The sequence below is a fragment of the Rhodopseudomonas sp. RCAM05734 genome (assembly GCF_052658035.1).
Genome location: NZ_CP199742.1, coordinates 850,948 through 907,223 on the forward strand (window position 1 = coordinate 850,948; position 56,276 = coordinate 907,223).

At 62.4% G+C, this 56,276-nt stretch carries 53 protein-coding genes and 1 pseudogene (2 of these 54 only partly in view); 10 read left to right on the top strand and 44 right to left on the bottom strand.

What is annotated here, in order from left to right:
* Window positions 1-403, top strand: the final stretch of a protein-coding gene (locus ACUXVA_RS04255; protein ID WP_445490984.1) for a LysR substrate-binding domain-containing protein. It extends 476 nt beyond the left edge of the window; only the last 403 of its 879 coding nucleotides appear in the window; the start codon falls outside the window, past its left edge; it ends in the stop codon at window positions 401-403.
* A gap of 41 nt (window positions 404-444) precedes the next feature.
* On the opposite strand, the gene boxA is transcribed toward ACUXVA_RS04255, so the two are convergent.
* The 6 genes from boxA to ACUXVA_RS04285 all read right to left on the bottom strand — a co-directional run bounded on the left by boxA (window position 445) and on the right by ACUXVA_RS04285 (window position 7,926).
* Window positions 445-1,635 (bottom strand): benzoyl-CoA 2,3-epoxidase subunit BoxA, encoded by a 1,191-nt coding sequence (boxA, locus tag ACUXVA_RS04260; protein ID WP_265083526.1) that lies wholly within the window; start codon window positions 1,633-1,635, stop codon window positions 445-447.
* A gap of 75 nt (window positions 1,636-1,710) precedes the next feature.
* Window positions 1,711-3,156, bottom strand: coding sequence for a benzoyl-CoA 2,3-epoxidase subunit BoxB (gene boxB, locus ACUXVA_RS04265; protein WP_265081445.1), 1,446 nt, complete (start codon window positions 3,154-3,156; stop codon window positions 1,711-1,713).
* 86 nt (window positions 3,157-3,242) lie between these two features.
* Window positions 3,243-4,931, bottom strand: a complete 1,689-nt coding sequence (boxC, locus tag ACUXVA_RS04270) for a 2,3-epoxybenzoyl-CoA dihydrolase (RefSeq protein ID WP_265081444.1) — start codon at window positions 4,929-4,931, stop codon at window positions 3,243-3,245.
* Window positions 4,932-5,008: 77 nt separating this feature from the next.
* Window positions 5,009-5,530: a DUF309 domain-containing protein gene (locus ACUXVA_RS04275; RefSeq protein ID WP_265081443.1), complete on the bottom strand. Its 522-nt coding sequence runs from the start codon at window positions 5,528-5,530 to the stop codon at window positions 5,009-5,011.
* A gap of 6 nt (window positions 5,531-5,536) precedes the next feature.
* Complete coding sequence (locus ACUXVA_RS04280; RefSeq protein ID WP_445490988.1) at window positions 5,537-6,355, bottom strand: alpha/beta fold hydrolase; 819 nt, start codon at window positions 6,353-6,355, stop codon at window positions 5,537-5,539.
* Window positions 6,356-6,375: 20 nt separating this feature from the next.
* Window positions 6,376-7,926, bottom strand: coding sequence for a benzoate-CoA ligase family protein (locus tag ACUXVA_RS04285; RefSeq protein WP_445490990.1), 1,551 nt, complete (start codon window positions 7,924-7,926; stop codon window positions 6,376-6,378).
* 152 nt (window positions 7,927-8,078) lie between these two features.
* Here ACUXVA_RS04285 and ACUXVA_RS04290 point away from each other — a divergent pair, with 152 nt between their 5' ends.
* A complete protein-coding gene (locus tag ACUXVA_RS04290) occupies window positions 8,079-8,990 on the top strand; it encodes a helix-turn-helix transcriptional regulator (protein ID WP_265081442.1) in 912 nt (303 codons plus the stop codon).
* 44 nt (window positions 8,991-9,034) lie between these two features.
* Window positions 9,035-9,460, top strand: coding sequence for a hypothetical protein (locus ACUXVA_RS04295; RefSeq protein WP_445490992.1), 426 nt, complete (start codon window positions 9,035-9,037; stop codon window positions 9,458-9,460).
* A gap of 3 nt (window positions 9,461-9,463) precedes the next feature.
* Here ACUXVA_RS04295 and ACUXVA_RS04300 read toward each other — a convergent pair whose 3' ends face one another.
* The 23 genes from ACUXVA_RS04300 to ACUXVA_RS04410 form a co-directional block, all read right to left on the bottom strand.
* Entirely contained in the window at window positions 9,464-10,174 is a 711-nt protein-coding gene (locus ACUXVA_RS04300) for an ABC transporter ATP-binding protein (RefSeq protein WP_265081440.1), read from the bottom strand.
* Complete coding sequence (locus ACUXVA_RS04305; protein WP_265081439.1) at window positions 10,171-10,929, bottom strand: ABC transporter ATP-binding protein; 759 nt, start codon at window positions 10,927-10,929, stop codon at window positions 10,171-10,173. The genes ACUXVA_RS04300 and ACUXVA_RS04305 overlap by 4 nt, the downstream gene beginning before the upstream one ends.
* Entirely contained in the window at window positions 10,922-11,950 is a 1,029-nt protein-coding gene (locus ACUXVA_RS04310; RefSeq protein ID WP_265081438.1) for a branched-chain amino acid ABC transporter permease, read from the bottom strand. The genes ACUXVA_RS04305 and ACUXVA_RS04310 overlap by 8 nt, the downstream gene beginning before the upstream one ends.
* On the bottom strand, window positions 11,943-12,815 hold the full coding sequence (locus ACUXVA_RS04315) for a branched-chain amino acid ABC transporter permease (RefSeq protein ID WP_265081437.1): 873 nt from the start codon (window positions 12,813-12,815) through the stop codon (window positions 11,943-11,945). Before ACUXVA_RS04315 ends, ACUXVA_RS04310 begins: the two co-directional genes overlap by 8 nt.
* A 119-nt stretch (window positions 12,816-12,934) precedes the next feature.
* Window positions 12,935-14,143, bottom strand: coding sequence for an ABC transporter substrate-binding protein (locus ACUXVA_RS04320; RefSeq protein ID WP_265081436.1), 1,209 nt, complete (start codon window positions 14,141-14,143; stop codon window positions 12,935-12,937).
* A 355-nt stretch (window positions 14,144-14,498) separates the two neighbouring features.
* Window positions 14,499-15,260: an SDR family NAD(P)-dependent oxidoreductase gene (locus tag ACUXVA_RS04325; RefSeq protein WP_265081435.1), complete on the bottom strand. Its 762-nt coding sequence runs from the start codon at window positions 15,258-15,260 to the stop codon at window positions 14,499-14,501.
* A gap of 21 nt (window positions 15,261-15,281) precedes the next feature.
* The gene (locus ACUXVA_RS04330) at window positions 15,282-17,021 is read right to left on the bottom strand and encodes a nitrilase-related carbon-nitrogen hydrolase (protein WP_445490996.1); all 1,740 of its coding nucleotides are present in this window, start codon (window positions 17,019-17,021) and stop codon (window positions 15,282-15,284) included.
* A gap of 13 nt (window positions 17,022-17,034) precedes the next feature.
* On the bottom strand, window positions 17,035-18,024 hold the full coding sequence (locus ACUXVA_RS04335; protein ID WP_265081433.1) for an acetamidase/formamidase family protein: 990 nt from the start codon (window positions 18,022-18,024) through the stop codon (window positions 17,035-17,037).
* A 25-nt stretch (window positions 18,025-18,049) separates the two neighbouring features.
* Entirely contained in the window at window positions 18,050-18,763 is a 714-nt protein-coding gene (locus ACUXVA_RS04340) for an ABC transporter ATP-binding protein (RefSeq protein ID WP_445490999.1), read from the bottom strand.
* Window positions 18,756-19,475 carry an ABC transporter ATP-binding protein gene (locus ACUXVA_RS04345; RefSeq protein ID WP_265081431.1) on the bottom strand — a complete coding sequence of 240 codons (720 nt, stop codon included), beginning with the start codon at window positions 19,473-19,475 and terminating at the stop codon, window positions 18,756-18,758. Before ACUXVA_RS04345 ends, ACUXVA_RS04340 begins: the two co-directional genes overlap by 8 nt.
* Window positions 19,475-20,527: a branched-chain amino acid ABC transporter permease gene (locus tag ACUXVA_RS04350; protein WP_413776436.1), complete on the bottom strand. Its 1,053-nt coding sequence runs from the start codon at window positions 20,525-20,527 to the stop codon at window positions 19,475-19,477. The genes ACUXVA_RS04345 and ACUXVA_RS04350 overlap by 1 nt, the downstream gene beginning before the upstream one ends.
* Before the next feature lie 23 nt (window positions 20,528-20,550).
* The gene (locus tag ACUXVA_RS04355) at window positions 20,551-21,423 is read right to left on the bottom strand and encodes an ABC transporter permease subunit (RefSeq protein WP_265081429.1); all 873 of its coding nucleotides are present in this window, start codon (window positions 21,421-21,423) and stop codon (window positions 20,551-20,553) included.
* Between the two features lie 99 nt (window positions 21,424-21,522).
* Window positions 21,523-22,761, bottom strand: coding sequence for an urea ABC transporter substrate-binding protein (locus ACUXVA_RS04360; protein ID WP_265081428.1), 1,239 nt, complete (start codon window positions 22,759-22,761; stop codon window positions 21,523-21,525).
* Window positions 22,762-22,770: 9 nt separating this feature from the next.
* On the bottom strand, window positions 22,771-23,436 hold the full coding sequence (locus ACUXVA_RS04365) for an ANTAR domain-containing response regulator (protein ID WP_265081427.1): 666 nt from the start codon (window positions 23,434-23,436) through the stop codon (window positions 22,771-22,773).
* Window positions 23,433-24,590, bottom strand: a complete 1,158-nt coding sequence (locus ACUXVA_RS04370) for a transporter substrate-binding domain-containing protein (protein ID WP_265081426.1) — start codon at window positions 24,588-24,590, stop codon at window positions 23,433-23,435. Before ACUXVA_RS04370 ends, ACUXVA_RS04365 begins: the two co-directional genes overlap by 4 nt.
* 655 nt (window positions 24,591-25,245) lie before the next feature.
* Entirely contained in the window at window positions 25,246-26,892 is a 1,647-nt protein-coding gene (locus tag ACUXVA_RS04375; RefSeq protein WP_265081425.1) for an MFS transporter, read from the bottom strand.
* The gene (locus tag ACUXVA_RS04380) at window positions 26,889-27,320 is read right to left on the bottom strand and encodes a DoxX family protein (protein ID WP_265083525.1); all 432 of its coding nucleotides are present in this window, start codon (window positions 27,318-27,320) and stop codon (window positions 26,889-26,891) included. The genes ACUXVA_RS04375 and ACUXVA_RS04380 overlap by 4 nt, the downstream gene beginning before the upstream one ends.
* Complete coding sequence (locus ACUXVA_RS04385; RefSeq protein ID WP_265081424.1) at window positions 27,317-29,203, bottom strand: amidohydrolase; 1,887 nt, start codon at window positions 29,201-29,203, stop codon at window positions 27,317-27,319. The genes ACUXVA_RS04380 and ACUXVA_RS04385 overlap by 4 nt, the downstream gene beginning before the upstream one ends.
* A gap of 47 nt (window positions 29,204-29,250) precedes the next feature.
* Window positions 29,251-29,532 (bottom strand): XapX domain-containing protein, encoded by a 282-nt coding sequence (locus ACUXVA_RS04390; RefSeq protein WP_265081423.1) that lies wholly within the window; start codon window positions 29,530-29,532, stop codon window positions 29,251-29,253.
* 22 nt (window positions 29,533-29,554) lie between these two features.
* Window positions 29,555-30,202 carry a hydrolase gene (locus ACUXVA_RS04395; RefSeq protein WP_265081422.1) on the bottom strand — a complete coding sequence of 216 codons (648 nt, stop codon included), beginning with the start codon at window positions 30,200-30,202 and terminating at the stop codon, window positions 29,555-29,557.
* A gap of 231 nt (window positions 30,203-30,433) precedes the next feature.
* Window positions 30,434-31,075 carry a response regulator transcription factor gene (locus tag ACUXVA_RS04400; protein ID WP_265081421.1) on the bottom strand — a complete coding sequence of 214 codons (642 nt, stop codon included), beginning with the start codon at window positions 31,073-31,075 and terminating at the stop codon, window positions 30,434-30,436.
* 10 nt (window positions 31,076-31,085) lie between these two features.
* Window positions 31,086-32,588: an ATP-binding response regulator gene (locus ACUXVA_RS04405; RefSeq protein ID WP_445491005.1), complete on the bottom strand. Its 1,503-nt coding sequence runs from the start codon at window positions 32,586-32,588 to the stop codon at window positions 31,086-31,088.
* On the bottom strand, window positions 32,585-33,763 hold the full coding sequence (locus ACUXVA_RS04410) for a histidine kinase dimerization/phosphoacceptor domain -containing protein (protein WP_265081419.1): 1,179 nt from the start codon (window positions 33,761-33,763) through the stop codon (window positions 32,585-32,587). The genes ACUXVA_RS04405 and ACUXVA_RS04410 overlap by 4 nt, the downstream gene beginning before the upstream one ends.
* Window positions 33,764-33,859: 96 nt before the next feature.
* Between ACUXVA_RS04410 and ACUXVA_RS04415 the strand changes: the two genes are divergently transcribed.
* Entirely contained in the window at window positions 33,860-34,246 is a 387-nt protein-coding gene (locus tag ACUXVA_RS04415; RefSeq protein ID WP_265081418.1) for an AAA family ATPase, read from the top strand.
* Window positions 34,247-34,263: 17 nt separating this feature from the next.
* On the opposite strand, the gene ACUXVA_RS04420 is transcribed toward ACUXVA_RS04415, so the two are convergent.
* A complete protein-coding gene (locus tag ACUXVA_RS04420) occupies window positions 34,264-35,181 on the bottom strand; it encodes a helix-turn-helix domain-containing protein (RefSeq protein ID WP_265081417.1) in 918 nt (305 codons plus the stop codon).
* A 476-nt stretch (window positions 35,182-35,657) separates the two neighbouring features.
* Here ACUXVA_RS04420 and ACUXVA_RS04425 point away from each other — a divergent pair, with 476 nt between their 5' ends.
* A complete protein-coding gene (locus tag ACUXVA_RS04425) occupies window positions 35,658-36,482 on the top strand; it encodes an alpha/beta fold hydrolase (protein ID WP_445493235.1) in 825 nt (274 codons plus the stop codon).
* 77 nt (window positions 36,483-36,559) lie between these two features.
* A complete protein-coding gene (locus ACUXVA_RS04430; RefSeq protein ID WP_265079700.1) occupies window positions 36,560-37,645 on the top strand; it encodes an IS5 family transposase in 1,086 nt (361 codons plus the stop codon).
* Window positions 37,646-38,589: 944 nt separating this feature from the next.
* Here the strand turns inward: ACUXVA_RS04430 and ACUXVA_RS04435 are convergent.
* The 5 genes from ACUXVA_RS04435 to ACUXVA_RS04455 all read right to left on the bottom strand — a co-directional run bounded on the left by ACUXVA_RS04435 (window position 38,590) and on the right by ACUXVA_RS04455 (window position 43,441).
* Window positions 38,590-39,480 (bottom strand): ABC transporter ATP-binding protein, encoded by an 891-nt coding sequence (locus ACUXVA_RS04435; RefSeq protein WP_413776435.1) that lies wholly within the window; start codon window positions 39,478-39,480, stop codon window positions 38,590-38,592.
* Window positions 39,465-40,379, bottom strand: coding sequence for an ABC transporter permease (locus tag ACUXVA_RS04440; RefSeq protein WP_265081415.1), 915 nt, complete (start codon window positions 40,377-40,379; stop codon window positions 39,465-39,467). The genes ACUXVA_RS04435 and ACUXVA_RS04440 overlap by 16 nt, the downstream gene beginning before the upstream one ends.
* Window positions 40,380-41,807, bottom strand: a complete 1,428-nt coding sequence (locus tag ACUXVA_RS04445) for an ABC transporter substrate-binding protein (RefSeq protein ID WP_265081414.1) — start codon at window positions 41,805-41,807, stop codon at window positions 40,380-40,382. It abuts the gene before it with no gap.
* Between the two features lie 176 nt (window positions 41,808-41,983).
* The gene (locus ACUXVA_RS04450; RefSeq protein ID WP_413776434.1) at window positions 41,984-42,775 is read right to left on the bottom strand and encodes a Crp/Fnr family transcriptional regulator; all 792 of its coding nucleotides are present in this window, start codon (window positions 42,773-42,775) and stop codon (window positions 41,984-41,986) included.
* Window positions 42,776-42,886: 111 nt separating this feature from the next.
* Window positions 42,887-43,441: a gamma-butyrobetaine hydroxylase-like domain-containing protein gene (locus ACUXVA_RS04455; RefSeq protein WP_413776433.1), complete on the bottom strand. Its 555-nt coding sequence runs from the start codon at window positions 43,439-43,441 to the stop codon at window positions 42,887-42,889.
* Here ACUXVA_RS04455 and ACUXVA_RS04460 point away from each other — a divergent pair.
* From ACUXVA_RS04460 to ACUXVA_RS04475, 4 genes are all read left to right on the top strand, one after another.
* Entirely contained in the window at window positions 43,421-44,443 is a 1,023-nt protein-coding gene (locus tag ACUXVA_RS04460; protein WP_445491013.1) for a YeiH family protein, read from the top strand. The two genes, ACUXVA_RS04455 and ACUXVA_RS04460, sit on opposite strands and share 21 nt — an antisense overlap.
* Window positions 44,444-44,586: 143 nt before the next feature.
* On the top strand, window positions 44,587-46,329 hold the full coding sequence (locus ACUXVA_RS04465; protein WP_265081412.1) for a fumarate reductase/succinate dehydrogenase flavoprotein subunit: 1,743 nt from the start codon (window positions 44,587-44,589) through the stop codon (window positions 46,327-46,329).
* 29 nt (window positions 46,330-46,358) lie between these two features.
* Complete coding sequence (locus ACUXVA_RS04470; RefSeq protein WP_265081411.1) at window positions 46,359-46,592, top strand: 4Fe-4S dicluster domain-containing protein; 234 nt, start codon at window positions 46,359-46,361, stop codon at window positions 46,590-46,592.
* Between the two features lie 3 nt (window positions 46,593-46,595).
* On the top strand, window positions 46,596-47,573 hold the full coding sequence (locus tag ACUXVA_RS04475) for a HEAT repeat domain-containing protein (protein ID WP_265081410.1): 978 nt from the start codon (window positions 46,596-46,598) through the stop codon (window positions 47,571-47,573).
* Window positions 47,574-47,613: 40 nt separating this feature from the next.
* On the opposite strand, the pseudogene ACUXVA_RS04480 reads toward ACUXVA_RS04475, so the two are convergent.
* The 9 genes and pseudogenes from ACUXVA_RS04480 to ACUXVA_RS04520 all read right to left on the bottom strand — a co-directional run.
* Window positions 47,614-48,458: pseudogene (locus ACUXVA_RS04480) on the bottom strand (ABC transporter ATP-binding protein).
* Window positions 48,455-49,216 (bottom strand): ABC transporter permease, encoded by a 762-nt coding sequence (locus ACUXVA_RS04485; protein WP_265081409.1) that lies wholly within the window; start codon window positions 49,214-49,216, stop codon window positions 48,455-48,457. Before ACUXVA_RS04485 ends, ACUXVA_RS04480 begins: the two are co-directional and overlap by 4 nt.
* A 9-nt stretch (window positions 49,217-49,225) precedes the next feature.
* Complete coding sequence (locus ACUXVA_RS04490) at window positions 49,226-50,221, bottom strand: NrtA/SsuA/CpmA family ABC transporter substrate-binding protein (RefSeq protein ID WP_265081408.1); 996 nt, start codon at window positions 50,219-50,221, stop codon at window positions 49,226-49,228.
* Between the two features lie 180 nt (window positions 50,222-50,401).
* Window positions 50,402-51,775: an amidase family protein gene (locus ACUXVA_RS04495; protein ID WP_265081407.1), complete on the bottom strand. Its 1,374-nt coding sequence runs from the start codon at window positions 51,773-51,775 to the stop codon at window positions 50,402-50,404.
* A 39-nt stretch (window positions 51,776-51,814) separates the two neighbouring features.
* Window positions 51,815-52,570, bottom strand: a complete 756-nt coding sequence (locus tag ACUXVA_RS04500; protein ID WP_265081406.1) for a sulfite exporter TauE/SafE family protein — start codon at window positions 52,568-52,570, stop codon at window positions 51,815-51,817.
* 144 nt (window positions 52,571-52,714) lie between these two features.
* Entirely contained in the window at window positions 52,715-53,440 is a 726-nt protein-coding gene (locus ACUXVA_RS04505; RefSeq protein ID WP_265081405.1) for a Crp/Fnr family transcriptional regulator, read from the bottom strand.
* Between the two features lie 106 nt (window positions 53,441-53,546).
* Entirely contained in the window at window positions 53,547-54,554 is a 1,008-nt protein-coding gene (locus tag ACUXVA_RS04510; protein WP_265081404.1) for a taurine ABC transporter substrate-binding protein, read from the bottom strand.
* A gap of 64 nt (window positions 54,555-54,618) precedes the next feature.
* The gene (locus ACUXVA_RS04515; protein ID WP_265083522.1) at window positions 54,619-55,398 is read right to left on the bottom strand and encodes an ABC transporter permease; all 780 of its coding nucleotides are present in this window, start codon (window positions 55,396-55,398) and stop codon (window positions 54,619-54,621) included.
* 59 nt (window positions 55,399-55,457) lie between these two features.
* Window positions 55,458-56,276, bottom strand: the 3' portion of a protein-coding gene (locus tag ACUXVA_RS04520; RefSeq protein WP_445491018.1) for a M20 family metallopeptidase. Its footprint extends 480 nt past the window's final position; 819 of the gene's 1,299 nt are visible here — the last part of the coding sequence; its start codon lies off the right edge, out of view — the gene reads right to left on this strand; its stop codon occupies window positions 55,458-55,460.

Below are 56,276 nucleotides of genomic sequence, written 5' to 3' on the forward strand. Positions count from 1 at the left end.
ATTGTTCGAGGAGCGGCTGGTTCTCGTTCTCGCGAAATCGCAGAACCGCCCGCCGCAGCAATCCATTTCGCTGGTAGCGTTGGCGCGCCGTCCGCTGGCGCTGCTGACAACGGCATTCGCCACGCGGCGCATTCTCGACGATTCGCTCGCCCCAGATATAAAGCTCGATGTCCGTGTCGAGATGGATTCGGTCGAGGCGTTGATCGAACTGGCAAAATCCGGGGGCTTGCCGACCGTCCTGGCGGATCGAAGCCTGAATGCCCGGAAAGACCTCGCGATGATCCCGATCGGCCCGCCGTGGATCCGCCGTTCCGGAGCGCTTGTATGGGATGCTCACCGCTACCAGACCGCCGCCGCCCGCGCTTTCATGGCTATTGCTCGCAGCACGACCAGGAGCCTCTAACCGGGCGAGGCGCAGGACAAGCCGACATCTTCCGGGACGCCCTAATACGTCTCGACGTGGTAACGTCCGCTCGCCCGCATACCCGCTTTCAGCGTGCTCCAGTCGATGGAAGCCGCCCGGCAGACGTCTGAGAAGGCTTCCTCCACTCCGCTTTCCATGCCCTTGAGACCGCATATGTAGATGTGCGTCTGCGTCTCGTTCAGAAGCGCGGTCACGGCAGCCGCCTCACTGCGGATACGGTCCTGCACATAGACTCGCGCTTCACCAGGCACGCGCGAATAGCAGAAGTGTTTCTTGAGCAACTTCTCAGGAACCTTCTGCAGGGGGCCAAAATACGGCAGCTCTTCCGGACGACGCGCCCCGAAAAACAGCGTCAGGCGACCGGACGCACTCGGCATCGCGCGGCGTCGCCGTTCCGTGAAGCCCCGGAACGGGGCCGATCCCGTGCCGGTGCAGATCATGAGGATATTGGCGGCGGGATCGTTCGGCAGCAGGAAGGTGGCACCGAACGGGCCGGTCACCTGCACCTTGGCGCCACGCGGCAGATCGCAGAGATAGTTCGAGCAGACGCCGTCGGTCTCACGCTTCACGGTGAGCGCGAGATTATTGGCGTTCGGCTTCTCGCCATCGCGCGAACTGGCGATCGAATAGAGCCGGACCTGATGCGGCCTGCCCTCTGCGTCAGTGCCCGGCGGGACGACGCCGATACTCTGCCCTTCCAGAACCGGAAACGGTTGGTCGCCGAAATCGAGGATCATGTGCCGCACATCCGAATCCGCGTCGGCGTGCGTGAGCCGGAAGTTGCCCGTCACCGTGGCAATCGCCGGCTTGCCGCGGTTATAGAGATTGACGGAAGGCTTGCTCGCCGATGGCGGCGCGACCGGCTTGCCGCCGAGGCCCTTGCGGGCCTCTTCGAGCAAAGCTCCAATATCGTCCTCCAGCGCCTCGATGGCCCCGCCGTCGCCGGAGTTGTCGAGCTCCTGTTGAACAGGAAGATCGCTCCAGGAGAGCTGCTCCTCCAGAGAGTACGGCGCAGCGACGACGCGCCAGTTGTCGATCGCGCCCGTCGGACACGGCGAAATGCAGTCCATGCAATAATTGCAGATTTCGGCATTGACGACATAGTTGTTGTCATCATGCGTGACGGCGTCGATCGGGCAGCTCTCTTCGCAGGTGTTGCACCTGATGCAGATCTCGGGGTCGATCAGGTGCTGTTTCAAAGGAGCGTTCATCACGTTTCTCGGGCGTTCTGTAGCAACGCCGGACGGTGGCGAAGCGAGTGACTTCGCACCGTCCGGCGCTCGTTATCAGGCGGCGATTTTGACGTATTCAAAATCACCAGGCTTGTTGTCGATGCCGACCTTTGGCGCGGAGATCCAATCTGCATACTTCCCGGGTTCGCTGACCGCCACCATCAGCGACGAGATGAAGTCACCGTCCTCCGTCGACGGGAGATAATTGCTCTTCGCCCGCGCCCAGTCCCCGTCGTTCAGAACGATGCCGGTCGGCGTCGCATTGACGTTGCGGAATTCGCCTATCTGGCGATGGAACGCGGTGTGCGGCAGTTCGAAACGGAAATTGACGCCTGCCTTCTCGATGATCTTGTTCCAGCGTTCGACGCCCTTGGCACAATCGGCCGTGTAGTCATCGCGCAGCCGCATGTTCAGCGCGGTGAGAGCCGGCTCATCGACCAGCTTGATCTCGCCGTCGACAAACTTGAGGACCTGATAGATGTCGTTGGTGAGCCGGTGATCGTCCTCGATCTTGGTTTCCTGAAACCGCCCCTTCAATCCGGAATTGTAGAAATTCGCAGCATTGGTTGACACTTCGGAACCGAACAGGTCGAGCGACAGGGAGTAATGCAGATTGATCTTCTTCTGGATGGTGGGCAGATCGATGACACCGAGCGCACGCACCTTTTCGATAGCGTTGGGATCTTCGATTCCTGCCGCCTTCATCGCCTCGCAGGTTCGCTGCAACACGCGGCCGACGCCGGTCTCGCCGACGAACATGTGGTGCGCCTCCTCCGTCAGCATGAAACGGCAGGTGCGCGATAGCGGATCGAAGCCGGACTGGGCCAGGCTTTCGAGCTGCATCTTGCCGTCGCGGTCGGTGAAGAAGGTGAACATGAAGAATGACAGCCAATCCGGCGTCGCCTCGTTGAAGGCCCCGAGCATACGCGGCGCGTCGGCATCGCCCGAACGGCGACGCAGCAGGTCGTCGGCTTCCTCGCGGCCGTCGCGGCCAAAATATTTCTGCAACAGATAGACCATCGCCCACAAATGACGGCCTTCCTCGACATTGACCTGGAACAGGTTGCGCATGTCGTAAAGCGACGGCGCCGTTTTCCCCAGATGGCGCTGTTGCTCGACCGATGCGGGCTCGGTGTCGCCCTGGATCACCACCAGCCGGCGCAGCATCGCGCGGTATTCGCCGGGGACTTCCTGCCAGGCAGGTTCGCCCATATGTTCGCCGAAGTTCACCTTGCGCTCGGTGTCCTGCGGCGCCAACAGCACGCCCCAGCGATATTCCGGCATCCTGACGTAGTCGAACTTGGCCCAGCCTTTCGGATCGACCGATACAGCCGTCCGCAGATAGACCAGCGACTCCTGGAAACCCTCCGGCCCCATGTCGTTCCACCAGTCGAGATAGCCCGGGTGCCAGCCCTCGAGCGCCTTGAGTACCTGCCGATCCTCGGTGAGATTCACATTGTTGGGAATCTTGGTGCTGTAGTCGACGTTCATGATGTTCATGGCGTGATCTCCCGTGGGGGTGTCGTTGATTGCTCGATGTACGGATGACTAAGGGCTGTAGACGACGCAGCTCTTGCAGCCCGCCGCTAGACGCGCGTCATGTCGAATTGTGCCTTCTGCCCGGTGCCATAGCGGCCGAGCGCGCCGTTTTCGCCGACGGCATTGGGACGCTGGAAAATCCAGTTCTGCCAGGCGGTCAGCCGTGAAAAGATTTTCGATTCCATCGTCTCGGGGCCGACAAAGCGCAGGTTGGCTTCCATGCCGGTGAGGCTGTCCGGCGAAAAGCTGCCGCGTTCTTCGAAGAACACGCGGACCTCGTCATCCCAATCGATATCGTCGAGGGCAAACGTCACGAGTCCCATTTCCTCTGCAGCTTCGGCATCGAGCGGCTCACCGATCCGGGCTTCGGCGCGGGCAACATCTTCGGGATCAGCCTGAAAGCGCGACTGCAGCCGTGTCAGGCCGTGGCTCATGGGATAGGGGCCGAAGTTCATCGCACTTAGCACGATGGCGGGCGGCGCGCGATTGTCGCCCTGCTTCTGCCCGATCAGCATGTAGGAGCGATCGGCGGCGAATACGAGCTCGGCCAGCGTACCGACGAAACAGGAGCCGGGCTCGACCAGCGTGACCAGCGTGCGCGATGTGACGTCGATCCGCTTCAGCACACGTTTCCAGTACAGCCTGATCTCGTTGACCAGCCAGTGCGCCTTGTCGGCTTCGAGGAAAGCATCATGGGCCAGCACATTGCTGCTGTCGCCATGGGACTTGAACACGAGCATTGCCGTTTCGAGTTCGTTGATGCGCAAATGCAGGATGGCGTCGTCCAGCTCGCGTGCGACCTGCAATGGCCAGAAGCTGGCGCCCTGCGCAATCATGGCATCGACATCGGCCGGAGCCGACTGGTCCGGCGCTGCGATGGAGATTGTCGCCACGCGATCTGTGCGGTTGATATCCACGCTCACCAGGCCATAGCGGAGTCCCGCCTCGTCCACGCTTCGGCTGATCGGTGACAGCGTGATGCCCTGCCCGTTGCCGTTGCGCTTCGAAGCGGCCGCAAACTCTTTCGTGCGCTCCGTGATCTTGGCTTCGAGCTTGCTGTTCGGAACGATCTCGTCCACCAGCCGCCAGGCGACGGCGCGCTTGCCTTTGATGCCTTCCTCGATCGTGCAGAAATAGTCAGCATGGTCGCGGCGAACCTTGCGCTTGTCCACGACGCGGGTCAGGCCTCCAGTGCCCGGCAACACCGCGAGCAGCGACACTTCCGGCAGCGACACGGCCGCGGAGCCGTCGTCGGCCATGATGATGTGATCGGTGGCCAGTGCCAGTTCGTAACCGCCGCCCGCCGCCGTACCGTTGACGACAGTGATGAAACGCTGGCCCGAGTATTCGCTGGAATCCTCGAAACCATTGCGGGTCTCGTTGGTGAACTTGCAGAAGTTGACCTTGTGCGCGTGGGTGGCGCCGGCGAGCATGCGAATATTGGCACCGGCGCAGAACACGCGATTCTTGCCGGAGCGCAGCACCACCACCTTGACGCCGGGATGCTCGAAGCGAAGCCGCTGCACGGCATCTGCCAGCTCGATATCCACGCCGAGATCGTAGGAATTCAGCTTGAGCAGGTAACCTTCGAATAGGCCGCCATTCTCATCCACATCCATTGTGAGCGTTGCGACGTCGCCGTCCACCTCCAGCTTCCAATGCCGGTAGCGCGACGGATCCGTTTGAAAGTCGATGAATGTCGCACCGTTCGCGAGAACGCGTTGCTCAGCAGCCATGGATCCACCCTGAATTTATCGGCGTCCCCGCCGCTGGTGATATGCACAATAATGCATGATGTCGCGCGGTCAAGCTTTCATGGCGCCAGTAACTTGTATTTTATTTCATGTTGAAGCGCGCCACCGTCGAGCGTTTCCCCGGGTCTCTCACACTGCTCTGCGATCGCGGCGCGGAGCGGTCTTCGATCAAATTGCGCGGCAAAGCTGGTGGCAGGCCCGGTCGGGAGCCGCGCCTCAAGTTCGATCAGATCGGCTAGAACCTCATTCAACAACTTGCGCATGGCGTTGGCCTTGTTCAGCTTCCGCTTCAGGTTGGCATTGGCGACCTGAATGCAGGCGCGGAGCAGGATCCGATCGCGGCCGCCCTGCGGGGCGGCCTTCCAGACCGCTTCGAGGACTTCATGAGCCTCCCAGAAGAAGCCCGCGTCGTTGAGCGCAAGGCCATAGCGAAGCGCGGCGTCATTCGCGGGAACGAAGCCGTCATCATATCGCGCCGGCACCATGGCCTTGGCGCGGTCCAGCGTTTCATGATCGGCAGACTGCCGGCCCTCGCCGGTTGCCCAGGCCCAGCGCGGGAGCGGCATGCAGGCGGTAACCATGCGCTGTCACGCGGCGCGCAGCGCGCCCTCGCCATGAAACTGAAGCAGCCTGTTTGCGAATTCCGTGACCGCCAGCAAGGTCGCATCCGCAGCCTCGCGATGCGGTGAATGTGCCGCGCCCGCAATGATCTCGACATCGACGGGGCAATAGCACTCCGCCTCGGCAATCTCGATCTGCTTCATCGTGCCGTAGTGATCGTCAGCGCCCTGCACGATCTGTATGGGGACGCGGACATAAGCGAGAAAGTCCGAAATATCCCAGTTGCGGAATGCGGGATCGAGCCACGCACCATTCCAGCCATAGAAGGCATTGTCGACATCGCTGTGCCAACGCGCCAGCCTGGGTTTCAGATCGCCCTGCTGGTAAGACTTCCTGATCTCGGCGATCGACTGCACCGTGATGTCCTCGACAACAAAATGCGGAGCGATCAGCGCGACGCCGCGAATACGATGATCCTGGATGCCGCCGGCATAGGTCGTCGCGATCGAGGCGCCATCGGAATGTCCGACCAGCAGTCCACGCCGAAAGCCGATCGCATCGAGCAGGCGGGGCAGCACCTCGAGCGCTTCGACATGCATGTAGTCCAGGGGGCGCGGCAGTGTGACCGGACTTGAAGCGCCGTAGCCTGCGCGCGAATAGACGAATACGCCCGCGCCCGTCGCCTGCTGCAGCCTATCCGGAAAATCGCCCCACAGAGCGGCGGAGCCAAGCCCCTCATGCAGCAACACGATCGTCGGCGCGTCGCCTGGCGCCGGGCCTATCATGCGGTATTCAAGATTGGACGATCCAATCGTCAGCATGCCGACAGGCTTCAAAGCGCTCATGGGATACTCCATTCTCTTCTTCAGACAGCGGCGCCGTCGCGCAGCTTGAAACGCTGGATCTTGCCGGTGGCCGTTTTCGGCAGAGCCTCAACCACCTCTATCCACCGTGGATATTTCCACGGACCGATCTTCTGCTTCACGTGGTCCTTCAGCGATTCGTGCAGGCCATCCGACAGCGCCATCGGCCTCAGCACGATGAACGCCTTTGGCTTCAGCAGACCTTCGGCGTCTGCTTCCGGGATCACGGCGGCTTCAAGCACCGCGGGATGCGTGATCAACGCGCTTTCAACCTCGAAAGGCGAAACCCAGATGCCTGAAACCTTGAACATGTCATCGGCGCGACCGCAGAAAGTATAGCGCCCTTCGGAATCGCGGACGTATTTGTCGCCCGTGCGCGTCCAGTGTCCCTCGAAGGTGCGCCGGCTTTTGCTGCGCTGGTTCCAGTAGCCCTCTCCGGCCGACGGCGCATCGACGAGCAGTTCGCCGATCTCGCCATCAGCAATATCCAGCCCCGCTTCGTCGATCAGACGAACGCTGTAGCCCGGCACTGGCCGGCCCGAGGTACCGTATCGAACGTCCCCCGGCCTGTTCGACAGAAAAATGTGCAGGAGTTCGGTCGAGCCTACTCCGTCGAGAATGTCGACTCCGAAACGGCTCTTCCAGTTGTTGCCGACCGACTCGGGCAGCGCCTCGCCGGCGGAGGTGCAGACGCGCAGACGCGTGAATCCGCCTTGATCCTTGGAGGCTTCGTCATTCAGCATCGCCGCAAACAGGGTCGGAACGCCGAAGAAGATGCTGGGATTATAGCGGCGCATCAAGCCGAACATCGTCGCCGGGGTCGGCCGTTCGGAATTCAGCACCGTGGTGGCACCCACCGACATCGGGAAAGTGAGCGCATTGCCGAGACCATAGGCGAAGAACAGCTTCGCCGCAGACAGCCCGACGTCGTCTTCGCGAATGCCCAACACCTGGCGAGCATAGGTCGTGGCCGTCGCCTCCAGGCTGGCGTGCAGGTGACGGACTCCCTTCGGCATTCCCGTCGATCCCGACGAGTACAGCCAAAATGCCGGTTCGTCCGCGTGGGTGGCGACGGTTGCGAAAGTTTCGCTCTCGCCGGCCATTTCGTCGACGAGCGACTTGTGGCCATCGACCTTGGTGCCGGCGACCACGACGTGCTCGAGATCCGGCAGCCGCCCGAGCATATCCCGCACCACCGGCAGCAACGCACTCGAAATGAAAAGCACCCGCGCACGGCAGTCGGCGAGGACGTAGGCGTATTGCTCGCTCGTCAGCAGCGTATTCAAGGGCACCGGGATGATGCCGGCCCGCATAGCGCCGAGAAACACCACGGGGAAATCGACCGTGTCCAGCATGATCATCGCGACGCGCTCTTCGCGCCGGACGCCGAGGCGCTTCAGCAGGTTGGCAAGCTGACAGCTCCTGGCCTGCAAGCCGCCGTAAGTGAGATCGGATACGGTGTCCGTGAAAGCGAGCTTGTCGCCACGCCCTTCTGCGATGTTGCGATCCAGCAGCCAGGTCACCGCATTGTAAGAATCGGACAGCCCACTCATGATGCCGCTGCACCCTTGGTGCGTTCATCGCCGTTTTTCACGGTCAACCCCCTGACTTTTATGAATTATAATTCATATAAAGTCAGTTGAGTTGGTTGCTGTCAATTCTTTTCGGCATTATGTTTCATTGCACTCGACCAGAACCGAACCCGATGACTGAACAGCCCGATCCAGAGACCGAATTCCTTGTTGAGCTGGGTCAGCGCGTGCGCACGATGCGCGGACTCCGCGGTATGTCGCGCAAGGTGCTTGCCAAGGTGTCGGGCATTTCGGAGCGCTACATCGCGCAACTCGAGGGTGGCAAGGGAAACGTTTCCATCGTGCTGCTGCGGCGCGTTGCGCTGGCCATGGGCACACCTCTCGAAGACCTCATTCCGGTCGGGGAAACGTTGGAAGAGTGGCCGGTGATCCGCGACCTCGTCCGCGGCGCGACGCCGGCCCAGATTGCCCAGGCCAAGGATATTCTGGCCGGTCGCGGCCACAGCAAGCCGCATCTCCACACGCCGTTCAACGGAATCGCGCTGATCGGGCTTCGCGGCGCCGGGAAATCGACGCTCGGAAAGCTGCTGGCGCACAAGATCGGCTGGACCTTCGTCGAACTCAACAAAGAGATCGAACAGCGGAACGGGCTTTCGGTCGCCGAGATCATCGCTTTGTATGGCCAGGAGGGTTTTCGGCGCATGGAACAGGCGGCGCTGAACAACCTGCTGACAAGCAAGGAGCCGATCGTTCTCGCTACCGGCGGCGGAATCGTCTCGGAGCCGCTGACCTTCGACCGCATCTTGTCGTCCTTCTATACGATCTGGCTAAAGGCAAAGCCGGAAGAGCATATGGCCCGGGTCCGGCGCCAGGGAGACCTGCGCCCGATGGCAGACGATCGATCGGCGATGCAGGAACTGCGGACCATCCTGCTCAGCCGCGAGCCGCTCTATGCCCGCGCGTCGATGACCGTCGATACTGCGGGTCTCAGCGAGGACAAGGCGGCCTCGCAGTTGATCAACGCCGCGTCCCGCATGCTCAACGCCAACGCCGAAGCGTTCGGCCTGCGCAGCGCCGCGTCGTGACCCTAGGCGAAATACTGCAGGCGCGCGGCTTCGATCCCGATGGCATGATCGCGATCCGCAACACCTTGCACCCCGAAGACATGTCGGCTGATTTCCGCAGCATGGCCGACGTGATCGGCGCCAATGCGCTGCCGATGTATGACCGGATGCAGGACGGCCCGCAGATTGCCCACGAGGCTCTGGTCATGTCCTTCGCAGCGACTGAAGGCGGACGGGCCCACCTCACCGGCCTGCGGACCTTCCTGCTGCGTCGACAAGGCATCGTCCCCGGCGACATCGTCTACGACTACGATGCGGCGCATCTGCTTCACAGCTTCATCGCCCGCGCCGCGACGCCGTGCTTCTACGATGCGATCGAGCAAAGCGGCCTCGACGACCTGTTCGGTCAACTCGTCGTGCAGTGGCCCGAGCCGCTCACGGACAATATCGTGGCGGCCAGTCATCGCGGCCTGACCGTCGTCGCGTCATAAGTGCTAGATGCCGAGATGGCGCTCAAGCAGGTCCTGCCGGCTTGCGAGCGCAGCGGGCGTACCATCGAAGACGATGCAGCCTTTCGATAGCATGAGCATACGATCGGCTACCCTGGAAAGGCTGCGAAAATCCTTGTCGACTACGAGCGTCGCGATCCCTTCGCCCCGGATAACGCCAATCGTCTGCCAGATGGCTTGTGCGACCAGCGGCGCGAGGCCTTCGGTCGCCTCGTCTATCATGATCATGTCGGGGTTGGTCATCAGCGCTCGACCGATGGTCAGCATCTGCTGCTCGCCGCCTGAGAGCTGATGGCCACCATTGTTGCGGCGCTGATGAAGACGGGGAAACAGATCGAAGACCTTGGCCAGGGTCCAGTCGTGACGCCCTTCATTGCCGGCACGGGCCGCCATGACGAGGTTTTCCGTGACGGACAACGAACCGAACACGCCCCTGCCCTCCGGCACCATGGCAAGGCCAAGGCGGGAGATCGTCTCGGGCGGCGCGCGCCGGATATCCTTGCCGTGCAGCCGGAGTGTCCCGCGGCAGCCAGGCAGCAGCCCCATCAACGAGCGCAACAGAGTGGTCTTGCCCATGCCGTTGCGACCGATTAGCGCCACCTGCTCGCCGCGCGCAAATTTCAGATCGATGCCGTGCAGGATCTGGCTGACGCCGTAGAAAGCATCGAGCCGTTCCGTCTCGAGCAATGACGTCATGGACTATCTCCGTGCGCACCGAGATAGGCCGACCGCACCAATGGATGCGCCCGCACCTCTTGCGGCAAACCTGTGGCGATGACCGAGCCATCCTGCATCACGGTGAGACGATCCGCGAGTTCGAAGACGGCATCCATGTCGTGCTCGACCAGCAGCACTGCGCGATCCACCTTCAGCGATGCGATTAGGGCAATGATGGCGCGCGCTTCCGACTGCCCCATGCCGGCGAGCGGTTCGTCGAGCAGGACGATGCGGGGATCGGTGGCAAGCACCATGGCAATTTCGAGTTGCCGCTGTTCGCCGTGGCTCAGACGATCCGCAATCACCAGCGAGCGGCCATGCAATCCGACCCTGTCGATGGCTTCTGCCGTCCGTCTTTCGCATTCGACGTCGGCATGAATGCCGCCAAACATGCGCAGCGGCGCGCCGGAGCGCGCTTGTGCAGCCAGCCTGACGTTCTCCTGAACGCTGAACTTCGTGAACAGGGTTGTCTTCTGGTAAGCGCGACCGAGGCCTGCGCGGGCGCGCCGGTCCGGTGCAAGCGACGTTACATCGGTCTTGCCGATCGATATGCGGCCGGAACTGACGAAGAGTTCGCCGGATAGCAGATTGATCAGTGTCGACTTGCCGGCACCGTTCGGACCGATGACGGCGTGAATCTCGCCGAGGTGAGCCTCGATCGACACGCCGGATACGGCGACAAGCCCACCGAAGCGCTTTTGCAGATGCTCGGCACGAAGCACGACCTCAGCCATGACCGACCTCCGCCGTCGCGGGCTTGGCATCGGGGCGTGGCCGGTCCGAAGCGGCATCGGAGGCCGGGCCGGCGATCATCGACCAGATTTGCCGGACCCCATTGGGCAGCAGGACGACGATCGCGATGATGACGAGCCCCTCGACGAGTTTCCAGTGCTCGATGTTTGCCTTCAGCACTTCCTCGAGGCCAATAAGAACGATAGCCCCGACTAGAGGCCCGGTGACCGACCGCAGTCCGCCGATCAGAACCATGACAAGCACCGTCGCCGACTGGTGCCATCCAAGCATCTGCGGTGCGACGAATCCGAACTGCGAGGCCGCCAGATAGCCGGCAACGCCCGCCAGGGCACCGGACACCGCAAAGGCCGTGAGCCGCAGACGGAAGATCGGAAAGCCCAGCGAACGCGCGCGCCGTTCATTGTCTCGGGCTGCCGCCAGGGCATGGCCGAATGGCGAGTTGACGATCATCGTGAGCAGAGCCATCACGCCGATAAGGCAGACCAGCACCACGAAATAGAACACGATCGGCTTGTCGAGATCGAGCAACTGATAGCCGCCGATCGCGACTTCCGGGCGGACATTGATCGATATGCCGTCCGATCCTCCCGCGACCCGGGTGTCGTGAAAGAAGAAGAACAGCATCTCGCCGAATGCCAGCGTCACCATGATGAAATAGATGCCGCGGGTCCGCAGCGCCAGGGCACCGATCACCAGCGCCATCGCAGTCGACGCGGCGACGGCCAGAGGAAACGACAGCAGAAACGATGCCGCGTCGTAGCCCGGCGACATCAACGCAAGGACGTAGCCGGCGAGTCCGAAGAAGGCGGCATGGCACAGGCTGACCAGCCCGCCATGCCCGACGGCGAGGTTGAGCGCCATCGCCAGTATCCCCATGATCAGCACCTTGGCGCAGAACTGGACGTAGTAAACCGGCGCGACGAATGGCAGGACGACCGCGATGGCAAGGCACGCTGCCATGGCCAGCAGCCTCGGCAGGCCGGATGCTTTCGACTCAGGCATTGGGCCGTCCGAGAATTCCGCTGGGACGCCAAATCAGCACGGCCGCCATCAGCACGTAGATCAGAATGCTGGATGCACTCGGAAAGAATACTTTTCCAAACGTATCGGTCAGCCCGATCAGCAGCGCTCCGACCGCGGCGCCCGCCACGGATCCGATGCCGCCGAGCACGATCACCACGAAGGACAGGATCAGCATGCCATCGCCCATCCCGGGAAACACCGTCGAGATCGGCGCGATGACGATGCCGCCCAGCGCTGCCAGCGCAATTCCGACGGCAAACACGTAGCGATTGACGCGATCGAACTTGATACCGAGCACGCGCGCCATCTCGCGATTCTCGGCGCCGGCCCGCACGATCATGCCGATCTTGGTGCGGCTGATGACCAGGAAGATGGCGACGGCCACGCAAAGACAGAAGATGCAGATCGCCAGTCGGTACACGGAATACGAAAGATTGTCCGTCAGTTGGATCGATCCCGACAACCATGCCGGCGGTGCCACCGCGTGGACATCCTTGCCGAACAGAAGTTGCCGGACCTCGTCGATGACCAGGATCAGGCCGAAGCTGAGCAGTACCTGCGCCAGATGATCGCGACCGTACAACAGCCGCACGAACATCGTCTCAAGCAGCATACCTGCGATGAAAGCGATCGTGACGCCGCCCAGCATGGCCAGCGCAAAGCTGCCGGTGACCAGCGTCAGCCAGTAAGCGAGATAGGCGCCCAGCATATAGAACGCGCCATGAGCGAGATTGATGACTCCGAGAATGCCGAACACCAGCGTCAGGCCGCTCGCAACCAGAAACAGCACCGTGCCGTACTGGACTGCGTTCAGAAGCTGAACGCCGAACGTGATAAGGTCCATCCTTGGAGTCCAGTTCGTATGATGATGCCTGACGTCAAGGCCACTGCCGGCAGACGGCTTGCGTGCTTCGAACGACCGGCCGCGACGAGCGCAATACGGGGCCCGTCACGGCCGTGGCCTCACGATATCTTGCAGCCGCGCGCGGGATCGTCGACGTTGGCCTGGGCAATCGAGACCAGCTCATTGCGGCCGTTCCGGACTTCGCGCAGATAGATGTTCTGGATCGGATTGTGCGCCTTGTTGAAGGACAACGGCCCACGCGGACTGTCGATCTTGGCGGCGCCCATGGCCGCGAGCATCTTGTCGCGCGCCGTGAAATCGCCGCCGACGGCGGTCAGGCCGATATCGAGCAAGGCCGCAGCGTCATAGCCTTGCACCGCATAGATATCGCCGTCCTTGCCGGTCTTGGCCTTGAACGCCTTGAGGAAGGCGAGATTGGCCGGATTGTCGAGGTTGTCGGCGTAATGCAGCGTCGTCTTGATACCATCCGCAGCAGCCCCCTGCGCCTCGATGGTACCGTCCGTCAGGAAGCCGGCCCCATAGAGCGGAATGGTCTTGTTGAGGCCTGCGGCCGCATAGTCTTTCACGAACTTGACGGCACCGCCGCCGGCAAAGAAGCTGAACACCGCGTCCGGCTTCAAGGTGGCGATCTGGGTAATCAGCGCCTGGAACTCGACTTCCGGAAACGGCACCGTGAGGTCGGCAAGGACCTTGCCGCCATTCTTGGTGAAATTCTCGGCGAACGCGCCAACCATCTCCGCGCCTGCGGTATAGCGCCAGGAGATGGTGACGACGTTCTTGATGCCGGCGTCGGCCATCACCTTGCCCATCGGGTAGGTGCTCTGCCAGTTCGAGAACGAAGTGCGGAAGATGTTCGGCGCGCAGGCCGGGCCGGTCGCATCGTTGGCGCCGGCGTTGGGAATGATCAGCAGCGTCTTGGTATCGCGCGCGACCTTGACCATGGCCATTGCAACGCCGGAATGCACGGTGCCGACGACGACGTCGGCCTTCTCGCGGCCGACCAGACGGTTCATGTTGTCGGTGGCGGCTTCGGGCTTCGACTCGTCATCGACCTGCACGAAGGCGATCTCACGCCCACCAAGCTTGCCGCCCTTCTGCTCGACATAGAGCCGGAAACCATCGTCGATGAACTGGCCGAGCTTGGCGAACGTGCCGGTGTAGGGCAGCATCATGCCGACCTTCAGGGGCGCGTTTTGCGCGAAGGCCGCCGACCTAAACGGTCCTGCGGCGGCCAGAGTTGCGGCACCCGCCGCGCCCGACAACAGGCCGCGTCGCGACAGCGGCCGCATGAAATCATCGATGGCCATGAGCAGTCTCCCCTCAAAATATGAACCGTGGTCGGTTGAACCCCACCTATCGGCGACGTGCGGACCTGATCCGTCACATTCAGGCACCATATTTCATGAATCGGCCGCGTTGCAAGAATTATAATGCATGTCATTGATCGACATCATGAGGTCGTGACCACGAAGAGATCTCGTGGCGACTGTCGCAGCGACGATCCGCAGCCCTCGCGCCACAGGCGGCACCGGCCAGCACCGGTTACGTCGGCGTATGGCCGCCCCATGTCAAATCGTGCTTGTCGATACCGCTGATATCGTTCCAGCGGGCGGCGATGCTCGACACCGCTGCCATGCGATCGCTTTCAGCAAGCTTATGGCGTCAGAACTGCACACCCCGAGTCAGCGCGCCGTCGACCACAAGATTGGTGCCGGTGATGAAGCTCGCCGCCCGACTGGCGAGGAACACTACGGCATTGGCCATTTCCTGTGGCGTGCCCATCCGGCCGGTCGGATTGAGCGCCAGCGCGGTGTTGTAGAGCTCCGGATTGCCGTGCTTGATCTGGTCCCAGACGCCGCCTTCGAAATAGGTGTTGCCGGGCGACACCGAATTGGCGCGAATGTTCTTGCCGGCAAGCTGATAGGCCAAGCCTTGCGTGTAATGGATGATCGCCGCCTTGAAAGTCCCGTAGGGACCACAGGCAAAATCGATCTCGCGGCCCGATACGCTTGCCACCGTAACGATCGCCGCGGCGTCGCTGCGTTCGAGATAGGGCATCGCGACGTTGACCAGCCGTACGGTGCCCATCATGTCGGTAGCGAATTCCTTTTCCCAGCTTTCGTCATCCTGTCCGATCGCCAGCGCGCTGACATTGGCGACCACGACATCGATGCCGCCGAGTTGGTTCGCCATCGTCTCCACCCAGGCTTTCAGCGCCGTCGCGTCCGCCACATCAGCCACGCCGCCATAGGCTGCAACGCCCCTGGCCTTCAGCGCGGCAACGGTCGCCTCGACTTCCGCCGCGTTGCGGGCGCAGACGCCGACATGCGCGCCCTCGGCAGCGAAGGTCTCGACAGTCGCCCGGCCGATCCCCTTGGTGCCGCCGGTCACGAGCACCTTTGCACCCTTCAATCCCAGATCCATGTTGTGCTCCTTTGTCGCGTGTCAGGAATTTCCCGCCACCGCCTGGACCAGCGGCCGATAGCTGTGCGGCATCCGCATCGATACCAGGTCCTTCCGCCGCACCACATTGGTCGGATAGACGCAGTCGAGATTGCTGGTGTCGATCGTGACCGTGGCGACGCCCTCACCGTCTTCGACGATCGCTTCGCGGCGCGGAAAGGCAAAGGTGTCGGGGCCGAACACGCCGCTCAATCCCGCATAGCCGTGCACGGGATCGATGACATTGGCGAAGGCGAGGAACACATTGTTCTCGCCGGCGCGGACGCGGAAGTGATGCCAGTGATATCGGTCGGCGCCGGTCGGGATCGGCGCCGACTGCGCGATGGTCGTGCCGGCATGGGGCGAACTGAAACGGGTCGTGATTGCCGCGGGGCAGACGATGAGGTCGCAACCACGTAGCGCCAGCACGCGCCCTGCTTCCGGAAACATCGCGTCATGGCCGATCAGCATCCCGATCCGCCCGAGCGGGGTATCGGCCACGGTCCAGTCGTCGCCTGCGGTCGCCCGGCTGCGCTCGTCTTCGGTAAGATGAGTTTTGCGATAGGCCGTCAAGGCGCCGTCCGGCGCGATCAGCACCGCACTGTTGTAGCAGAGGTCGCCGGCTCGTTCGGCGATGCCGCAGACCAGATAGAGCGACAGCTCGTGGGCCAGCGCACTGAGCCGATCGGTGGCGACGCCAGGAACAAGCTGCGCGGCCGACGCCGGGTCGACCAGGCCGCCGACCGCCAATTCGGGAAACACCACCAGCTCGGCGCCGTCCGCCTTGGCCTTGCGGGCCAGCGCAACGATGCGATCGAGATTGGCGTCGACATCGGCGCTCGGCGCGAATTGCGCGACGCTGACCCGCGAGGCCTTGCCCTCCGGCCACGGCGCATGGCCATACAGCGTGAAGAAGTCGCGCGGATTCCAGCCGAAGGTGTCGGTCAGCAATTCCGGATAGAGCTCCGGACGGCGCCGCCGAAACACGGGCTCGCCGGCGACCCTTCGCGCCCGCGCCGCATCGAGATCGATCTCCGCCAGCGCCACGCCGTCGCCGCCGTCGATCACCGCGACGATCTCGCCGTTCGGCGCGATCACGCAGCTGCCGCCGGAAAACTGCACCGTGCGCTCCAGCCCCCAACGGTTGCTTTCGATTACGTAGCAGCCGTTCTCGAACGCCCGGCTGATCCAGTACGGCGCCGGCGTCCGCTCGGCCAGCCAGTTGGAGACGTGGCAGATGATGTCGGCGCCGCCGAGCGCCATCAAACGCGCTGTCTCGATGAAATGGATATCCATGCAGATCAGGATCGCAATGCGCCCGATCGGCGTCTCGAACACCTGGTTGTGCAGGTCGCCGGCCGCCGCCCATTTCGGCTCGGCGATATAGGGATGGGTCTTGCGGTGCCGGCCGATCAAGCCATCCGGACCGATCAGCACAGCGGAGTTGAAATAGATGCCGTCGTCGTCGACCTCCGGCAGGCCGACGACGATGTAGCAATCGTACTTCTTCGCAAGCGCGGCGAAGCGATCGGTGCTCGGCCCGGGAATGGGCTCGACATAGGGCGCGACCTCGGCGCGGTCGAACCAGCAATAGCCGGTGGTGCCCATTTCCGGCGTCACGATCAGCCGGGCGCCGGCCTGTGCTGCCTGCTCGCAGAGAGCCAGAAGGTCGGCGATGTTGCGCTCCTTTTCGAACATGGTGGGCTCGAACTGGACGGTGGCAACCTGAATCTTGCGCGACATCGCCGTTCTCCTCTCAGATCAGAAACGACTTCTTGATCGAAGCGCCCAGCGTGTATTTCGGATCGACCATGTTGCCGAGCCGGACCCGGCCGGTCTGGGTCAGCAGCATGTAGGCATCGATCTCCTCGAAGCCGTAATCGGCGGCCATCCAGCGGCACAGCTCGCGATAGGCGATGCGCGCGGCATCCTCCATCGGCCGCGCCGAGCCGATGCACATGATGAAGTCCTTGGTCTCCAGCCGCGGCCAGTGAATGTTCCAGCCCTTGATCAGGTCGATCTGCAGGGTGGTGACGGTGGGATGCTCGATCGCGACGCCGCACAATTCGCCATCGCCCTGGGCGGCGTGGCAATCGCCGAGATACAGCAGCCCGCCCTTGATGTTGACCGGCAGATAGATGATGGCGCCGACGCCGACATCCGGCAGGTCCATGTTGCCGCCGTAGTAATCCGGCACCAGCGAGGAAATCGCCTCGATTTCCGGCGAGGTGCCGATGGTGCCGATGAAGGGTTCATAGGGAAGCGTGATCTTGTCGTTCCATTTGGTGCCGGTCTCCAGATCGATGTGGAGCTTCTTGACCCGCTCCGGCAGCGCAGGATTGAGCAGCGCGGTCTGCCCGGTGCCGACCAGGCCGCCGAACTCCGGCATCACCACCGTGGTGCCGCGCGGCTGCGGCCCACGCGGCACGATGCTCTTGATCGAGACCGCCAGCACGTCGCCCTTCTCGGCGCCGTTGACATAGATCGGACCGTTCTGCGGGTTGAGGAAGGGAAAGTTCAGGATCTTCGACGGAATGTCGGTCTCTGACTTGATGGCGCCCTCGAAGGCGTCATGGGTCTCGGCCGACACCACCGCGCCGGGATCAACAGTCAGGATCGGGTCGACATAGGGCCCGTAGACATAGTGATACTTGCCCTGCTCGGCCTCGGTGATTGTGTAGCTCGCGCCGGCCACGCCCTTGGCGACGCCCTTCCGCGTCATGATCGAATCCGCTTGCCAGTCCATGATGAGCTCCTTTTCGTTGTTGATTTCAAACCGCGAGGTGGCGGCGCATTTCCGCTTCGTCGTCGAGCGCGCTGCGATCGAGATCGGCGACGATGCGGCCTTTTTCCATGACGTAGCAGCGCTGTGCCATGGCCCGGATCATGTCGAGGTTCTGCTCGACCAAAATGATTGTGACGCCGGTCTTGCGATTCAGCGCCACCATGTCGCGCGCGATATCTTGCACGATGTTGGGCTGGATGCCCTCCGAGGGTTCGTCGAGCAGAATGAGTTGGGGATCGGCGACCAGCACCCGGCCGATCGCCGGCTGCTGCTGCTGGCCACCGGACATCGTGCCGGCCGCCTGGCTCCAGCGTTCGCCGAGGATCGGAAAGGTCTCGATGATGTTTTTCCTGGCTTGGTCCGTGAGGCGGCCCTTGATCGCCGCGCCGACCGCGATGTTCTCGCCGACGGTGAGCCGCGGAAACACGTCGCGCCCCTGCGGCACATAGCCGATACCGAGCCGCGCCCGGCGGAACGCGGGCAACGTCTCGATCGCCTCGCCGCGAAACACGATCGAGCCGTCCATCGGCGGCACCAGCCCGATCAGGCTTTTCATCAGCGTGGATTTGCCGACACCGTTCCGGCCGATCACCGCGACGATCTCGCTTTCGCGCACCTCGATCTCGAGGCCCTGCAGCACCGGCTTGCCGCCATAGCCGGCGCGCAGGCCGACCGTATTGAGGATGACTTCCTTACGCATGATGAGCCTGCCCCAGATAGATCGCGGCGACGCGCTCGTCGGCAATGATCTGTTCGATCGTGCCCTGCGCGAACACTTGGCCGAGATGCAGCACGGTGACGCGCTGCGCGACCTGCCGCACGAACGCCATGTCGTGCTCGACCGCGAGCACCGTCATGCCTTCGGCATTGAGCCGCTGCACCATCTGGCCGGTTTGAAAGGTCTCCTCCGGCGACATGCCGGCGGTCGGTTCGTCGAGCAGCAGCATCCGCGGCTTCAGGCTGATCGCCATGCCGATCTCCAGCCACTGCTTCTGGCCGTGGCTGAGATTGCCCGCGGTCTGCTTCTGCTCGGCCTCGAGTCCGAGGAACGCCAGCAGCCGGTCGATCTCCTGATCGAGCTCGGCACCGCGATGGGTGCGTTGCAGGGCGATCTCCAGATTCTGCCGGACCGCGAGGCCCTTGAAGATGCCGGGCACCTGAAACTTCACCGACATGCCGCGCCCTATCCGGGCAAACGGTTTCAGCGCGGTGATGTCTTCGCCGGCGAAACGGATTGCGCCGGAGCCCGGCCGGTATTCGCCGAGGATCAGCCGGAACAGCGTGCTCTTGCCGGCACCATTTGGGCCGATCAGGCAATGGATCTCACCGGGCTCGAAGGCGAGATTGACCGCATTGGTGACGTGCAGACCGCCGAAGTGCTTGTTGAGGTCGTGCAATTCGAGAAGCGCCATCAGTTCTGCTCCCGCTTGCTGCGCGAGATCAGTCCCGCCACCCAGTTCATCGCACCGAGCACTAGGCCGTTCGGCGCGATCAGCACCGTCAGCAGCAACAGCACGCCCATCACCACCAGCGCGTACTGGCTGCCGTAGATTGTGAGTGCCTGAAAGCCGGCCAGCACCACCAGCGTGCCGATCAGGGTCGATGTCAGGTCGCTGCGACCGCCGACCGCGACCCAGATCAACGGCAGCGCCGCTGAGGTCATGCCCATGCTGGACGGCGTGATGTACTGCCCCCAGGCGGTGTAGAGCACGCCGGACATGCCCGCCAGCGCCGCGCCGATCACGAAGTTGATGAGCTGGTATTTCCGGATGTCGTAGCCCAGCATCTCGGCGCGTTGCGGATTCTCGCGGATCGCGACGATGACGTTGCCGAATGACGAGTTCACCAGAATGCGCAGGCCGAGATAGACCACGATGACGAGCGCCAGTACGAAGTAGTAGAGGCCCACGTCGGCGAACAGCACGATCGGCCCGTCGAACCACGGAATGGTGAGCGGCGGCATCCCGCTCATGCCGTTGAAGCCGTTCAGCCGCGCGCTACCGATCCGCCATTCCGGCCCGGCAGTCTGCGCCATGAAGCGCTCCAGCATCAGGGTGACCGCGAGGGTGACGATGCCGAGGAACACGCCCTCGATGCGGCCGAAGAACATGAAGTAGCCGAGCAGCACCGCCACCAGCGCGGCCACGCCGATCGCCAGCAGCATCGCCACCAGCGTCAGGCCATAGGCCGAGCCGAAATTGATCGTCAGGATGCCATAGAAGTAGCCGGCGATGCCGAAGAACGCGGTCTGGCCGAACGACAGCGCTCCGCCATAACCCCAGATCAGGCAGAGGCTGAGCGCGATGAACACCCAGACGAAGAAGTACACCGTGTTGCCCACCGTGTAGCCGTCGCTGATCAGCGGGTAGGCCAGCGCTGCCAGCGCCACCACGCCGAACAGCGACCAGAAGGCCGGACCGCGCCCCACCGTCTGCGGCCCCTCGAGGCGTCGGAACAGAGACATCAAAACACTCACTGTCGTCTTCCTCACGTCCGTTCGCGCAACAGAAATCCGGAGATGCCCTTCGGCAGCACGCGGACGACGACGATGACGGCAATCAGCAGGCCGATCTGGCCGAACAACTGCCCTTGCCAGGAAGTCATCACCGACTTGACTACGGCGAGGACTGCAGCCGCGGGTGCCGTGCCGAGGAATACATCCGCGCCACCGATGACCACGGTGACGAAGGCTTCCATGATGAAGGTCGCCCCCATGGTCGGCACCAGCGTCATGGTCGGCGCGTAGAGGCCGCCGGCGAGGCCCGCGAGGCCGGCGCCGCAGGCAAAGGTCAGGCTGTAAATCCAGCGTGTATCGACGCCTAGCGCGTTGGCCATGTGCGGCACCTGGATGGTGGCACGCGCCTTGACGCCGAACGAGGTCCAATTGAACAAAGCGTACAACCCGCCCAGCACGCCCAGCGCCGATGCGAACAGCACGATGCGGTAGATCGAATAGGAGTAGGCCCCAACCTGAAACGAGCCGAACGGCGTGCCCACCCCGCCCATGGTCGATCCGATCGCAATCAGCGTGCCCTGCGTCGCGATCAGACTGAGGCCCCAGGTCGCCACGATGGTGTCGAGCGGACGATCGTAGAGATGGCGCACCACGACGAATTCGACCAGCATGCCGACCAGCGCCGAAACCAGCGCGCCGGCGACGATCCCCAGCGGCAACGGCAGCCCCGCATGTACCGTGGAGGCCGTGACATAGGCACCGCACATGATGAACTCGCCGTGCGCGAGATTGATCACGCCCATCATGCCGAAGATGACCGCAAGCCCGCAGGCCGACAGCACCAGAAACGCGAAGGCGTCTCCAAATTGAAACAGTACAGAAAAGGCCAGCGTCGTGATGTCCATGTCAGGTCCAGCATCGTGTCGTTGGAGAAGACCGCAGCGGCGCTGCGGTGGTCGTCGAGGGCCGCTCCGGAGGGGGGACCTCCGGAGCGCCCCGCCCAGTTACGGCTTCGGCGGCGGATTCGACGGCGTGTACTGCGCCATCGGATCCTTCTTGGTCAGGTCGCAACCGGCATCACCCAGCCAATAGGGCTTGATGCCCTCCCAGACAGTCGGGAACGTGATCGAGTGATCGGCGCCGACCTTGGCCAGATAGATCGTGTGCGACATGTGCTGGCTCTTCGGGTCGATGCAGACCTTGCCTTCGGGCGCATCCATACAGACATCGCCCTGCGCGATCACCTTGCGGATCTCTTCACGCTTGGTCGACTTCGCCCGCTCCACCATCTGCTTGTAGAGATAGACCGCGAGATAGGAGTTCTCGGCTTCCTGGTTCACGTAGGGCTCGTTCGGGAACTTGGCCTTGAACTTCGCCAGGAAGGCCTTGGCGCTGGGCGAGTCGATTTCCTCGATGTAGTTGGTGGTGACGTACATGTCCTTCAGGCTCGGCGCCTTGAAGCGCTTGTGCTCGTAGCCCTGGCCGACATTGACCGACGACGCCATCGGCAGGTTGACGTTGGCGGAGGCTGCCTGCTCGTAGTAAGAGGCCTGGGCGGTACCGACCAGCAGCGTCACCACGAAGTCAGGCTTGGCTTTCTGGATGTTCTGGATGCTCTGCGAGAATTGCGAGACGCCGAGCGGGATGAATTCTTCGCCGGCCATTTCGCCGCCGTTTTCCTTGACGATCTTGCGAACCCACTCGGCCGAAATCTGACCGAAATTGTAGTCCGCTGCGAGCGTGTAGACCTTCTTGCCATAGGTCTTCATCATATAGGGGATCAGCGTCGAGAACTGCTGCTCCGGGACCGCGCCGGTGACGATCATGTGTCCGTCGCAGACGCCGCCTTCATACTGGTTGTTGTAGAAGGCAAAGCCGTTGAGCTGATCGACGATCGGGCGATAGGCTTCGCGCGAAGCCGAGGAGAAGCCGGCAAATACCACGTCGGCCTTGTCGCGCTGCAGGACGCGCCGCATGAATTCCTGGTAGCGCGTATTGTCCGACTGGGTGTCGTAGATCACCAGTTCGAGCGGACGGCCCATGACGCCGCCGGCCTTGTTGATCTCCTCGGCTGCGAGCTGGATCGCGTGCACCTTGCCGATCGTTGCCACCGCGAAATCGCCGGATTGGTCTTCCAGCACGCCGAGCTTGATCGGCGTCTGCGCGAATGCCATGCATGAGGCGAGGACAAGCGTCCCCGTGAGGACTGCGGCATGCAGTCCCCGGAATACAGTTCGGGTCATGTGTATCTCCTAGAGGGCTCGTTGATTTCCACGTTGCAGCGGCAAAGGGCCGATGCGGTCGGTGTCGTCGGGCGGTTTGGCCCGTCTGCTCAGCAGATTCTCGCAATAGAGTTCCACATTCTGCCTTGCACCCATGCTCTCCCGCCGCAGCTGCGCATAGGCGCCGTCCTCATCGAGGCCGGTGTCGCGCATTCGCTGAACCACAGCGTGCAGCACCGCGCGGCGTCCACGCCGGCGTTCCTCGAGACTCTGCACGCGCTCGTGCATCTCGCTGCGCAGGAGAAATTGGTTGATGCCCATGAACAGCGAGGTGTAGACCGCACCTCCATGCACCGGCTTGCGAAGAAACGAGGTGGCGCCGAGATTGACCAGCGCCTTCAGGCGGCTCGGCGCCTCGACCCCGACCAGACCGATCACCGGCACCGGCGGCAGCCGCGACTCCGGATTGATCTCGATCGCAACGGCATCGCCGAGATCGCCATCGATAAACAGGATGTCGCGATCGGCCTTCAAGCCGGCAAAGTCGATCTGCGCGCGGCCATGGACCATCGCGGGATAGTCACAGGACACCCCGAGCTTGGCGAGCGTGGTTTCCAATGCGCATTCCCTGCCCGAGCGCTCCATGATCACCAGCGCGCGGCCGCCCTTGAAATTCTGCAGAAGCTGCGAGTTCATGACTTCACCACCCTCAATAGCGGAGATCTCATTGCCGTTGCGAACCGCGGCGACGTCTGGACGAGATAGGGATCGGGAGCGACCGGGTGCTGCGCCTCGAGCAGCACGTCGAACTGTCCGTCGGCGGTCGAGCGACCGATCCGCGGCGTCAGCCATGCATGATAGGTCTGCGGATCGATCCGGACCTCTCCCTGCGGCGCAGCCAGCCGTTGATTGGCCACCGCGGCGCGGACTGCGCGAGCCTCATCGGTACCCGACTGCTGCAGCGCCGCTGCCAGCAGCTTGACCGCGTTGTAGGAGGCCTCGGCATCCGCCGACGAGGCCGGACCTTGCGGGAACGCTGCGGCATAGTCGCGGCGGAATGCGGAATTCGCTGCGCCGCCCAGCGAGGAGAAGTACACGCTGGAAGACAGGTGGCCATCGACCGCGTCCTCGCCGATCTCGGCAAGCTCAGGTTCCGACAAAGTACAGGAGGCCACCGGGATCGTGGCAGCCTGATCGATTCCGCGGGCACGACAGGCGCGGCGCAGCGTGCGGAAGAAGGCATAGGCGCTGGTGCCGATCAGATTGTTGAAGACGAAATCCGGCCGTTGCTCGATGATCACCTCGACCAAGCGATCGACATCGGTATCGCCGATCGGCAGATAGCGCTCCGCGGTCACGGCGCCGCCCCGCGCGATCAGCGCCTCGCGGAAGATCCGGGTGTTTTCCCAGGCCCAGATATAATTCGACCCGATGCAGAACGCGGTCTTGCCGACGCGTGCGACGAGATAGTCCACCAGCGGCAGCACATGCTGGTTCGGCGCCGCGCCGGTATAGATGACGTTATCCGAACTCTCGAAGCCCTCATAGTGCGACGGATACCAAAGCAGGCTGTCGAATTTTTCGAAGCACGGAATGACTTCCTTGCGGCTCGACGAGGTGTAGCAACCGACCACATGGCGCACGCCCGACGACAGCAACTCCTGGCTGAGCGCGCGGTAGCGCGCGAGATCGCCGTCCGGATTGACGATCACCGGCTCCAGCAGTGGCCCGCCGGCGGCAGCGATCTCCTCGAACGCAAGCGTAGCGCCATTGAGCATCGAGCGCGCCACGGCGCTATAGGAGCCCGTGGTCGAGAGCAGTACGCCGATCCGATATGTCTTCCGCGCCATCGTTCAATCCAAAAAAAACGCCCAGCGGCCGTGAAGCCGTGGGCGTTATCGCCACCAACCAGACACGCTCAGAAGCGCGGTGTTGGAAATCGTTGCATGTCGCTTGTCTCTGGGCGCATTTGCCCAATACATGACGATACGGTCACCGAGATTTTATCGCCAGTCAAGCGCATTGATGTGGCGGCCGCTGCCCTTCTTACGGCCTTCATGCATAAAATCCATGCAGTCGGTGAATCGCGAGACTTGTTTTACGCGGAGGTGATAGTTGAGCGCCGCATCTTGCACCGCATCATTGCTCGTTCGCGCTCGCAAACCTCATTATCAATGCCGTCACCGCGCATATAAACTGCGCACCGGGAGGAGGCACGCCCGTGCAGACGGGCGGCCTACAAGATCATGTTCTATGGACACGATCCCTACTTGGTGGATAGCTTATCACCGCGAAAATACTCACTGCATGATCCGAGGTTGCAAGGAAGCTGTCGACGAATTTGTCGACGTCGTCCGGCGCGACATAGACATGGGCCGTATCGTACTGCTCGCGGACTGCATCCTCTTTCGAGGGCGCATCGCGCAACAACGTCGGCTACGCCGTCAGCACTAGGATGGAAAGAGCGGCGGTGAGGTGAAGCAGGCGCATGGAATATCCTGTCGATCAATGGTTGGGGAGCGGTTCAGCCGTTTGGCCGGGATTGTGCACGTCCAGAGTCAGAAAATGCCGGACCACGGGGCCTTGCTGACCGGTGTGAAACTGCGCGGTCTCGCGCTGCACGTCGGCATCGGCATTGGAAACCCGATGGTGCTGGCGCAAATGTTCCGCCCAGGACTCCACCATGAACCACTCGACGATGCGTTCGGGATCGGCGGCATCCTCGGTGATGCCCCAGCCATAGGCGCCGTCGCGGCGACGCGCTTCGGAGAGCCGCTTCAGACATTCGAAAAATGGAGGCCGGCTCCCGCGGGGGATCCGATATTCGACCAGGATCAGCACCGGACCGCGGTCATGCTCGACCGCCTCCGAGGTCAACGGCTCCGGCCAGTAGTTGGATGGCGCCAGATCGGCCTCGCCAGTCGGCAGCTTGACGCGATTCAGAAGCAGCGCAACCACCACCAGTCCGGCGGCGCTGACCAGCAGTGCGCCGGGTACGCCGAGCGCTTCGGCCACTGCGCCCCAGCCGAGGCTTCCCGCCGCCATCGCGCCGTTGAACACCATTAGATAGACCGCCAGCCCGCGGCCGCGCACCCAGTTGGGCAGCACCGCCTGCGCGACGCCACTGAACGTCGTCAGCGCGGTGATCCAGGCGGCGCCAAGCAACAGCAGCGCGGGAATTGCGAGCCACTTTGGTGGCGCGAGCGATAGCGTCGCCATCACCAGCGCGGTGACGATCGCCGCCAGCAGCAAGAGATGGTCGGAGTCGAGCCGCGCCCGCAGCCGCGGCAATATCAGCGCGCCCCCGATGGCGCCGGCGCCGACAGCCCCCAGCAACACGCCGTAGAACCCGGCATCGCCCCCGAGCAGGTTTCTGGCGACAAGCGGCAGCAGCGCCCAGATAGCGCCGGAAAACGCGAAGAAGATCGCGGCGCGGAACAGCACCACGTGCAGCTCACGGCTCGAGCGCGTATAGCGAAGGCCGGCACGGAGAGCGCCGAAGAATTTTTCGGACAGCACGTCATTAGTGGCTGGCGGACGCGGCCACCACAGTAACGCAGCAATGACGAAGACGTAGCTGATGACGTCGGCGCTATAGGTGACCGCGGCACCGAACGCGGCGAGCAGCATGCCGCCTGCGGCCGGACCGATCGAGCGGGCGACGTTGATGCCCAACGAGTTCAGCGCTACCGCGCTCTTGAGATCCTTTTTCGGCACCAGCTCGGGCACGATCGCCTGCCAGGTCGGGCCGACCAGGGCCGCGCCGATGCCGCCGATGAACGTGAGGCCGACGAGCAGACTGACCGTCAGCAGGCCGTTCCAGGACAGAACCATCAGGGTCGCGCTAACGGAGGCGAGCAGCACTTGCACGGCGATCAGGAATTTGCGGCGGTCGAGGATATCGGCGAGCACGCCAGCGGGAATCGCGAACAGGAAGATCGGCAGCGTGCCCGCGGCCTGGATCAGCGACACCGCGGCCGGCGCGGCCGAGAGATCCGTGACCAGCCATGAACTGGCGACATCGCGCATGAAGCTGCCGGTGTTGCCCATCACGGTCGCGGCCCAGATCACCGCAAACACCGACTGGCGAAACGGCGCGAAGGCGCTGGTGGCCACCGTCGCGCCGTCGGTGTTCTTCACGGGCTCACTCATGATGGGCGCCCCGCGTGCAAAGTGATCTGGTTCAGGTCGTGCCATGCGATCAGCAGAAATCCGCCGCACAGGCCGATATGTTCAAAGAAGCCGTTCATCGCCATGAAGCGCTCCGGCGGAGCCATCTCCCAGAAGCGGTTGGCCAGCAAGGTCGCTAGCAGCGTGAAGCCCGCTAGCGAAAGCGCCCCCAGCCATCGGTAGAAGCCGCTGAGGATCATGAGCGAGGCACCGATCTCGAAAGCGATGACGATGATCGCCAGAGGCGCAGCCGGCGATAGTCCGAAATGGTTCATCTCGACGATCGCGCCGGGAAAGTCGAACGCCTTCACCAGGCCGCCCTGCAGATAGGCGGCACACAGAGCGAGCAAAGCCAGCCAGCGCACCAGCGGTGCGCCTACCACAGGGCGAAGAAGTGCGGCGATGCTCATACCGCCCAACAAGCGCAGCCGAGCGCGCCCCAGAAGCCCTTGAGATCGCTGATGGGCAGCTTGCTCGACCATGCCGTGGCATGGTCGTGGCCATGCACGGTGCAGGAATTGGCGCAGCCGCAGCTCATCGCCATCTTGCGCGCGACCGTCTGGCTATTGGCCGCGGGCTCCGCCCAGGCGCCGTAGCCGCCGAAGGTGCGCACCGGCGACCAATCCGGCATGGCCGGCGGCGGCGCATGGTCGTCGAAGCGTTTAAAATCACCGACGCCATACACCACGCGACCGCCGACGATGGTCAGCACCGAACTGATGTCGGCGATTTCGTTCTCCGGACAGGCGAAGAAATCGCGATCCGGCACCACGACATCCGCAAGCTGCCCGGCCTGGATGCGGCCTTTCTTGCCTTCCTCGTTGGAAAACCACGTGACGTTCTCGGTCCACATCCGGAGTGCCGTCTCGCGGTCCAGACAATTGCGCTGCGGATAGAGCTGCATCCCGCCGACGGTGCGGCCGGTGACCAGCCAGGACAGCGAGACCCAGGGATTGTACGACGCCACGCGGGTCGCATCGGTGCCGGCGGAGACCTTGACGCCCTTGTCCAGCATCTTCCTGACCGGCGGAGTCGCCTCGGCAGCGCCGTGACCATAGCGCTCGACGAAGTATTCGCCCTGATAGGCCATCCGGTGCTGCACGGCGATGCCGCCGCCGAGCGCCGCGATGCGGTCGATGGACTGGTCCGAGATCGTCTCGGCGTGATCGAAGAACCAGTTCAACCCTTGCAGCGGAATGTCCTGGTTGACGCGCTCAAACACGTCCAATGCGCGGCTGATGGTTTCGTCATAGGTGGCGTGCAGCCGCCACGGCCAGCGATTCTCCGCGAGAATGCGCACCACGCCTTCCAGCTCGCCTTCCATCTCCGGCTCCATATCCGGGCGCGGCTGGCGAAAATCCTCGAAATCGGCGGCGGAGAACACCAGCATCTCGCCGGCGCCGTTGTGACGGAAATAATCATCGCCCTGCTTGTACTTGGACGTCTTGGTCCAGTTCAGGAAGTCATCCTTCTCGCCCTTCGGCTTCTGGGTGAACAGGTTGTAGGCGAGGCGAATGGTGAGTTGGTTCTCGTCGTGCAGCTTCTGGATCACCGCGTAATCTTCCGGATAGGTCTGGAAGCCGCCACCGGCATCGATCGCGCCGGTGACACCGAGGCGATTGAGTTCACGCATGAAATGCCGCGTCGAATTGACCTGATAGTCGAACGGCAGTTTTGGGCCCTTGGCCAGCGTCGCATAGAGGATCGCGGCATTCGGCTTGGCCAGCAACAGGCCCGATGGATTGCCGTTGGCGTCGCGCACGATCTCGCCGCCGGGAGGCGCCGGCGTGTCGCGCGTGTAGCCGACCGCCCGCAGCGCAGCCCCGTTCAGCAAAGCGCGGTCATAGAGATGCAGCAGAAACACCGGCGTATCCGGCGCCGCCGCATTCAACTCCTCGATGGTCGGCAGCCGCTTCTCGACGAACTGGTGCTCGGTGAAGCCGCCGACGACGCGGACCCACTGCGGCGGCGGCGTCACCGCGACCTGCCGCTTCAGCATGCTCATAGCATCCGACAGGCTGCGCACGCCGTCCCAGCGCAACTCCATGTTGAAATTGAGCCCGCCGCGAATGATGTGCAGGTGATTATCGATCAGCCCCGGCAGCACGCGCCGGCCCTTGAGATCGATCATCGTCGTATCCGGTCCGGCGAGCGGCACGATCTCGTTATCGTGGCCGACCACTGTGAAGCGCCCATCCTTGATGGCCACTGCGCTGGCCACGGGATTGGAGCGGTCCAGCGTTGTGAACAGGCCGCGGTGAAGGATGAGGTCGGGATGCTGTAAATCAGTCATATCTGCTCCTGAACGATGCTCGAACCGTCGGTATGAGATGGGTGGCGTCAGCCCTCGACCGGCGGCCGCGCGGGGCCGGCCGCAGTGTCGGAGCCGCGGCCCTTCGGCAGATGCCCGAACATGTGCGGCTTGACCTGATGGAGCCACGACTGCACCGCCGGCTCCTTCTGCCACAGCGTACGCACCAGTGGTGGGATCTGCTCGCCAACGAGAATGCCGAGCAGACCGACCAGCGCCACCACCGGCGGCGCCGGAGAGCGCACGTTGATCAGGCTGTAAATGACGCCGACCAGCAGGCCGGCACCGACGGAGATCAGGTGCGCTCTCATGTCATGTCCTCACTTGCGATGGTTATTTGGCCGGACCGCCTTCGGAGGCGTGCTCGCCGAGCGCCCACTTCGAGAAGCGAATCTGGATGCCGTAGGGCGAATGCGCGCGCTGGATGTCCATCATGCCTTCATAGGTTTCGCTGCGCGCCCAGTCCTGCTGCAGCTCATAGGCATATTGTGATGAGGTGATCGGCACAGCGCCGGCCTGGATGGCGCGCTGCATCGCCCGTTCATGGGCTTCCGGCGAAAGATCGCCGCAGGCATCGGCTGCGATGTAGATCTCATAGCCTTCGCGCAACATGTCGAGCGTCGGGAAGATCACGCAGGCTTCGGTCCACAGACCGGCAATCACGAATTTCTTGCGGCCGGTGGCGGCGACGGCCTTGCGGAAGTTGGGATCGAGCCAGGAATTCATCGAGGTGCGGTCGATGACATCATGGTCCGGAAACAGCGACGTCACTTCCGGCATGAACGGACCGGAAAACGAATCGCGCGCAACGGTGGTCAGCACGGTCGGAATCTTGAAGAGCTTGGCAGCCTTGGCCAGAATCTGCACGTTGTTGACGGTCACAAGACGATCGTGTGACTGCACGCCCTGAAACATCGCGGGCTGATAATCGATCAACGCGATGGCGCTGTTTTGCGGGGTCAGCATTTCTTGAAAGGACATTGGCAAGTCTCCATGAAGGCGGCGCGACGGCACGCGCAGGAAGTCAATCGATGACCGCAAGCAACTGATCGATGGTTGCGAGTCGGAGTGGCGCAGGCGACCAGGTGCGTCTGACCTGAGGCACGATGCCTGCGCGGAACTGAACCGATGTCGGGCTAGTGGTCTTGTCTGTAAGTCAGGTTCCGCCACGCGAACGTGCTGGCGATGGGTTGAGCGCGGCTAGTCCTAGGTCTAGTCGTCCATCACCTTGTCGAAGCCGAGCCGGTCGGCCATGCGCACCAGGTCGGCGATGGAGCCGGCGCGCATCTTGCGCATCACCGAGCCGCGATGCAGCTTCACTGTCGCTTCGCTCAAGCCGAGCACGGCGGCGATCTGCTTGTTCATCAGGCCGCATGCGACGTGCTTGAACACCTCGCGCTCCCTGCTCGTGAGCGTCTCGAAATCACGATTGAGACTGGCGGCGCGCCGGGCCTGCAGGCGCGCGGCACGATCCTGCGCCAGCGCGGCGTCGACAGCGTCGAGCAGGTCCTGGGCGCGCACGGGCTTGGTCAGGAACTCGACCGCGCCAGCCTTCATGGCGCGCACCGACATAGGCACATCGGCATGGCCGCTGATGATGATAACCGGCGTAGCGACGTTCAGCTTGGCGAGGTCATCCTGGAAATCGAGCCCGCTGCGCCCCGGCAGCCGCACGTCAAGAATAATGCAGCCATAGCCGTCGAGCGTCTCCTCGTCGAGATAGTCCTGCGTCGATGCGAACGACACCACCTGCAACCCCACCGAGCGTAGCATCCCATCAAGCGCGTCGCGGACGCCCTGGTCGTCGTCGATGACCGCAACGATAGCGGCGGATGGTCTGGAATTCTCGGTCACGCGCCCCCCCCTACGCCTGCAACGCCGGCAACGAAAACAGGCACCGTGTGCCCTGCGGCACCCGGGGGGTCACCCGCAGTTCTCCACCATGGCCTTCGATAATGGCACGACAGATCGACAACCCCATGCCAATGCCCGACTGCTTGGTGGTGAAGAACGGGTCGAAGATCTGGCTGGCGACTTCCGGCGCTATGCCGATGCCGGAGTCCTCGACGGTGACCCGGACCTCGCCCGACGGTTCGCGCCCGGATTTCACGATGGCGCGCCGATCCCGGCCGTCGGAAGCGTTGATCGCATCGGCGGCATTGGACAGCAGGTTCAGCATCACCTGCTGCAACTGGATGCGATCGCCGACTACCGGCAATGGCGTCGGCTGCAGGTCGATCTCGACGGCAATATCCTGGTGGCGAAACTCCAGCCGCACCACCGCGAGGATGCCCTCAATCAATTCGTTGAGATCCAGGGTCTCGAACGCCACCGGGGTGTTGCGCGCAATGGCGCGAATTCGCTCGATGATCTTGGCGGCACGGTGGCCTTCGGATATCGCGCGCAACGCCGCCGCTCTGGCTTCGTCGAGATCCTTATGGGCGCCGTCCATCCATTTCAGGCAGGCTTCGGCATTCATGACCACCGCCATCAAAGGCTGGTTGACCTCGTGGGCGATGGACGCCGTCAGCTGTCCCATGGTCGTGACTCGCGACATGCGCGCCAGATTGGCCTGAACGGCCTGCAGGGTGTTCGCCGCCTTGCGGCGATCCGACGTGTCGGAAAACACGAGCACCGCGCCGCTGACAACACCGGCGTCGCCGATGATCGGTGCGCACTTCTCGTCGATCGGAAATTCCTGCCCGTTGCGGGAGATCAGGATCACCTGGTCGGCAGACTTGCAGGACACGGACGAGACCAATGCGCGCGCCATCGACGTCTGCTGCATCGGACGCCTGTTGGCGTCCATGACCCGATAGATCGATGCCAGCGACATACCGATGGCATCGTCACTGGCCCAACCGGTCATCGCCTCGGCAGCGGGGTTGATGAAGGTGACGCGACCGCGATCATCGGTTGCGATAACGCCGTCACCGATGCTCGACAATGTCGCCTCATAGCGACGCTCGCTTTCGCGCAGCTTGCGTTCGGCACTGTGCTTGTACAGCGCCATTTCGATCACTGTGCGCAGTTGCAGGTCTTCGAACGGCTTCAAAAGATAGCCAAACGGCTCCGCCTGGCTGGCGCGCCGAACCGTTTCATCGTCGGCATAGGCGGTGAGAAAAACCACCGGGATGCGGCATCTGATGCGGATCTGCTTGGCGGCGTCGATGCCATCGACCTCGCCCTCGAGGCGGATATCCATCAGCACCAGATCCGGCTGCGTGCTGATCGCCAGTTCCACCGCCGCTTCGCCGCGCGACGTGATGCCGGAGACCGAATGCCCGGTCCGCGCCAACTGCTCGCGGATATCGCGCGCGACGATGCGGTCATCCTCGACGATCATGATCCGCGCGGGGGTCATCATGCCGGCACCCCGATATATCGGTGGTCTTTGAAGGTCAGCACGAACCTAGTCCCTTCGCTGCGTTCGACGAACAGCACGCCGTCCAGCTGTTCGACAAGATCGCGTACCAGCTGCAATCCCAGCGACGTCGTGTCTCCGACATCGACATGGCCTGGCAGCCCGATGCCATTGTCGGCCACGGCGAGGTTGCATGTGCCGTCACGCTGACGTCGGAAGCTGATGGTAATCTGGCCGCTGCGTCCGGCAGGAAAAGCGTGCTTCAGCGCATTGGAAACAAGTTCGTTGACGATGAGCCCGCATGGTATCGCACGATCGAGGTCAAGCGCAGCGTCGTCGCTGTCCGCCACGATGCCGATCCGGGAGAGACCGTAAGCGCGGTCAAGCTGCGCACACAGACTCTCGATGTGCCCCTGCATCGCAATCTCGGCGAAATTGCCGGCGCGGTAAAGATTCTCATGCACCATCGCCATTGACCGAACGCGGTTGCGGCTGTCGGCAAACAGCGACGCCGTGGCGGGATCTGCAATGCGCGATGCCTGCAGGCTCAAGAGACTACTGATGAGCTGCAGATTGTTCTTGACGCGGTGGTGCACCTCCTTGAGCAGCACTTCCTTTTCGTCCAGTGACGCCTGAAGCCGGTCGCGCGCGGCGTTCCCCTGCGTAATGTCGAGTACGGCGCGCCGCAGTTCGAGTTGCGTCATGATCTGCCGGGCGAGCGCCTGCAAGGTGAAGCGCTGGCGAGGCGAAAGGCCGTCAGGCCGTGGCGTGTGATCCAGTACGCATACCGTGCCGATACGAAGGCCATCCGGCGTTTCCAGCGGAGCGCTCGCGTAAAAGCGCAGCTTGGGACTGCGCTGTACCAGCGGATTGTCTTGAAATCGGCGATCTGCCGAAAGATCGGGAACTTCGAACATATCGGACTGAAGGATCGCGTGCGCACAGATCGAGTGCTGAAGCGGAAGCTCCTGATCACCATGGCCGACACCGGCGAGCGTCCAATGCCGGTGACCGTCGATCAGGTTGATGGCGGCAATAGGCGTGTTGCAGATGTCGGAGGCGATCTGAATGAAGTCGGAGAAGTCTGCGTCGGATGCAGAGTCGAGAATCTCATACCGAAGCAGCGCCGCGACGCGATCGCCATCGTTCCACATGTCAGGCACTTGGGTAGGCTTCATGTCGCGCTGTCAGGTCATGGATCGGCATTGGAGCTGCCTGCACAATCTATTCTATGAAAAGCTCAATGAGAACAGTTCATTACAACGTCGCCGGACTTGGGTCCGGCGGCAAGCAGCAGCGTTAACGCGCATGGCTTCTGCCATTTGCACTGTCTTGTACAGAAGTCCGCCGTCGTCGGCGAACTGCTCAGGCAGGTGACGGTGTCGGGCGGGCTTTTTGCCGCCGGCAAGTGCGACCAGTCGTCATCGGACATTCCCAATGCCACGCTCGCCGCAGCGCTCGGCCGCTTCTTGTCGGATATCCTGGACCAGGGCGAAGCGGCCGTGGCGCGCTGGCGGCCCGGCCTCGCCGGCGCAGTCGGCTCCAACGGCGGGGTCTCGACCGAATCGCCCGGTCTTCAGCTTGTGGAAGATCTCGCTGATCAACTGCACGGCAATTTGGTCATCGATTCAGCCACCGAAACGCGATTCGCTTCACGCTGAGCGGCGACTGACCCCGCTTAGTTGCGCGTTGTTCTCCGCCACTGACCTGGCGAGGCGCCGACCATTCGCGAGAACACCCGTGTGAAATGGCTTTGATCGGCAAATCCGCAGATCAGGGCGATCTCGGCCAAGGACCTTTCGGAGCTGCAGAGCAATTCCCGCGCCTGCTCGATCCGCCGCGACAGCGCCCACTGATGCGGCGTGACGCCCGTCGTGCTCTTGAACGCATGGATGAAATAGCCACGCGAAAGCCCGCACGCTTCGGCAAGCTCGGCGATGGACATGTTGCCGCCGGGATGGGCGCGTAGAAGTTCGCCGGCAAGCGCCATCTGCTTTTTGGACAACAGCGTGCGGCGACCGTCCGCGGGATGCGCGACGCCGCCGTAGCACTCGAACAGATAGACGCCGACCGCGATCCCAAGCTGGTCGACGAACAGCGGGTTGGGGTTGCCGCTCTTCTCCATGGCCGGCTGCGCGGCGCGTAACAGGTTTGTCAGGATCGGATCGTTGCGCTCGAACACCGGGCACAGTTCGCCCCGATTGTGCCAGCCATGTTCGTCCGACAATTCCAGCAAGAAACTGCGCGACAATTCCATCAGCAGGAAGTCAAACGCGCCCTGCAGATCGGCGCGGTATGGGTCCGCCAGATTGCGGACGTAGACCGAATGTTCTGCAAAGTCGTGGGACGTGGTCCGATTGGCGTGGAACAGGCGCCGCCGATGGCCGCGCGTCTGCGACACGCCGACGAGGAAACCGCGATTGTCGCCGTCGGTCGCGATCTGCCCGAGATTGCGATCATCGCTGCTCTTGCGGAAAAACTTGATGCCGGTGCCGGAAAGTTCCTGGCTCTTGCCCAGCTTCTTCATCGGACAGCCGAAGATGTCGATCTCCGGTTTGACCGGACCACGCGCCAGGTGACCACTCTCGCTAAGCATACTGTGCGCCCCTTTTGGTAGGCGCCGCGCATCATTAAAATGCGAGCGGACAGGCGCTGCCTGACGCCGCCAAGATGCGAAACGCAGGAGGCGAGAACAACTGGCCATTGGTGGACCGCACCTAGCCTTAGGTCTAGTTCGTCGCTTCGGGCGACGATCGCATGGCCGGCAACGGCAACAGCGGGCTTCGCGTCGGCGACAGCTGCACCGAACTTTTATTCAAGACCGCGGCCCGCGACAGCCATAGCTCTGAGCACAGGCCGGCGTGGCCATCGCCGCCCCGGCGAGCACCGGCATCACCATCCAGGACGCCCACTCTCATGACCTCAGCGCCCACCTGGAACACATCTCGCCGCGCACTGCTGATCGGGGCATCCGCCCTCGGCGTCGCCACCGCGCTGCCCGCCGCCGCCCCGGCGGCGGGCGATCGATTGTCATCTTCATCCCTCCCTCGAAACCGCAAAGCGATCCACCCCATGAGCACGATCACCACCAAGGACGGCACGGAAATTTTCTACAAGGATTGGGGCACGGGCCAGCCCATCGTCTTCCACCACGGCTGGCCGCTGAGCGCCGACGACTGGGATGCCCAGATGATGTTCTTCCTGGCCAAGGGATATCGCGTCATAGCCCATGACCGTCGCGGACACGGCCGTTCCACCCAGACGTCCACCGGCAACGACATGGACACTTACGCGGCCGATGTCGCCGAACTGGTCACGGCGCTCGGACTCCGCGATGCTATTCATGTCGGGCATTCGACAGGCGGCGGCGAGGTCGCGCGCTATGTGGCTCAACATGGCAAGGGGCGCGTGGCGAAGGCAGCGCTCATCAGCGCCATCACGCCGGTAATGTTGAAGTCCGATAAAAATCCCGACGGCCTGCCGATCGAGGTCTTCGATGGCTTTCGCTCGGCGCTTGTTGCCAACCGCGCTCAGTTCTACCTGGACGTCGCGTCAGGTCCGTTCTACGGCTTCAATCGTCCAGGTGCCAAGATATCGCAGGGCTCGATCACCAACTGGTGGCGTCAGGGCATGATGGGCGGCGCCAAGGCGCATTACGATTGCATCAAGGTGTTCTCGGAAACCGACCAGACCGAGGATCTGAAGAAGATCGACGTGCCGGTTCTCGTCATGCACAGCGAAGACGACCAGATCGTGCCGTTCGCCGCCGCCGGGCCGCTCGCCGTCAAGCTGCTCAAGCACGGCACGCTGAAAGTCTACCAGGGCTTCCCCCATGGCATGCCGACCACCAATGCCGACGTGATCAATGCCGACCTGCTGGCTTTCATTAAAGCCTAGCAGTCTGCTGAAAAACCAGCTCGCCAAGCGGTTTTCTTGATGATTCACTTTGTCATCTCGAATCGGTGGAGACGAGCATGCGCGGCAATTTTGTGGATCAGGGCGGGTTGTTTTCGTACATTTCACCAGACAAGCGGGTGCCGACGAACCACCCTCTGAGGAAGATCCGCGAGCTTGTCCGGGATGTGCTGGGTGAGTTGAGCCGTAGCCTGGCGAAGCTTTACGCCAGCGAGGGACGTCCTTCGATTCCTCCCGAACAATTACTGAGCGCGCTGTTGCTGCAGGTGTTCTACGGCATCCGCTCGGAACGCCAGCTGATGGAGCAGCTGAACTATAATCTTTTATATCGCTGGTTCGTAGGGCTTTCACCGGACGATCCGGTCTGGGACCCGACCACCTTCACCAAGAACCGCGACAGGCTGCAGAACGGCGAGGTGTTTGCGAAGTTCATGGCCAGGCTCCTGAACCATTCCCAGGTCAGGCCGCTATTGTCGAACGAGCATTTTTCGGTGGACGGGACGCTGATCGAAGCCTGGGCTTCGCAGAAGAGCTTTCGTCCCAAGGACGGCAGTGGCGACGATGACAACGGCGCCAATTTCCATGGCCAGAAGCGCAAGAACGACACCCATGCCAGCACCAGCGATCCCGACAGCAGGCTCTACCGCAAGGCGGCCGGGCGCGAGGCCAGGCTTTGCTATATGGGCCACGCGACCATGGAGAACCGGCATGGCCTGGCAGTCGCCGGCATGGTTACGCACGCCAATGGCACGGCCGAGCGCCGCGCTTCGGAGACGATGTTGAAGGCTCGGCGCAAGACGGCCCGCCGCCGCATCACGGCCGGTGAGGACAAGGCCTACGACACCGCCGATCATGTGGCCAAGCTTCGCGCCATCGACGTGACGCCGCATGTGACGCAAAACAACGCCGTCACCAAAGCCGGCAAGACCCGCACCAGCGCCATCGACGATCGCACCACACGACATCCCGGCTATGGCATGTCGCAATCACGCCGAGCGATGATCGAGTGCATCTTCGGCTGGGGCAAACAACACGGCACCATGCGCAAGACCAAGCATCGCGGCATCGGTCGCGTCGCCGCCGACTTTCTCCTTAACCTGATCGCCTACAATCTGATCCGCATCCCCAAACTGCTCGCAGCATAGGCCACCGGCTTCGGGGACAACCCCGGCACCCCGCCGATAAGCGCGCTCCCTCACCGCTCCCCACTTCGATAACGACCGCAGAGAGACAAGAAAACTCTCAAATCTAGGGTTTTTCAGCAGACTGCTAGAAGACCAATGATCGAGCCGATCGGCACCTCACGCCGATCGGCTCGAAGCAAATAGCGCGGATGACATAATCCCTCACGCGCCGCGGGCCGCTCACGATTCGTGAGAACGCCCTGAAACTGGGAAGAGCCCGCGCTTCAGCGCTGTCAGTCTGGCGCCGTCCGCCACGGATTGGGCTTCTTGCTCTCGAAATTTCGCTTTTCTGCTAAATCAGAATGCCGCACACAGGAAACAGGGGCTTGCAGAAGCCGCTGATTTCGATGGGATTTTATCCACTACTTTGCGGCTGGCGGAGGGAGAGGAGCTGGGGTCGAACCTTCTCCGCGTAAATCGGGGTGCCAGCGGTCGACCAGCGTCCACCGCCACTTCGCGAACTGAGCGAGAAGATCCGGCCTCCCCGACGGAGGTACGGTTCAGATCCATCCGACAAGGTCCGGTATTGGCCGTGTGCGAAAGGCCCTCAACCTATCGCTACTCAAACCCTCCGGTTGCCTAGGAGTGATTCCTGCCCCCTCGTCCCACAGCCCCTCGCACCCAAATGCGAGCGAGAGCTGGCCCTAGGCTGACGCCTCCTGCCGGACAGCTCGGAGAATCGCAAGATCTAATCCGCTGCAGACCCACGAAAGCTTCAGCAAGATCTCGCAGGCGTCTCTCAGTCACAATATTTTGTGCCTGAGTAAGTCGCATCGCCCCTCGTCAAACCATCGAAGCAAAGCCTCATCGCGAGCCAAGATCAAAGTAGCTCGCCACTCGGCTCGTCGACCTCCGGCATCACGATGATGGTGACCCCGCCCTGCCGGCTGGCTACAAAACCTTTATCAAACGACGTCAGCCAGTGATTGACCATGAAGGTCGACGCTCAATCCGTCGAGCGCCAGATCATTGAGTTCGCCGCCCATCGCCTTGATGCTTTCCTCGCTTATCAATGACATCAGTTCACCGCGCAGAGCGAGGAATTCCGGCGACATCATCATCGACTGCTGCCGCGGTCGCTCGAGCGGAATCTTGATCTCGGCCTTGATCGTGCCCGGACGCGCCGTCATGCAATAAACGCGATCCGACAGGAAGATCGCCTCGTCGATATCATGAGTGACAAACAAAACGGATATCTTGAGACGCTGCCACATATTGGTGAGGATCTGCTGCATGATAACCCTGGTCTGCGCATCGAGAGCGCCGAAAGGCTCGTCGAGCAGCAGCACTTTGGGGCCCGTGGCGAGCGCACGGACGATGCCGACGCGCTGCTTCATGCCGCCGGACAGGCTGTCGGGATACTTGTTCTCGAACGCCGTCAGGCCGGCGAGGCCGAGCAGCGTTCGCGCCGCGCGATCGCGGCTGGACTTGTCGAGGTGCTTCATCTTCAAGCCGAACTCGACGTTGCCTTTTACGGTCTTCCAGGGGAACAGCGAGTATTGCTGAAACACCATGCCCCGATCGGCGCCGGGGCCATCGATATCCTTGCCGTCCAAGGTCACATCGCCGCCGGTCGGCTTGAGGAACCCGGCAACCGCGTTGAGCAATGTGGACTTGCCACAGCCGGACGGTCCCACGATCGACACGAACTCACCGGGATCGACATGGATGGACGCGCCGGAGACCGCCTCGACGGGCCCGTCCAGCGTGGGATAGCTGAGCCTGAAATTGCGGACGTCGACGAACCCTCTGCTTGGAACGGGGGCAGCGCTCACGTTACTCATGTTCGGCTCCATGGCATCAAGAGGCGGCCGAGGCCACGGATCAACGCACTCGATCCGAGGCCGAGGATGCCGATACAGATCATTCCCAACGCAATGTCGGCGTACTGCACCAGTGAATATGCTTCCCACGTAAAGTAACCGATGCCGAACTGTCCGGAGATCATCTCTGCGGCGATCAGTGACACCCAGGCAACACCCATTCCGACGGTCAGGCCGGTGAAAATGTGCGGCAATGAGGCGGGGAAGTAGACCTCACGAAAGATCGCGAGTTCGCGGGCACCGAGGCATTGTGATGCTCGTACCAGCACTGGATCGACCAGCGTCATGCCGTGCAGGCTGTTGACAAGAATCGGAAAGAAAGCGCCGAGAAATGTGATGAAGACGATGCTTTGCTCGTTGCTCGGCCACAGCATGATCGCCATCGGCACCCAGGCGATTGCCGGAATCGGGCGCAGGATTTCAGTGATCGGAAACAGCACCTCATGAACGAGCTTAAACCGGCCCATGATCAGTCCGAGCGGGACGGCAACGAGAGCGGCCAGAACAAAGCCGAACAGAATGCGACGGCAGCTCAGCAGCACGTGCATCAGGAATTTGCTGTCATGCGCTGCGCGGGTCATGCTCTCATACACCGCTGCGGGGGATGGCACGTTGGTAAAACGCACGAAGAATACGACCCGATGGGTGGTGAGCAGGTGCCACGCCAGCAGGAACAGCAGCAGCGACACCGCACCGATTGACACGGCGCGCAGTCCTCCGCGGTTAACCCGGTACCAACGCGTGAGATAGGGGACAGGCGCCGGCGCAGCTTCAGCTGGACGGACGTGTGCTGCCTCCCGGCGCGCAGCCGCCGTGGCGAGATCTGGATATATGGCTGCCTGCTCGCGCTGTCGGAGGGCGGTGCGCACCATCTAACCTCCACTGACGGCTGATTTGAGAGCCTCGTCGAAGTTGAGCACCTTGCCCTTTATCTTGGTGGCGTAGGCCTCGGCATCCTTCTTCAGCAAGAACGGGGCGATCTCGCCCTTCTCGGTACCGACGGCAAAGTAGGCCTGGTCGGCGAACAGCTTGATGCCCCGCGCTGTATCGAACACGTAGGCAACATTGACTTTGCGGCCCTTGGCCTTGAGATCCGCATAGGCTCCAAGGGTGCAGGCGGCACTGCTGAAGGGCTCGATCGCCCCGCCATCCACCCAGACCTCCCCGGCCGTGCGGGGATTGCTGATCGGCTTCTTGCAGAACGCGTCGTCACCCTTGATCTCGTAATTCTGCGCGCTCTTGAGCTGCGCCTCATAATCAATGTTGAGCTCGGCAAAGGCCTTGCGCAGGTAGCTGTCGTCGACCCACTTCTTCGGATCGAACTCCTTCACGCGGCCCTGCGACTGCAGCACCTTGAGATCGACTGCCGCGGCATCGATCAGCGCCGGCTTGATCGTGGGATCGGTCGTCATATTACCGCCGGGACCAAGAAAGATGTAGACGACTTCCTTGTTGATGCCGGTCCATTCCTGGATCTTCTCGGCGGCCAGCTTCGGATCGGCGCGCAGCCAGGCGTTGGCGGCAATGACCGCCTTCAAGTAGGCCACCACCACTTCCGGATACTTTTCCGCAAAATCGGTGCGCACCACCACGCCGTGCCAGGTCGGCAAATTGGTCTCGACACCATCGAAGATCTTTCGCGCAAAGCCGCGAAACGGCAGCAATTCGGCAAACGGCACGAAGTCGGCGTGACCGTCGATCTTCTTTTCCTGCAGGTTGGTCGAGCCGACCTCGGGACTCTGGCTCACCAGCTGGAAGTAATCGGCCGGCCAGCCTTTGTCCTGCATCGCCTTCAGCACCATGCCGTGGGCGGCGGAGCCGAAGGGGACGCTCACCAGCTTGCCCTTGAGATCGGACAGCTCATAGTAGGGCGAGTCCTTATGCACGACGAGGCCGTTGCCGGAACCGTCCAGGCTGTACGCGGCCACCGCGATCAACCTGCTCTTGCTGTCCGGATTGCTCTCAAAGGTGAAGCCGTTGACGACCAGCGGATAATCGCCCATCGCGCCGAACTGCAGCTTGTTAGCCATCATGCCATTGGTGACTGGCGGCCCGGACGTGAAGTTTTGCCACTCGTATTCGAATTTGATGGAGGCGTATTTGCCATCCTTCGGCATGTACTTATCCATCAGCTTGAGCTGACGAATGATCACGCCGGTGGTCGCGGTGTTGGTGGTGGTGTCCTGGGTACCGATACCGATCGTCACCGTGGTCTGCGCATCTGCCCTTCCGGCGAGCAGCAACCCGATCGCGGTCAGCGCCACTGTGGATAGTGCGCGAAACTTCAGATTGCCAACCATTGGAGCCCCCGGTGGTGATGCGCTTGGGTGTCTAACCCCGACTTCGACATCCTTTGTCGATCCCGGCCACCGAGCAAACCTCCTCGTGTGGAAGCGGTCGATTAGTTGCCGTAAAAGGACCTAATGCTTAGTCCTTGAGCATCCGGACGCGGCCAAGCCGTATCGAGAGGCATGGATCAGTCGCCCAAACCCTTCATCTCCTGCAACAAATCGGGGCGTCGCACGACAATTCGGGATTTGCGGGAGGTGACGATATCCTTTTCGTGCATCCGCTTGAGGCTGATCGTCACCCACTGGCGCGTGGCGCCGACCATGTGCGCAAGATCCGCATGGGTGAATGCCGAGGCGATCAGGATGCCGTCTGGGTTGTCGACGCCGTACAGTTCGACAAGGTGCAGCAGCAGATGCGCAAGTCGTTCGGTGATCGACCGTGTGCCCAGCATCTGCGCCAGCGCCGAATAGCATTTGCCCTTGAAGGCCAGCCCCTCGATCAGCCCGATCGCGAGGTTGGGGACCTGCACCACCAGCGCGCGCAATTCCCTGCCCGGCAATTGGACGACGCTGCTGTTGCTGGTGGCAACGCCCGACCATTGATGCGCGCCGCCGCCGAATACTTCGGGGCCACCGACGAAATTGCCGGGATGCCAATAGGCCAGAGTGATTTCGCGGCTCGACGGTGCGGTGTAGAAAACCCGGATCCGGCCGGTCTCGATCAGGTAGATGCCGTCGTGCCGGGCGCCCTGGTTGAACAGCGTCTGACCGCGGTACAGCACCTTGCGCCGCCCCTGCTTCAGGACCGTCTCGCGTTCGGACGGCGACAACGATTCAAAGAACGACGGCGGGCCGCCCAGCGCCCCCGCACTTTCCGTCAACAGCAGCGACTGACCGCCACCACCTGCCGCCGCCGCATGCGCCGCCATTTTCTTAGTATGAGCAGACGCCGCAGTATTAGTTGCATTAAGTTGCATCGTGCGCTCCAGACCTTGAAACCAGTCTAAATGCGCAGCAAGCCTTGTGCCAATCCAAATCCAGCCGATTCCGTGACAGGCGCGACTACGTCGGAGCGAGATCGAAGCACATCAATGCTGTTGTGCGTCGGGCGCACCTTCGACCAGGCCAAGCAGAAACGCCCACGGGTAAATCCCGCGCGCATGGCCGTCGGAGAACGAAAGATTGATGGCATAGCCGCCGACCGGGGCCACGGCGGTGATCGCAATACCTTCAAAGCGGTTCGGAAACGCGCCATCGATCCGCGCGCGCAGGCAATGCGCGCACTTGCACGCGAGGCGTAATCGCTCGGCGCCCAGCCGTTCGACATCGCCGGCTGCCGTGGTGACCTCGAGAAAGCTCAGGTCATCGCTCACCGCGATTTGTGTCGGCACAGCGCCAGGTTTGGCGACAAGCGTCGCCGGCAGATCGATCCGGGTCATCAGAAGTCTCCAATAACTGCATACGATCACGCCGCCCATCCGCTGCAGAGCAATTAATTGCGGACGAAAATCTCCCATCAGGGGGAAGATGCCGGCAATTCCTTGCTTGTTCTGCTGGCGAACGGAGAACCATCTTGCCTGGCGTTGGCAGGCTTCCCGCCGTGCCAACGAGAGTTTGGCATCATGCTCGCACGCCTTCGGCAATACTCCGCCGCCCCTTACTGGACCCAGCACCCCGCGCTGGGAGTTCTGCTCTGTGCTTTACTTGGGGCTGTGGCTTCGGCCATGGCGACCGTCGCCGGCAGCGCGGTCGCGTGGGGTCTGTTGCTGGGGCTGGGCGCTGCGTCACTGGCGCCGCCAGCCCGCGCATTTTTGCCCGGAATCGGTTTTGCCGGCAAACATCTCATGCGCACAGGTGTCGCCCTGCTCGGATTTCAGATCTCGGGGGCGACGCTTCAGGTCCTCGATATCACGACCATTGTGATGCTCGCTGCAAACGTCGTCATAATCCTGTCGATCGGCTGGGCGCTGGGCGCGCTGCTGGGGCTGAACCGCAACCTGTCGCTGGTCTCGGCCGCCGCCGTCGCCATCTGCGGCGCATCGGCGGCGGCCGCATTCGCGATTGTTCTGCTGCGCGACGACGCCGACAAGCGCGATGTCGCCTGCACGATCGGCGCCGTGAGCATCCTGTCTTCGATCGCCCTCCTGGTCTATCCGCCGCTGCTGGCCGTACTTGGCCTCGACGCCGGCAACGGCGGAATTCTGCTCGGCGGTACGATCCACGAGGTCGCGCACGCGGTGGCAGCAGGTTACAGTATCGATCCCGCGACCGGCGAGGTGGCGACCGTTGCCAAACTGCTGCGCGTGGCCATGCTGGCGCCTGCCGCGCTGCTGGTCTCCATGTTACCGGTGCGGGGCGCGGCGCCTTCCGCCGTCGACAAGGCGGCGGTGCCTCTGCCACCGGCGTTCCTGATCGCCTTTGTCGCGTTCGCTGCGCTCACGATTGCGGGGGCGGTGCCGCCCGCAGCCACCGCCGTCGCCGCACCGCTGTCGCGCTTTCTGCTGGTGATGGCCGTTGCGGCGATCGGCCTTACTCTGCCGTGGCGGGCAATCCAGTCGTTCGGGTGGCGGCCCCTCGTGCTGTTGCTGCTGTTGTCTCTGGTGCTGCTGGCGAACGTCACGATTTTCCTGATGCTGCACCGCTGACACGCTGCCGCCCGGCCGCCGCGCATTCTTTCGCTGCGCTGACAACTAATTGCTATCGCCCCCGACACCTCCGCCTATCCTGACCATCGCGCCATTCGAACGGATGGACGGAACCTGCTCCTCATCAGGCGAAGGATCGAACGATGGCAATGGACGAAATTCTGGATGGCCTCTCGGAGGTGTCCTGCGACGTGCTGGTGATCGGCGGCGGCACCGCGGGCCCGATGGCCGCGCTGAAGGCCAAGCTGAAGAATCCAAAGGCCAATGTGGTGCTGCTGGAAAAAGCCAACGTGAAGCGGTCCGGCGCCATTTCGATGGGCATGGATGGCCTCAACAATGCGGTGATCCCCGGCTACGCGACGCCCGAGCAGTACACAAAGGAAATCACCATCGCGAATGACGGCATCGTCGACCAGAAGGCCGTCTACAAATACGCTGAAAAGTGCTACTCGATTATCGAGGAACTCGACAGCTTCGGCATTCGCTTCCTCAAGAACGAGAACGGCGACTACGCCGTGAAGAAGGTGCACCATATCGGCACCTACGTGCTGCCAATGCCCAATGGCGAGACGGTCAAGAAAGCGCTCTATCGCCAGTTGCGTCGTGCCCGCATCCTGATCTCGAACCGCTACATGGCGACGCGCCTCCTGAAAAGCGGCGACGGCCGCATCGCCGGCGCCGTCAGTGTCAACACCCGCACCGCTGAAATCCTGGTGATCAAGGCCAAGGCCGTGATCCTGTGCATGGGCGCGGCCGGCCGCCTCGGCCTGCCGACATCCGGCTACATGTTCGGCACCTACGAGAACGCCGCCAATTCGGGCGACGGCTACGCGATGGCTTATCACGCCGGCGCCGCGCTCGCGAACCTCGAGTGCTTTCAGATCAATCCACTGATCAAGGACTATAACGGTCCGGCCTGCGCCTATGTGGCGGGGCCCTATGGCGCCTTCACCGCCAATAACGAGGGCGCACGCTTTATTGAATGTGATTACTGGTCCGGCCAGATGATGCTGGAATTCTATAACGAGCTGCAGTCGGGCAAGGGCCCGGTGTTCCTGAAGCTCAACCATCTGCACGAGGACACGATCAGCGAGATCGAAACCACCTTGCACAAGGTGGAGCGGCCCACGCGCGGCATTTTCCACGAAGGCCGCACCACGGATTATCGTCACGAGCCGATCGAAATGCATATCTCCGAAATCGGCTTCTGCTCCGGCCACAGCGCGTCGGGTGTATTCGTGGACGAATTTGCTCGCACCACGGTGCCGGGCCTTTACGCGGCCGGCGACATGGCCAGCGTACCGCACAACTACATGCTGGGCGCCTTCACCAACGGTTCGGTCGCCGGCGAACATGCGATGGAGTATGCCGACAACGTCGATTTCGCGACGTTCGACGCAAGCGACGTGGCGATCGAGCGCGACCGCGTGATGGCACCGACCAAGCGGGAGGACGGCATCCCGCCCAACCAGATCGAGTACAAGGCGCGACGCCTCGTTAACGACTACCTGCAGCCACCGAAAGTAACAAGGAAGTTCGAGATTGGCCAGAAACGACTCGGCGAAGTTCGCGACGACATGGAAACGCAGATGATTGCGCGCAACTCGCACGAGCTCCTGCGCGCGCTGGAAACCCATTCGATCCTCGACTGCGCGGACATGGCCGCGCATGCCTCACTGTACCGCACTGAAAGCCGCTGGGGCCTTTACCACCTGCGCACCGACTACCCGGAGAAGAACGACGCCGACTGGTTCTGCCACACGCTGTTGAGCAAAAAGGACGGCAAGATGAGCAGCGAAAAGCGTGCCGTCGAGCCCTACATCGTCCCGATCGCGGACGACGAGAAGGACCTGTATGATAAGCAGCGCGTGCGTGCCAGCGCCTGACGTCCGCAACAATTTCAAGGATTCAAACGATGCCCCTCGCCAGTTGTGAAACCTCCGTTCCGGTCGTCGTCGACGACGCCAAATGCATCGCTGACAAGGGCTGCACGGTTTGCGTTGACGTCTGTCCGCTCGACGTGCTGCGCATCAGCGACATGACCGGGAAGGCCTATATGGCCTATGACGAATGCTGGTACTGCATGCCGTGCGAAGCCGACTGCCCGACGGGTGCCGTCAAGGTCAATATCCCCTATCTCCTGAGGTGAATCATGGCCGATCCGTTTGAATCCTACGACGACCTCGACGACATCGACGATCGCCTGCATGCCGCCGATGCCGGTGAGCGGCGCGTGGCGATCATCGCGCTCGGCCATTCCGGCGATCCGGCAGCCGTCGCCCACCTCGCGGGCATGATCGACGATCCCGACGCCGGGGTTCGCCAGCAGGTGGCGCTGGCGCTCGGCGAATTCGACGGTCCCGCCGCCGCCGCCGCTCTGGCCAGGGTGGTCGTCGATCACGAGCAAGCCGTCGCAACAGCCGCAGCAGACGCGATGGCCGAGCTGAAGGACTCCGCCAGCGGCGACGCCATCCTGCCGCTCGTCGCCCATCCGCATGCGTTCGTGCGCATGGCGGCGCTGCGGTCGCTGAAAGAATTGCGTCGTCCGGATTCGCTCAAGCCAGCGCTCGAAGCACTTCACGATGTCGACGCCTCGGTGAGGGTGCAGGCGATCGGCGTGATCGGATTTCTCAAGCTGGAGGAGGCCATCCCTGCCTTGACCTCGGCGACGTCGGATGCCGATCCACATGTCCGCCGCGCCGCCGTCAGCGCGCTGGCATTCTCGCATATGAAACCCGCGACGGAATCGATCACCCGCGCGCTGTCCGACCCCGACTGGATGGTCCGCGAAATCGCGGCCGAGACCCTCGGCACCAATATCAACTGCATGCAGGCCGCGGATGCGCTCATTCTCGCCATTGCGGACGACTACTGGCAAGTGCGCCTGAAGGCGGTACGCAGCCTCGGCAAAATGAAGATCGCGCGCGCCGTGTCCGCGATCGGCGCGTGCATCGGTCACGCCCAAGCCAACCTGCGCAAGGAAGGCGCGGCGGCACTCGGTGAAATCGCCAATCCCGCTGGACTCAAGTTCCTCGAGCCAATCGCCAATGACGCCGACCCCGAGGTCCGAAAGAACGCGCGCTGGGCGATGCAGCGCATCCACGCCAATCAGAGCGCGACCGGATCCTGACCGATCACCCCTGGTTACGTTGCGAACTCGCAGCGCAACTCTAGCTGATCGCCTGCTGTTCGAAGGAACGCCGGCTTTCGGTGCGAATGAGGTCTAGGCACTCTTTTTCAAGCCGATGTAGGCGCTGTCCAGCACGACTTCGCCGGATCGCGGCCGCGGCAGGTCGATACGCAGATCGCGCAGGATTCGGCCGGGACCGGCACTCATGAGCAAAACCCGGTCGGCCAGGAAGATGGCCTCGTCGATGTCGTGGGTGACGAAGACGATGGTGGTGCTGACCTGCCCCCAGAGCGCCAGCAGACTCTCCTGCATGACAATCCGGGTTTGCGCATCGAGCGCACCAAACGGCTCATCCATCAACAGCACAGCCGGCCGGTTGGCCAGGGCGCGGGCAATTGCGACGCGCTGCTGCATGCCACCCGACAGCGTGTGTGGATAGGCATCGGCGAACCGGTTGAGGCCGACCATGGCGATTAGGTCGTTGGCGATCGCGGTCGCTTCCCTGGCCGTCTTGCCCAGCATGCTGGGCCCGTGGGCGATGTTGCTGCGCACCGACTTCCAGGGAAACAGATGGGGCTGCTGGAACACCATGCCTCGGTCCGGGCCCGGTCCCGTCACCGGGACACCGCCAATTCTCACCTGGCCGGAATAGGGCGTCTCGAACCCTGCGATCGTATTGAGGACGGTGGACTTACCGCAGCCGGACGGGCCGAGCAGGCAGACGAATTCGCCACGCCTGATCTGGAACGAGACACGGTCGGCCGCAACGAGCTGACCCTTCGCCGAGTCGAAGACAATGCTGACGTCGTCGACATCGATTTCCAGCACCGCAGACGCCGTGCTGTCTTGAACCTTCAGGGAGTTAGTGACCAGTTGCAATGTCATCGCCACCATACCAGACGCTGGGTCAAGGCGGCGAAGCCGCGATCAGCCAGGAAGGAGACGGCCCCCAGCGCGACGAGGCCGCCCATCACCTGCCCGGTCTGCAGGTTCTGCTGGGCAATTTCGATGCGGTACACGATCCCGGCCAGCGACCCGGCGAGTTCGGCGGCCACCAGTGTGTAGAAGGAAATGCTGACGGCGTTCCGCAGGCCAACCGCGATATAGGGCAAGGCCCCGAACAGGACGATCTCACCGAGCATGCGGCGCCGGGGCGTACCCAGCATCAGCGCCGCGCGAATGAGGCCGCGATCGATCTTCTGCACGCCGATGTGGGTGGTTAGCCAAACCGTGAAGAACACGCCCCAGAACACCAGGAAGATCTTTCCGGTCTCGGACAACCCGAACCACAGGATCACGATCGGTACGAAGGCTATCGGTGGGATCGGCCGCAGGATATGGAAGATCGGGGAAAACAGGCTGGAAAACAGCTGGAACTGACCGGTCAAAACCCCGAAGACGACGCCGACAGACGCCCCGAGAAGGAAGCCGGCCACGACCCGATAGACACTGACCGCAAGGTCAATGGCGAACTGGCCGCTCTTGATCCACTCGACCATCGCCACTGCGACCACCGAAGGCGGCGGGAACAGCACGATGTTGACGATGTGGGAACGCGAAACCAGCTCCCAGACGCCGAAAAACAACGGAATCGACAATATCGAGATCGCCGTATTGAGGCGCTGCGCTTGCCCGCTGGTCATCGCCGATCTCTAGCCGCCGCGCTGGCCGGAGTAGGTCACGCGGGTCGGATCGAGCTTCTTCAGCGGACCAGGCTCCAGCACCTTGAGAAAGTCCGGCATCGTTGCGCCCGGCGGATGATTTCCGCTCGCGAGCCGCCAGGCCGCATGAGCCTTGAGAATGTCGATCTGCTTGTCGTCCAGCGTGACCTGATAGACATAGTCCGTCCAGATCGGTGCCAGTTCTTCGCGCTTGATCCCAACGGCCTTTGAGACGACCGTGATCGCCTCCTCCGGATTGGACTTCATCCAGGCTTCCGCATCGAGCATGGCGGCCAGGAATTTCTCAACCAGAGGGCCGTTCTTTTCCAGATAGTCACGCATCACGACGATATTGAACGTCTCCGAATAGATGCCCTTGGTGTCGATCTGCGCCACGTCCGGTCCCAATGTCTTCTTGGCATTGGCAATGTGCGGCTCCCAGGTATCGAAAGCATCGATGCTGCCGGCCACCAGCGCTGGCAGCATCTCCTGCGGTCGCAGGTTGACCAGCGTGACATCCTCCTTCTTCAACCCGGCACTCGCCAGCAACGCCAACGTATAGACCTCGCTTCCGGTCCCGGCGGTGAACGCAATCTTCTTGCCCTTGAGGTCGGCCTTGCTCTTGACGCCCGCCTTGCTGGCCACGATCGTCTTGAGGTCGGAATATTCCATGCGGGCGAGGAAGGCGATCGACTGACCGGCCATCGCCGCCGCCGTCACCGGGGCCTCCGCCGTTGTGGCAATGTCAGCACCGCCACCGACCACGGTGTCGAGGCATTGCTTCCCCGAGGTGAAGTTGCTGACCGAGATATCGAGCCCGCGCCTTTCGAAAAAGCCTTGCTCCCTGGCGACGATGACGACGCCGGAGATCGGACCCAAATTCTGGGCGAGCCTTGCCTTCAGCAATTCGGCAGACGCCGGATCCGGTCGAAAGACCGACGCAAGCAAGATCGCAGCAGTGAAGGCGGCCGTTCTGACGTCCAACATACGAAGCTCCGGACCATTCGAGGTTTGGTAGGCGGTAAGCTAGTTCACCGCCAAAAATGCCAAAGCAATTAATCGACACCGGCCGGTCGAAGCAGTGACGCCGACTGGCAAAAGCAGTCGCCGGCACGCCTGGCGATGCGGCACGACACGTTCGTTCCAGAGCCGCAGCATGTCGTGGAACTATTGTCCCGTGGCTGCGACCTGTCGTTCGAACGTGCGCCCGAGCGTCCGCACCAGGCCATCAGCCCCTGAGCGTGCGACGAAGCAAAGTGAAGAGCGCAGGCCGTCGGCGCGAGCCTTGCCGGGAACGGCCACTGCGCACATGTCCAGCGGATTGACGAAATAGGTATAGGTGCCCATCGCAGTATTGAGCGCCATCGGGTCCGCCAGCATCTGATCGATGGTGAACACAGTCGGCACGGTCGGCACCACCATGGCGCTGCATCCCTCGAGCAGCAGGAGTGCTTTGCGCTGCAGCGCCTTGATCGCATACAGCGTCTCGAAGGCGTCCATCGCGGTGTATTTGAAGCCGGGCTCGACCGCAGCCCAAACCGCCGGATGAATGGCGTCCCGATGGTTTTCGACGACGTCCTTGTAGTCGATCAGGCGTTCCGCGACCATGGCGCTCTGAAAGACCAGACGGCCCGCCGCCTCGAACAGCGTGAAGTCGATGGGCCGCAACTGGTGCCCCATCGACTGCAGCAGCGCGAGATTGACCTCGTACGTCCTGCGCGCTTCCTCATCGCCGAAGAACGTCATCTGGTCCGCACGCGGAACAGCGATCGTCAGCGGCTCCGACGGCCGGGCCTGCAGGTCGATGGCATCCGCATCGCTGCGGCTGAGCGGGTCCTCGACATCGAATCCGGCGATGTGTTCGAGAATTTCGTAAGCCTCGTCGCACAGTGTCGTAAACACCGGAATGCAGTCGAACGAACGGTTATTGTATAGCAGTCCACGCGAGCTCACGAGACCGATGGTCGGCTTCAGGCCAATGATGCCGTTGCAAGCCGCGGGCACCCGCCCCGAGCCACCAGTGTCCGTCCCGAGCGAAAACGCGACGATACCACGCGCCACAGCGACCGCAGAGCCGGAACTGGAGCCGCCAGGAATGTAGGCCGGGTTGATCGCATTGCGGCACAGCGGCTCGGGGCTTCGGGTCCCGTTCAGGCCGGTGGCGAACTGGTCCAGCGTGTTCTTGCCGATCAGGACCGCGCCGGCGTCCTCCAGGCGCGTGACGGCAAAGGCGGAGTCCTCCGGCTTCAATTGCAGCGCCGCACAGTTGCTGGTGGTGATCATCCCGGCAACGTGAATGCTATCCTTGACCGAAAACGGCAGGCCGAGCAGAGGCAGATTTTCACCGGCATCGGCCCTGGCTTGCAACTGCCGGGCCCGCTCGGTGGCCTGCGCCGGCGGGACGAGCGAGGTGAATATGCCATCCTCCGCGCAGGCTTGCGCGCGGCGGCAGGCTTCCTCGACGATCCTATCGGCCGATACGCCGCGCGCCAGTGCCGAACGAACTGAAGCAAAACTGAAGTCGATCAACGCGAGGTCCATGTGGAATTTCCTTGGGCAGGCTGCCGCACATATTGCGATTTAATTGATCATGGCGAGGGTCGCCGTAACAACGGCAATGGTCATGGCGACGGCGAGAAGCGAGAGCGAAATCGAACGATAACAATGGCGCGGTCCATAGGAGAAGGCGAACAGGCCAAGCGCACAGCCCGCTGCCGCCGCCGGCGCCATCATGAGGCTGATGCGCGCGACATGCAGCGAATAAGCTCCGTGCGCGGCGGAGAGAACGACGCCAAACCCTGCGCTCATCGCGATGAAGGCAATTAATGTGGCGCGCGCCGCGATCACCGGCATGTTGCTGCCGAGCAGGGAAACAATCACAGGCGGCCCGCTCAGACCCGTCCCGCCATTGAGGCAGCCCGACAGGAAGCCGATTAAGGCCAGATTCGAGGGGTTCTCGGCCATGGTTTCCCGCATCCCCCGCCAGGCTCTGAACGTCGCCGCCCCGACCGCCAGAGCGACGGCAAGACGCATCGGGTTTGCCGGCATCAGAGACAAAACGCCGATGCCGAGCGGCGTGCCGATCAACGACCCGAGAGCCAGCCATTTGAGCACGCTCAGATCCACGTTAACCTGCTCGCGCGGCAAGGTCGAAAGCCCGATCAGGCACTCCAGCGGGAAGACCGCAGGCACCGCGATAGCCGGAGAGACCACGATGGTCAGGATCGGCATCGCCGCCAGCGCGAAGCCGAATCCCGAGTAGCCGCGAACAATTCCTCCGAAGATTCCTGCGATGAAAATGACCAAAAGATCCCGCTCAATCGATATTTCGATCATCAACTGGTGGCCGAAAACGATCTGCCCATGGCGGAAGAACGCATGTCCCTCCCGGCGGAACGGTGGGATACTTCCATGGCAAAAAGGAGCAATTAATTGTCAGGCCGGTCGCTAAAGTCGTCGTGCCGGCGTCAGGCACTCGGATCAATGGCCCGCCTCGCGCCTCAACTCGGCGATGTCGTTAACGACCATCGTTGTCGCGTGCGCAGTAATGACGCCTTCGTCCTCCAGACGATTCAAGGCAAGGCTGATCGATTGCCGCGTCGCTCCGATCATTCTTGCTAGGTTCGCTTGTGTAATACGCCCCAACGAGACCGAGTTGCCGCCCAACGTGGCGGCGTTCTCGCACAGATTGAGGAGCAACAGGGCCAGCCGCTCGCCGACTTTCTGGCCGCCCAGCATCTGGGCCAGCGCGGAATAGGTTTCGCCCTTGAATCCAAGGCTTTCGATCAGCGCTACGGCGAACGCCGGTGACAGCCCGATCAGCCTGCGGATGGCGCCCTGATCGAGGTGCAGCGCCTCGACCCGCCCCAGCGACCTTGCCGACCAACTGTGGCGGTGATCGCCGAGCACATAGGGTGCGCCCACAAAGTCTCCCTCATGCCAGGTTGCAAGCATCAATTCGCGGCCGTGTTGGCCGGTAAAGGTGCTCTCCACCACACCGCTCAGGATGATATAGATGCCGTCACCGGTTTCACCCTCACGCAGCAGATAGTCGCGATTCTCGTAGGTGAAGACGGCGCCCGTCGACATGACCAGATCGAGATCGGGCCTGGCCAACGCCTTGAGCAGGTAACGATCAACCCTCACATCGCGCGCATCGCCAGGACAAGCGGCTCCATGGGCCAGATTGCCTGCGTTGCGAACCATACGTTCTCCAGATCAGCGTGATCGTCCGAAAGGCTATGAACTATCCCCCCACTTGGCAAGGCGGAGCACGTCGTCGCGTGCCCCGCCCGATCGATGTTTCCGGCGATTACTTGCCCAGCACTTTCTCGACATAGCCGGGCACAATAAAGGCCTCAAAGTCCTTGCGCGGCAGCAGCTTGGGCAGCCTTTCCTGCTTTACAAGAAAATCGGCGGTCGCCAGCAACGTATCGACAAACTCACCCTTTTTCGCGGACGTCCCGAGATAGGGCGCAGTCAGTTGCTTGTCGCACGCAACCATCGACGTCCCTTTCATCATTCGCGTTGCATCCGCGATCGGCAACGAAAGCTCGTCAGCGATGATTTCGGCGGTCTTCTCCGGATTTTTCAGCCAGAAATCGATCCCCGCGCATTCCGCCCTGACAAATTTAACGACATAATCTGGGTACTTCTCGGCAAATGCATTCATGACCACACCGATGTCCCACGTCGGGTAGCCTTTCCGGAGCATGTCGCCGGAGGTGATCAGGATATTGCCGTCGTTCTTGACAGTCTTGTCGAGATTGGGCTCCCAGAACCACGCGGCGTCGAGGTCGCCGCGGAGCCAGGCAGAGGCGATGTCCGCCGGTGGCAGGTCCAGGATCTTCATCGACGATGGATCGACGCCTTCCTTCTTGAGCGCCTGCAATAGAAGGTAATGGGTCGTCGAGCCGAATGGCGCTGCGACCGTCTTGCCTTTCAGATCCTTGAGCGACTTGATATTCTTCGAAGTCCGGACAACCATCGACTCGACGTAGTCGAGCATGTTGAGCACCAGGATGCCCTTTATCGGCAGCGCGCGCGTGGCGCCGATTGCAGTCGGCGGATTACCGAGGCCACCGAAATCGACGTCGCTGCCAGCGATGGCCCGCAGCATATCGCCGCCGCCGCCCACCTTGACATATTTGATCTCGACGCCCGGCATCTCCTTGGCAAGCAAGCCAAGGTTCTTGGTGACGAGCTGCGCGTTGACCAGGTTGAGATAACCGACCGTCACTTTGGTTGGCTTGTCGGCCGCGAATGCCGCGCTGGTCAGAACGGCCGTCGCAGTGGCGAGTGAAGCGAGCAGTCTCTTCATCGTTCTCTCCTGAAATACGGGGACGTTTTGCACCGGGCCACCTCCCCTTTCGGCGGCCCGGAATTTAGCTAAGCGAGCGGTAAGTCCAGGGCATCAACACGCGTCCGACACAGCGCATCGCGAAGTCCAGCGCGACGCCGGTGAGCCCGAGCACGATGAGGCCCATGATAACGATGTCGGACATCAGGAACTTGGCGGCATCCCAGATCATCCAGCCGATGCCGGCGGAGGCGGCGACAATTTCCGCTGCAACCAGCACGGTGTAGATGAAGCCCAGTGAGATCCGCATGCCGGCAAGGATCATCGGGCCCGCGGCAGGCAGGTAAACCTCGAACACCAAGACGCGTCGCGTGGCACCGAGCGATTTGGCGGCCCGTACGTAAATCGGATCAATCGTCGAGACGGCCTGAATGGTCGAGATCACGATGCCGGGCAATCCCGCTAGGAACAGCAGCGATAGTTTGGATGTCTCGCCGATACCCAGCCACATCACCAGCAGCGTGTAGAGCCCGAGCGGCGGCAGCGGCCGGTAGAATTCGATCAGCGGATTAAGCAACGATCGCGCATCGCGCGACACGCCCATCAGCACCCCCAAGGGGATCCCGACCAGGCAGGCGAGCGCGAACGCCACCAGGATGCGGTACAGGCTGGCGCCAATGTGCTCCATCAACGTCGAGCCTTGATAACCGCGCGTCAGCGTTTTGACGAATGCCGCCCAGACCGACTGCGGTTTCGGTAGGAACAATTCGTTCGCCCAGCCCATCTCGGTGACCAGAACCCAGGTGCCGAGCAAGACCGCAACCGACAGGGACGACAGCAGGAAGGACCGCGACACCTGCGGCATTCGCAACCGGCCAGGGCTGTTGGTGCGCGGCCCGCTCAAGGACGCTCCAGGATCCGCCATTACATCCGCAGCCCCAGCACTTTCATGATGGTCAGCGCGTAGATCTTGGTCGCCATCACCGCCTTGGTGATGGAGATGTTCTCGTTGTCGACCGCCCAGCCATCTTCGCCGGGACCGAAGGTCACCGCATTGATGCCGGCCTCGCGAAAGCGGATCGTGTCGTTGAAGGCGTTCTTGCGGTTGACCCCGGGCTCGCGGCCCATCGGCTGGCGGTAGACCGCACGCAGCGACTTGCAGGGTTCTTCCTCGATCGGTACCGGTTCGGTGGCATTGACGAACAGCGAGCCCGGCACCTGCCGGACATCGACGCCGATCTCGTTATGGCCCGCGAACGTGTCGCGGGCGGCCTGCTCGATGTCGGCAATCACGCTGGCCAGCGTCATGCCCGGCACGATGCCGACCACGGCCAGCGTGATGGTGCAGGCATCCGGCGAGAATTGCATTTCGCCAGCCAGACCGCCGCGAATTCGCACAACCGAACAGCAAGGCGGGGTGTGCCCCATGAAGCCGGCCGGCACGTGGGTAAACGCCATCGCCTTCAACTGCGGCAGCAGCCGGCTGGCCTCGGTGATCGCATTGATGCTGATATCGGGACGCCAGATGTGCGATTTGATGCCTTTGACCGTGACCTCGATCAAGCAGTGACCAGAATTAGCCACCGACAGATTCATGCCCCAGTCGTCCGCCACATCGCCCCACGCGGTCGGCTCCGCAGTGATTTCATAATCTGCGGTGAGGCCGACCTGCTGCAACATGTAGATGGAGCCTTCGGTCCCGTTGCGCTCCTCATCGACGGTGTAGCAGCACATCAGCGTGCC

What these genes read in the sequence shown, in the direction of transcription:
- boxC (WP_265081444.1), bottom strand. Translation starts at nt 4,931, where the DNA reads ATGGCTGCTGAGCAACGCGTTCTCGCGAACGGTGCGACATTCATCGAC.
- boxB (WP_265081445.1), bottom strand. Translation starts at nt 3,156, where the DNA reads ATGAACATCATGAACGTCGACTACAGCACCAAGATTCCCAACAATGTG.
- ACUXVA_RS04340 (WP_445490999.1), bottom strand. Translation starts at nt 18,763, where the DNA reads ATGCGTAAGGAAGTCATCCTCAATACGGTCGGCCTGCGCGCCGGCTAT.
- ACUXVA_RS04285 (WP_445490990.1), bottom strand. Translation starts at nt 7,926, where the DNA reads ATGAGTGGGCTGTCCGATTCTTACAATGCGGTGACCTGGCTGCTGGAT.
- ACUXVA_RS04350 (WP_413776436.1), bottom strand. Translation starts at nt 20,527, where the DNA reads ATGTCTCTGTTCCGACGCCTCGAGGGGCCGCAGACGGTGGGGCGCGGT.
- ACUXVA_RS04470 (WP_265081411.1), top strand. Translation starts at nt 46,359, where the DNA reads ATGCCCCTCGCCAGTTGTGAAACCTCCGTTCCGGTCGTCGTCGACGAC.
- ACUXVA_RS04280 (WP_445490988.1), bottom strand. Translation starts at nt 6,355, where the DNA reads ATGAGCGCTTTGAAGCCTGTCGGCATGCTGACGATTGGATCGTCCAAT.
- ACUXVA_RS04500 (WP_265081406.1), bottom strand. Translation starts at nt 52,570, where the DNA reads ATGATCGAAATATCGATTGAGCGGGATCTTTTGGTCATTTTCATCGCA.
- ACUXVA_RS04370 (WP_265081426.1), bottom strand. Translation starts at nt 24,590, where the DNA reads ATGGCGCGGAAGACATATCGGATCGGCGTACTGCTCTCGACCACGGGC.
- ACUXVA_RS04450 (WP_413776434.1), bottom strand. Translation starts at nt 42,775, where the DNA reads ATGCAACTTAATGCAACTAATACTGCGGCGTCTGCTCATACTAAGAAA.
- ACUXVA_RS04385 (WP_265081424.1), bottom strand. Translation starts at nt 29,203, where the DNA reads ATGACTGATTTACAGCATCCCGACCTCATCCTTCACCGCGGCCTGTTC.
- ACUXVA_RS04460 (WP_445491013.1), top strand. Translation starts at nt 43,421, where the DNA reads ATGCTCGCACGCCTTCGGCAATACTCCGCCGCCCCTTACTGGACCCAG.
- ACUXVA_RS04325 (WP_265081435.1), bottom strand. Translation starts at nt 15,260, where the DNA reads ATGGATCTGGGATTGAAGGGTGCAAAGGTGCTCGTGACCGGCGGCACC.
- ACUXVA_RS04490 (WP_265081408.1), bottom strand. Translation starts at nt 50,221, where the DNA reads ATGTTGGACGTCAGAACGGCCGCCTTCACTGCTGCGATCTTGCTTGCG.
- ACUXVA_RS04315 (WP_265081437.1), bottom strand. Translation starts at nt 12,815, where the DNA reads ATGGACCTTATCACGTTCGGCGTTCAGCTTCTGAACGCAGTCCAGTAC.
- ACUXVA_RS04305 (WP_265081439.1), bottom strand. Translation starts at nt 10,929, where the DNA reads ATGGCTGAGGTCGTGCTTCGTGCCGAGCATCTGCAAAAGCGCTTCGGT.
- ACUXVA_RS04425 (WP_445493235.1), top strand. Translation starts at nt 35,658, where the DNA reads ATGAGCACGATCACCACCAAGGACGGCACGGAAATTTTCTACAAGGAT.
- ACUXVA_RS04515 (WP_265083522.1), bottom strand. Translation starts at nt 55,398, where the DNA reads ATGCCGCAGGTGTCGCGGTCCTTCCTGCTGTCGTCCCTGTCGGTTGCG.
- ACUXVA_RS04505 (WP_265081405.1), bottom strand. Translation starts at nt 53,440, where the DNA reads ATGGTTCGCAACGCAGGCAATCTGGCCCATGGAGCCGCTTGTCCTGGC.
- ACUXVA_RS04465 (WP_265081412.1), top strand. Translation starts at nt 44,587, where the DNA reads ATGGCAATGGACGAAATTCTGGATGGCCTCTCGGAGGTGTCCTGCGAC.
- ACUXVA_RS04410 (WP_265081419.1), bottom strand. Translation starts at nt 33,763, where the DNA reads ATGAAGCCTACCCAAGTGCCTGACATGTGGAACGATGGCGATCGCGTC.
- ACUXVA_RS04300 (WP_265081440.1), bottom strand. Translation starts at nt 10,174, where the DNA reads ATGACGTCATTGCTCGAGACGGAACGGCTCGATGCTTTCTACGGCGTC.
- ACUXVA_RS04475 (WP_265081410.1), top strand. Translation starts at nt 46,596, where the DNA reads ATGGCCGATCCGTTTGAATCCTACGACGACCTCGACGACATCGACGAT.
- ACUXVA_RS04440 (WP_265081415.1), bottom strand. Translation starts at nt 40,379, where the DNA reads ATGGTGCGCACCGCCCTCCGACAGCGCGAGCAGGCAGCCATATATCCA.
- ACUXVA_RS04510 (WP_265081404.1), bottom strand. Translation starts at nt 54,554, where the DNA reads ATGAAGAGACTGCTCGCTTCACTCGCCACTGCGACGGCCGTTCTGACC.
- ACUXVA_RS04380 (WP_265083525.1), bottom strand. Translation starts at nt 27,320, where the DNA reads ATGAGCATCGCCGCACTTCTTCGCCCTGTGGTAGGCGCACCGCTGGTG.
- ACUXVA_RS04390 (WP_265081423.1), bottom strand. Translation starts at nt 29,532, where the DNA reads ATGAGAGCGCACCTGATCTCCGTCGGTGCCGGCCTGCTGGTCGGCGTC.
- ACUXVA_RS04395 (WP_265081422.1), bottom strand. Translation starts at nt 30,202, where the DNA reads ATGTCCTTTCAAGAAATGCTGACCCCGCAAAACAGCGCCATCGCGTTG.
- boxA (WP_265083526.1), bottom strand. Translation starts at nt 1,635, where the DNA reads ATGAACGCTCCTTTGAAACAGCACCTGATCGACCCCGAGATCTGCATC.
- ACUXVA_RS04445 (WP_265081414.1), bottom strand. Translation starts at nt 41,807, where the DNA reads ATGGTTGGCAATCTGAAGTTTCGCGCACTATCCACAGTGGCGCTGACC.
- ACUXVA_RS04365 (WP_265081427.1), bottom strand. Translation starts at nt 23,436, where the DNA reads ATGAACTCGCAGCTTCTGCAGAATTTCAAGGGCGGCCGCGCGCTGGTG.
- ACUXVA_RS04485 (WP_265081409.1), bottom strand. Translation starts at nt 49,216, where the DNA reads ATGACCAGCGGGCAAGCGCAGCGCCTCAATACGGCGATCTCGATATTG.
- ACUXVA_RS04290 (WP_265081442.1), top strand. Translation starts at nt 8,079, where the DNA reads ATGACTGAACAGCCCGATCCAGAGACCGAATTCCTTGTTGAGCTGGGT.
- ACUXVA_RS04430 (WP_265079700.1), top strand. Translation starts at nt 36,560, where the DNA reads ATGCGCGGCAATTTTGTGGATCAGGGCGGGTTGTTTTCGTACATTTCA.
- ACUXVA_RS04295 (WP_445490992.1), top strand. Translation starts at nt 9,035, where the DNA reads ATGATCGCGATCCGCAACACCTTGCACCCCGAAGACATGTCGGCTGAT.
- ACUXVA_RS04335 (WP_265081433.1), bottom strand. Translation starts at nt 18,024, where the DNA reads ATGGACTGGCAAGCGGATTCGATCATGACGCGGAAGGGCGTCGCCAAG.
- ACUXVA_RS04330 (WP_445490996.1), bottom strand. Translation starts at nt 17,021, where the DNA reads ATGTCGCGCAAGATTCAGGTTGCCACCGTCCAGTTCGAGCCCACCATG.
- ACUXVA_RS04275 (WP_265081443.1), bottom strand. Translation starts at nt 5,530, where the DNA reads ATGGTTACCGCCTGCATGCCGCTCCCGCGCTGGGCCTGGGCAACCGGC.
- ACUXVA_RS04360 (WP_265081428.1), bottom strand. Translation starts at nt 22,761, where the DNA reads ATGACCCGAACTGTATTCCGGGGACTGCATGCCGCAGTCCTCACGGGG.
- ACUXVA_RS04310 (WP_265081438.1), bottom strand. Translation starts at nt 11,950, where the DNA reads ATGCCTGAGTCGAAAGCATCCGGCCTGCCGAGGCTGCTGGCCATGGCA.
- ACUXVA_RS04375 (WP_265081425.1), bottom strand. Translation starts at nt 26,892, where the DNA reads ATGAGTGAGCCCGTGAAGAACACCGACGGCGCGACGGTGGCCACCAGC.
- ACUXVA_RS04355 (WP_265081429.1), bottom strand. Translation starts at nt 21,423, where the DNA reads ATGGACATCACGACGCTGGCCTTTTCTGTACTGTTTCAATTTGGAGAC.
- ACUXVA_RS04405 (WP_445491005.1), bottom strand. Translation starts at nt 32,588, where the DNA reads ATGATGACCCCCGCGCGGATCATGATCGTCGAGGATGACCGCATCGTC.
- ACUXVA_RS04420 (WP_265081417.1), bottom strand. Translation starts at nt 35,181, where the DNA reads ATGCTTAGCGAGAGTGGTCACCTGGCGCGTGGTCCGGTCAAACCGGAG.
- ACUXVA_RS04320 (WP_265081436.1), bottom strand. Translation starts at nt 14,143, where the DNA reads ATGGCCATCGATGATTTCATGCGGCCGCTGTCGCGACGCGGCCTGTTG.
- ACUXVA_RS04435 (WP_413776435.1), bottom strand. Translation starts at nt 39,480, where the DNA reads ATGGAGCCGAACATGAGTAACGTGAGCGCTGCCCCCGTTCCAAGCAGA.
- ACUXVA_RS04495 (WP_265081407.1), bottom strand. Translation starts at nt 51,775, where the DNA reads ATGGACCTCGCGTTGATCGACTTCAGTTTTGCTTCAGTTCGTTCGGCA.
- ACUXVA_RS04345 (WP_265081431.1), bottom strand. Translation starts at nt 19,475, where the DNA reads ATGGCGCTTCTCGAATTGCACGACCTCAACAAGCACTTCGGCGGTCTG.